This window comes from Pseudomonas sp. KU43P (genome assembly GCF_033095865.1).
Taxonomy (GTDB): Bacteria; Pseudomonadota; Gammaproteobacteria; order Pseudomonadales; family Pseudomonadaceae; genus Aquipseudomonas.
On the sequence record NZ_AP019365.1, the window covers coordinates 1,620,016 to 1,676,328 of the forward strand.

The 56,313-nt window shown below is 61.8% G+C and carries 52 protein-coding genes, 6 tRNA genes and 1 pseudogene (2 of these 59 cut by a window edge); 37 read left to right on the forward strand and 22 right to left on the reverse strand.

Annotated features, from left to right (window positions below):
* Window positions 1–2,708, forward strand: the 3' portion of a protein-coding gene (locus KU43P_RS07435) for an FAD-binding and (Fe-S)-binding domain-containing protein (protein WP_317661926.1). 313 nt of this gene lie to the left of the window's left edge; 2,708 of the gene's 3,021 nt are visible here — the last part of the coding sequence; the start codon falls outside the window, past its left edge; the stop codon is at window positions 2,706–2,708.
* 121 nt (window positions 2,709–2,829) lie between these two features.
* Here KU43P_RS07435 and KU43P_RS07440 read toward each other — a convergent pair whose 3' ends face one another.
* The 5 genes from KU43P_RS07440 to phhA form a co-directional block, all read right to left on the reverse strand.
* The gene (locus KU43P_RS07440) at window positions 2,830–4,032 is read right to left on the reverse strand and encodes an MFS transporter (RefSeq protein WP_317661927.1); all 1,203 of its coding nucleotides are present in this window, start codon (window positions 4,030–4,032) and stop codon (window positions 2,830–2,832) included.
* Between the two features lie 97 nt (window positions 4,033–4,129).
* Entirely contained in the window at window positions 4,130–4,531 is a 402-nt protein-coding gene (locus KU43P_RS07445; RefSeq protein WP_317661928.1) for a deaminase domain-containing protein, read from the reverse strand.
* 453 nt (window positions 4,532–4,984) lie between these two features.
* Window positions 4,985–5,110 carry a hypothetical protein gene (locus KU43P_RS07450; protein ID WP_255212384.1) on the reverse strand — a complete coding sequence of 42 codons (126 nt, stop codon included), beginning with the start codon at window positions 5,108–5,110 and terminating at the stop codon, window positions 4,985–4,987.
* Between the two features lie 199 nt (window positions 5,111–5,309).
* The gene (locus KU43P_RS07455; protein ID WP_300030674.1) at window positions 5,310–5,666 is read right to left on the reverse strand and encodes a 4a-hydroxytetrahydrobiopterin dehydratase; all 357 of its coding nucleotides are present in this window, start codon (window positions 5,664–5,666) and stop codon (window positions 5,310–5,312) included.
* Window positions 5,667–5,701: 35 nt separating this feature from the next.
* Window positions 5,702–6,490, reverse strand: coding sequence for a phenylalanine 4-monooxygenase (phhA, locus tag KU43P_RS07460; protein ID WP_317661933.1), 789 nt, complete (start codon window positions 6,488–6,490; stop codon window positions 5,702–5,704).
* A gap of 255 nt (window positions 6,491–6,745) precedes the next feature.
* On the opposite strand from phhA, the gene KU43P_RS07465 reads away from it, so the two are divergent.
* The gene (locus tag KU43P_RS07465) at window positions 6,746–8,305 is read left to right on the forward strand and encodes a sigma-54-dependent transcriptional regulator (RefSeq protein ID WP_317661935.1); all 1,560 of its coding nucleotides are present in this window, start codon (window positions 6,746–6,748) and stop codon (window positions 8,303–8,305) included.
* A 40-nt stretch (window positions 8,306–8,345) separates the two neighbouring features.
* On the opposite strand, the gene KU43P_RS07470 is transcribed toward KU43P_RS07465, so the two are convergent.
* Window positions 8,346–8,600 (reverse strand): DUF2790 domain-containing protein, encoded by a 255-nt coding sequence (locus KU43P_RS07470; protein ID WP_317661937.1) that lies wholly within the window; start codon window positions 8,598–8,600, stop codon window positions 8,346–8,348.
* Window positions 8,601–9,018: 418 nt separating this feature from the next.
* Here KU43P_RS07470 and acs point away from each other — a divergent pair, with 418 nt between their 5' ends.
* From acs to astE, 13 genes are all read left to right on the forward strand, one after another.
* Window positions 9,019–10,980, forward strand: coding sequence for an acetate--CoA ligase (gene acs / locus KU43P_RS07475; protein ID WP_317661939.1), 1,962 nt, complete (start codon window positions 9,019–9,021; stop codon window positions 10,978–10,980).
* A gap of 484 nt (window positions 10,981–11,464) precedes the next feature.
* Window positions 11,465–12,250: an ABC transporter substrate-binding protein gene (locus KU43P_RS07480; protein WP_317661940.1), complete on the forward strand. Its 786-nt coding sequence runs from the start codon at window positions 11,465–11,467 to the stop codon at window positions 12,248–12,250.
* Between the two features lie 88 nt (window positions 12,251–12,338).
* Window positions 12,339–13,028, forward strand: coding sequence for an ABC transporter permease (locus tag KU43P_RS07485; protein WP_176518120.1), 690 nt, complete (start codon window positions 12,339–12,341; stop codon window positions 13,026–13,028).
* Window positions 13,025–13,723, forward strand: coding sequence for an ABC transporter permease (locus KU43P_RS07490; RefSeq protein WP_176518121.1), 699 nt, complete (start codon window positions 13,025–13,027; stop codon window positions 13,721–13,723). Before KU43P_RS07485 ends, KU43P_RS07490 begins: the two co-directional genes overlap by 4 nt.
* A 22-nt stretch (window positions 13,724–13,745) precedes the next feature.
* Window positions 13,746–14,510, forward strand: coding sequence for an ABC transporter ATP-binding protein (locus KU43P_RS07495; protein ID WP_008096710.1), 765 nt, complete (start codon window positions 13,746–13,748; stop codon window positions 14,508–14,510).
* Window positions 14,511–14,610: 100 nt separating this feature from the next.
* The gene (gene argR / locus KU43P_RS07500) at window positions 14,611–15,591 is read left to right on the forward strand and encodes a transcriptional regulator ArgR (protein ID WP_317661941.1); all 981 of its coding nucleotides are present in this window, start codon (window positions 14,611–14,613) and stop codon (window positions 15,589–15,591) included.
* A 522-nt stretch (window positions 15,592–16,113) separates the two neighbouring features.
* Window positions 16,114–17,334: an aspartate aminotransferase family protein gene (locus KU43P_RS07505; protein WP_317661942.1), complete on the forward strand. Its 1,221-nt coding sequence runs from the start codon at window positions 16,114–16,116 to the stop codon at window positions 17,332–17,334.
* 133 nt (window positions 17,335–17,467) lie between these two features.
* The gene (aruF, locus tag KU43P_RS07510) at window positions 17,468–18,487 is read left to right on the forward strand and encodes an arginine/ornithine succinyltransferase subunit alpha (RefSeq protein ID WP_008098644.1); all 1,020 of its coding nucleotides are present in this window, start codon (window positions 17,468–17,470) and stop codon (window positions 18,485–18,487) included.
* 52 nt (window positions 18,488–18,539) lie between these two features.
* Window positions 18,540–19,568 carry an arginine N-succinyltransferase gene (astA, locus tag KU43P_RS07515; protein WP_317661943.1) on the forward strand — a complete coding sequence of 343 codons (1,029 nt, stop codon included), beginning with the start codon at window positions 18,540–18,542 and terminating at the stop codon, window positions 19,566–19,568.
* Window positions 19,569–21,032 carry a succinylglutamate-semialdehyde dehydrogenase gene (gene astD / locus KU43P_RS07520; RefSeq protein ID WP_317661944.1) on the forward strand — a complete coding sequence of 488 codons (1,464 nt, stop codon included), beginning with the start codon at window positions 19,569–19,571 and terminating at the stop codon, window positions 21,030–21,032.
* Between the two features lie 23 nt (window positions 21,033–21,055).
* Entirely contained in the window at window positions 21,056–22,405 is a 1,350-nt protein-coding gene (gene astB / locus KU43P_RS07525) for an N-succinylarginine dihydrolase (protein ID WP_317661946.1), read from the forward strand.
* Window positions 22,406–22,419: 14 nt separating this feature from the next.
* The gene (locus tag KU43P_RS07530) at window positions 22,420–22,710 is read left to right on the forward strand and encodes a topoisomerase II (protein ID WP_317661948.1); all 291 of its coding nucleotides are present in this window, start codon (window positions 22,420–22,422) and stop codon (window positions 22,708–22,710) included.
* Between the two features lie 10 nt (window positions 22,711–22,720).
* Window positions 22,721–23,728: a succinylglutamate desuccinylase gene (gene astE, locus KU43P_RS07535; RefSeq protein WP_317661950.1), complete on the forward strand. Its 1,008-nt coding sequence runs from the start codon at window positions 22,721–22,723 to the stop codon at window positions 23,726–23,728.
* A gap of 84 nt (window positions 23,729–23,812) precedes the next feature.
* On the opposite strand, the gene KU43P_RS07540 is transcribed toward astE, so the two are convergent.
* Window positions 23,813–24,985, reverse strand: a complete 1,173-nt coding sequence (locus KU43P_RS07540) for a M91 family zinc metallopeptidase (RefSeq protein ID WP_317661951.1) — start codon at window positions 24,983–24,985, stop codon at window positions 23,813–23,815.
* 421 nt (window positions 24,986–25,406) lie between these two features.
* Here KU43P_RS07540 and alaS point away from each other — a divergent pair, with 421 nt between their 5' ends.
* The 9 genes from alaS (at window position 25,407) to mgtE (ending at window position 32,322) form a co-directional block, all read left to right on the forward strand.
* The gene (gene alaS / locus KU43P_RS07545) at window positions 25,407–28,031 is read left to right on the forward strand and encodes an alanine--tRNA ligase (protein WP_317661952.1); all 2,625 of its coding nucleotides are present in this window, start codon (window positions 25,407–25,409) and stop codon (window positions 28,029–28,031) included.
* 83 nt (window positions 28,032–28,114) lie between these two features.
* Entirely contained in the window at window positions 28,115–29,350 is a 1,236-nt protein-coding gene (locus KU43P_RS07550; RefSeq protein WP_317661954.1) for an aspartate kinase, read from the forward strand.
* A gap of 166 nt (window positions 29,351–29,516) precedes the next feature.
* Window positions 29,517–29,705 (forward strand): carbon storage regulator CsrA, encoded by a 189-nt coding sequence (gene csrA, locus KU43P_RS07555; RefSeq protein ID WP_003254503.1) that lies wholly within the window; start codon window positions 29,517–29,519, stop codon window positions 29,703–29,705.
* 72 nt (window positions 29,706–29,777) lie between these two features.
* Window positions 29,778–29,868: transfer RNA gene (locus KU43P_RS07560), tRNA-Ser, on the forward strand.
* A 106-nt stretch (window positions 29,869–29,974) separates the two neighbouring features.
* Window positions 29,975–30,051 (forward strand) — tRNA-Arg (locus tag KU43P_RS07565).
* Window positions 30,052–30,124: 73 nt separating this feature from the next.
* A tRNA-Arg gene (locus KU43P_RS07570) sits at window positions 30,125–30,201 on the forward strand.
* A 75-nt stretch (window positions 30,202–30,276) separates the two neighbouring features.
* A tRNA-Arg gene (locus tag KU43P_RS07575) sits at window positions 30,277–30,353 on the forward strand.
* Window positions 30,354–30,425: 72 nt separating this feature from the next.
* Window positions 30,426–30,502, forward strand: a tRNA-Arg gene (locus KU43P_RS07580).
* Window positions 30,503–30,879: 377 nt separating this feature from the next.
* Entirely contained in the window at window positions 30,880–32,322 is a 1,443-nt protein-coding gene (gene mgtE, locus KU43P_RS07585; RefSeq protein WP_317661967.1) for a magnesium transporter, read from the forward strand.
* 162 nt (window positions 32,323–32,484) lie between these two features.
* On the opposite strand, the gene KU43P_RS07590 is transcribed toward mgtE, so the two are convergent.
* On the reverse strand, window positions 32,485–32,721 hold the full coding sequence (locus KU43P_RS07590) for a hypothetical protein (RefSeq protein WP_317661969.1): 237 nt from the start codon (window positions 32,719–32,721) through the stop codon (window positions 32,485–32,487).
* A gap of 183 nt (window positions 32,722–32,904) precedes the next feature.
* Window positions 32,905–33,231, reverse strand: coding sequence for an Arc family DNA-binding protein (locus tag KU43P_RS07595; RefSeq protein ID WP_029613963.1), 327 nt, complete (start codon window positions 33,229–33,231; stop codon window positions 32,905–32,907).
* A 344-nt stretch (window positions 33,232–33,575) separates the two neighbouring features.
* Between KU43P_RS07595 and phnN the strand changes: the two genes are divergently transcribed.
* On the forward strand, window positions 33,576–34,163 hold the full coding sequence (gene phnN / locus KU43P_RS07600; RefSeq protein WP_317661982.1) for a phosphonate metabolism protein/1,5-bisphosphokinase (PRPP-forming) PhnN: 588 nt from the start codon (window positions 33,576–33,578) through the stop codon (window positions 34,161–34,163).
* Window positions 34,164–34,273: 110 nt separating this feature from the next.
* Window positions 34,274–34,350 (forward strand) — tRNA-Arg (locus KU43P_RS07605).
* Window positions 34,351–34,428: 78 nt separating this feature from the next.
* Here KU43P_RS07605 and KU43P_RS07610 read toward each other — a convergent pair.
* A complete protein-coding gene (locus tag KU43P_RS07610; protein ID WP_317661984.1) occupies window positions 34,429–35,400 on the reverse strand; it encodes an endonuclease in 972 nt (323 codons plus the stop codon).
* 159 nt (window positions 35,401–35,559) lie between these two features.
* The gene (locus KU43P_RS07615; protein WP_317661986.1) at window positions 35,560–36,126 is read right to left on the reverse strand and encodes a hypothetical protein; all 567 of its coding nucleotides are present in this window, start codon (window positions 36,124–36,126) and stop codon (window positions 35,560–35,562) included.
* Between the two features lie 206 nt (window positions 36,127–36,332).
* On the opposite strand from KU43P_RS07615, the gene KU43P_RS07620 reads away from it, so the two are divergent.
* Window positions 36,333–37,331, forward strand: coding sequence for a sensor domain-containing diguanylate cyclase (locus KU43P_RS07620; protein ID WP_317661988.1), 999 nt, complete (start codon window positions 36,333–36,335; stop codon window positions 37,329–37,331).
* A gap of 86 nt (window positions 37,332–37,417) precedes the next feature.
* Here the strand turns inward: KU43P_RS07620 and lpdA are convergent, their stop codons facing one another.
* From lpdA to KU43P_RS07640, 4 genes are read right to left on the reverse strand one after another with little or no spacing between them, the layout of a single operon-like run.
* Window positions 37,418–38,797: a dihydrolipoyl dehydrogenase gene (lpdA, locus tag KU43P_RS07625; RefSeq protein ID WP_317661990.1), complete on the reverse strand. Its 1,380-nt coding sequence runs from the start codon at window positions 38,795–38,797 to the stop codon at window positions 37,418–37,420.
* Between the two features lie 2 nt (window positions 38,798–38,799).
* Window positions 38,800–40,071 (reverse strand): dihydrolipoamide acetyltransferase family protein, encoded by a 1,272-nt coding sequence (locus KU43P_RS07630; protein ID WP_317661992.1) that lies wholly within the window; start codon window positions 40,069–40,071, stop codon window positions 38,800–38,802.
* A complete protein-coding gene (locus KU43P_RS07635) occupies window positions 40,072–41,130 on the reverse strand; it encodes an alpha-ketoacid dehydrogenase subunit beta (protein WP_317661993.1) in 1,059 nt (352 codons plus the stop codon). It lies immediately after the preceding gene.
* Between the two features lies 1 nt (window position 41,131).
* Window positions 41,132–42,364 (reverse strand): 3-methyl-2-oxobutanoate dehydrogenase (2-methylpropanoyl-transferring) subunit alpha, encoded by a 1,233-nt coding sequence (locus tag KU43P_RS07640; protein ID WP_317661995.1) that lies wholly within the window; start codon window positions 42,362–42,364, stop codon window positions 41,132–41,134.
* 197 nt (window positions 42,365–42,561) lie between these two features.
* Between KU43P_RS07640 and bkdR the strand changes: the two genes are divergently transcribed.
* From bkdR to KU43P_RS07655, 3 genes are all read left to right on the forward strand, one after another.
* A complete protein-coding gene (gene bkdR, locus KU43P_RS07645) occupies window positions 42,562–43,047 on the forward strand; it encodes a Bkd operon transcriptional regulator BkdR (protein ID WP_012315571.1) in 486 nt (161 codons plus the stop codon).
* A 275-nt stretch (window positions 43,048–43,322) separates the two neighbouring features.
* A complete protein-coding gene (locus KU43P_RS07650) occupies window positions 43,323–44,564 on the forward strand; it encodes a glutamine synthetase family protein (protein WP_317663763.1) in 1,242 nt (413 codons plus the stop codon).
* 130 nt (window positions 44,565–44,694) lie between these two features.
* Window positions 44,695–46,041: an MFS transporter gene (locus tag KU43P_RS07655; protein WP_317661998.1), complete on the forward strand. Its 1,347-nt coding sequence runs from the start codon at window positions 44,695–44,697 to the stop codon at window positions 46,039–46,041.
* A gap of 145 nt (window positions 46,042–46,186) precedes the next feature.
* Here KU43P_RS07655 and KU43P_RS07660 read toward each other — a convergent pair whose 3' ends face one another.
* From KU43P_RS07660 to flgA, 4 genes are all read right to left on the reverse strand, one after another.
* On the reverse strand, window positions 46,187–46,930 hold the full coding sequence (locus KU43P_RS07660; RefSeq protein ID WP_317662000.1) for a flagellar brake protein: 744 nt from the start codon (window positions 46,928–46,930) through the stop codon (window positions 46,187–46,189).
* Window positions 46,931–47,010: 80 nt separating this feature from the next.
* Window positions 47,011–47,478 (reverse strand): flagella synthesis protein FlgN, encoded by a 468-nt coding sequence (locus tag KU43P_RS07665; RefSeq protein WP_317662002.1) that lies wholly within the window; start codon window positions 47,476–47,478, stop codon window positions 47,011–47,013.
* Window positions 47,479–47,527: 49 nt separating this feature from the next.
* Complete coding sequence (flgM, locus tag KU43P_RS07670; protein ID WP_317662003.1) at window positions 47,528–47,842, reverse strand: flagellar biosynthesis anti-sigma factor FlgM; 315 nt, start codon at window positions 47,840–47,842, stop codon at window positions 47,528–47,530.
* Window positions 47,843–47,993: 151 nt separating this feature from the next.
* A complete protein-coding gene (gene flgA / locus KU43P_RS07675) occupies window positions 47,994–48,746 on the reverse strand; it encodes a flagellar basal body P-ring formation chaperone FlgA (RefSeq protein ID WP_317662005.1) in 753 nt (250 codons plus the stop codon).
* A 79-nt stretch (window positions 48,747–48,825) separates the two neighbouring features.
* Here flgA and KU43P_RS07680 point away from each other — a divergent pair, with 79 nt between their 5' ends.
* Both KU43P_RS07680 and cheR read left to right on the forward strand, forming a co-directional pair.
* On the forward strand, window positions 48,826–49,755 hold the full coding sequence (locus KU43P_RS07680; RefSeq protein WP_317662007.1) for a chemotaxis protein CheV: 930 nt from the start codon (window positions 48,826–48,828) through the stop codon (window positions 49,753–49,755).
* A 50-nt stretch (window positions 49,756–49,805) separates the two neighbouring features.
* Window positions 49,806–50,633, forward strand: a complete 828-nt coding sequence (gene cheR / locus KU43P_RS07685; protein ID WP_317662008.1) for a protein-glutamate O-methyltransferase CheR — start codon at window positions 49,806–49,808, stop codon at window positions 50,631–50,633.
* Window positions 50,634–50,695: 62 nt separating this feature from the next.
* On the opposite strand, the gene KU43P_RS07690 is transcribed toward cheR, so the two are convergent.
* Entirely contained in the window at window positions 50,696–51,313 is a 618-nt protein-coding gene (locus KU43P_RS07690; protein WP_317662010.1) for a GAD-like domain-containing protein, read from the reverse strand.
* Window positions 51,314–51,425: 112 nt separating this feature from the next.
* On the reverse strand, window positions 51,426–52,037 hold the full coding sequence (locus KU43P_RS07695) for a GAD-like domain-containing protein (protein ID WP_317662012.1): 612 nt from the start codon (window positions 52,035–52,037) through the stop codon (window positions 51,426–51,428).
* A gap of 65 nt (window positions 52,038–52,102) precedes the next feature.
* Between KU43P_RS07695 and KU43P_RS07700 the strand changes: the two are divergent.
* Window positions 52,103–52,666: pseudogene (locus KU43P_RS07700) on the forward strand (DUF6861 domain-containing protein); the annotation flags it as partial.
* Here the strand turns inward: KU43P_RS07700 and KU43P_RS07705 are convergent.
* Window positions 52,622–53,047, reverse strand: a complete 426-nt coding sequence (locus KU43P_RS07705) for a DUF6861 domain-containing protein (RefSeq protein ID WP_411567250.1) — start codon at window positions 53,045–53,047, stop codon at window positions 52,622–52,624. The pseudogene KU43P_RS07700 and the gene KU43P_RS07705 sit on opposite strands and share 45 nt — an antisense overlap.
* A 341-nt stretch (window positions 53,048–53,388) precedes the next feature.
* Between KU43P_RS07705 and flgB the strand changes: the two genes are divergently transcribed.
* The 4 genes in view from flgB to flgE are tightly spaced (at most 31 nt apart) and all read left to right on the forward strand, a layout consistent with a single transcriptional unit that may run on beyond the window.
* A complete protein-coding gene (flgB, locus tag KU43P_RS07710) occupies window positions 53,389–53,796 on the forward strand; it encodes a flagellar basal body rod protein FlgB (protein WP_317662014.1) in 408 nt (135 codons plus the stop codon).
* A gap of 2 nt (window positions 53,797–53,798) precedes the next feature.
* Entirely contained in the window at window positions 53,799–54,242 is a 444-nt protein-coding gene (gene flgC / locus KU43P_RS07715) for a flagellar basal body rod protein FlgC (protein ID WP_176515806.1), read from the forward strand.
* A 15-nt stretch (window positions 54,243–54,257) separates the two neighbouring features.
* Window positions 54,258–54,965 carry a flagellar hook assembly protein FlgD gene (flgD, locus tag KU43P_RS07720; protein WP_317662016.1) on the forward strand — a complete coding sequence of 236 codons (708 nt, stop codon included), beginning with the start codon at window positions 54,258–54,260 and terminating at the stop codon, window positions 54,963–54,965.
* Between the two features lie 31 nt (window positions 54,966–54,996).
* A protein-coding gene (gene flgE, locus KU43P_RS07725) for a flagellar hook protein FlgE (protein ID WP_317662018.1) crosses the window boundary here: on the forward strand, window positions 54,997–56,313 show its 5' portion. It continues 45 nt past the right edge of the window; 1,317 of the gene's 1,362 nt are visible here — the first part of the coding sequence; its start codon is at window positions 54,997–54,999; its stop codon lies beyond the right edge, outside the window.

A 56,313-nucleotide genomic window follows, 5' to 3' on the forward strand; every position in this document is an offset into this window, starting at 1 on the left:
ACATGAACAAGATCCTCGAGATCAACGTAGAGGAGCGCTGGGTGCGGGTCGAGGCCGGTACCGTCAAGGACCAGCTCAATGCCGCGCTCAAGCCATATGGGCTGTTCTTCGCCCCTGAGCTTTCCACCTCCAACCGCGCCACCGTCGGCGGCATGATCAACACCGACGCCAGCGGCCAGGGCAGTTGCACCTACGGCAAAACCCGCGATCACGTGCTCGAGCTGCACAGTGTGCTGCTGGGCGGCGAACGCCTGCACAGCTTGCCAATCGACGATGCCGCGCTGGATCAGGCCTGTGCCGCCGACGGCCGGGTTGGCGAGGTGTACCGCATGGCCCGGGACATTCAGGAAACTCAGGCCGAACTGATCGAAAGCACCTTCCCCAAGCTCAATCGCTGCCTGACTGGCTATGACTTGGCGCACCTGCGTGACGAACAGGGCCGGTTCAACCTCAACAGCGTGCTATGCGGCGCCGAAGGCTCGTTGGGCTATGTGGTGGAAGCCAAGCTCAATGTGCTGCCGATCCCCAAGTACGCGGTGTTGGTCAACGTCCGCTACGCGAGCTTCATGGATGCCCTGCGCGATGCCAATGCGCTGATGGCGCAGAAGCCGCTGTCGATCGAGACGGTGGATTCCAAAGTGCTGATGCTGGCGATGAAGGACATCGTCTGGCACAGCGTCGCCGAATACTTCCCGGCCGACCCCGAGCGCCCGACCCTGGGTATCAACCTGGTGGAGTTCTGTGGCGACGAGCCGTCCGAGGTCAATGCCCGGGTTCAGGCCTTCATCGAACACCTGCAGCGCGACACTGGCGTCGAGCGCCTGGGCCATACCCTGGCCGAAGGCGCTGAGGCGGTGACTCGGGTGTACACCATGCGCAAGCGCTCGGTGGGCCTGCTGGGCAACGTCGAAGGCGAAGTGCGTCCTCAGCCGTTCGTGGAAGACACCGCTGTGCCGCCGGAGAAGCTGGCCGATTACATTGCCGACTTCCGCGCGCTGCTCGACGGCTATGGGTTGGCCTATGGCATGTTCGGGCACGTCGATGCCGGCGTGTTGCACGTGCGCCCGGCGCTGGACATGAAAGACCCGGCCCAGGCCGCGCTGGTCAAGCCCATCTCCGATGCCGTGGCGGCCCTGACCAAAAGCTACGGCGGCCTGCTGTGGGGCGAGCACGGCAAGGGCCTGCGCTCGGAATACGTGCCGGAATACTTCGGCGAACTTTACCCGGCGCTGCAGCGCCTGAAAGGCGCCTTCGACCCGCACAACCAGCTCAACCCCGGCAAGATCTGCACCCCGCCGGACAGTGCCGAAGGCCTGACCAAGGTCGACGGCGTGACCCTGCGCGGTGACCTCGACCGCACCATCGACGAGCGCGTGTGGCAGGACTTCCCCAGCGCCGTGCACTGCAACGGCAACGGCGCCTGTTACAACTACGACCCCAACGACGCCATGTGCCCGTCGTGGAAGGCTACCCGTGAGCGCCAGCATTCGCCCAAGGGGCGTGCCTCGCTGATGCGCGAATGGCTGCGCTTGCAGGGCGAAGCGAACATCGATGTGCTGGCGGCGGCACGCAACAAGGTGTCCTGGCTCAAGGGGCTGCCGGCACGCTTGCGCAACAACCGCGCCCGCAGCCAGGGGCAGGAAGACTTTTCCCATGAGGTGTACGACGCCATGGCTGGCTGCCTGGCGTGCAAGTCGTGCGCTGGCCAGTGCCCGATCAAGGTCAACGTGCCGGACTTCCGCTCACGGTTCCTGGAGCTGTACCACGGCCGCTATCAGCGCCCGATGCGCGATTATCTGATCGGCTCGCTGGAGTTCACCATTCCGTATCTGGCCCATGCGCCGGGCCTGTACAACGCGGTGATGGGCTCGAAGTGGGTGAGCAAGTTGCTGGCGGATAAGGTCGGGATGGTCGACAGCCCGTTGATCAGCCGTTTCAACTTCCAGTCCACCCTGACCCGTTGCCGCGTCGGCGTGGCCAGTGTGCCCGCGCTGCGCGAGCTGACGCCTGCCCAGCGCGAGCGCAGCATCGTGCTGGTACAGGATGCCTTCACCCGTTACTTCGAAACGCCGCTGCTGGCCGCGTTCATCGAGCTGGCTCACCGCCTGGGCCACCGGGTGTTCCTGGCGCCCTACAGCGCCAACGGCAAGCCGCTGCACGTGCAAGGCTTCCTTGGCGCTTTCGCCAAGGCCGCCATTCGCAATGCCACCCAGCTCAAGGCCCTGGCCGACTGTGGTGTGCCGTTGGTGGGCCTGGACCCGGCGATGACCCTGGTCTATCGCCAGGAATACCAGAAGGTACCTGGCCTGGATGGTTGCCCGACGGTGCTGTTGCCGCAAGAGTGGCTGATGAATGTGCTGCCCGAGCAGGCGCCCACCGCGCCTGGCAATTTCCGACTGATGGCGCACTGCACCGAGAAGACCAATGTGCCGGCCAGCACCAAGCAATGGGAACAGGTATTTGCTCGCCTGGGCCTGAAGCTGGTGACCGAGGCCACCGGTTGCTGCGGCATGTCCGGTACCTATGGCCACGAAGCGCGCAACCAAGACACCTCGCGGACCATCTTCGAGCAGTCGTGGGCGACCAAGCTGGACAAGGAAGGTGAGCCCCTGGCGACCGGTTATTCGTGCCGCAGCCAGGTCAAGCGCATGACCGAGCGGCAGATGCGCCACCCGCTGGAAGTGGTGTTGCAGTACGCACAGCGCTGAACCTCAGGCCCCTATCGCCAGCAAGCTGGCTCCCACAGATACCGCGCAGATCCCAATATGTGCACGGTCCCCTGTGGGAGCCGGCGTGCCGGCGATAGGGCCGGTAATGCCACTGCCACACTCAGGCTTCGCGCACCTTGTTACGCCCCGTTCGCGCCTGCCTGTACAGATACAAACTCAACACCAGCCCACAACACGCCGCCGCCGCCGCAAACAGGAACATCGAAGCAAACCCGAACCCCGACGCCACCGCTCCCACCAACGGCCCGGTAATCCCCAGCGACAAGTCGATGAACAGCGAATACGCCCCTACTGCCGCCCCGCGGTTGGCTGCCGTCACCTGGTTCACCGCTTCCACCCCCAGCGCCGGGAAGACCAGCGAGAAGCCGAACCCACTCAATGCCGCACCCGCCAGCGCCATCTCTGCACTGGGCGCAAGCCACAGCATCAGCAGGCCAAGGGTTTCCACCGACAGGCAGGCGATGGCCACGCGAAACCCGCCAATGCGGTTGATCAGGTTGCCGAACAGCAACCGCGCACTGATGAAACTCGCACCGAACAGGCTCAATGTCAGGGCCGCATTGGCCCAGCCGCGGCTGGAATAGTACAAGGTGATGAAAGTGGCGATGGTGCCGAAGCCGATCGAGCCCAGGGCCAGTCCCGATCCATGCGGGAACACTTTACCGAGCACTCGCAGGAACGGCAGGCGCACGCCGCTGACGATCGGTGCGGCGCGTTTCGGCCAGGCCAGCAGCAGGCCGATGACGCCCAGCAAGATGATGCTCGCGCCCATGCTCCACAGCCCCAGGCTCTTGACCATCAGCACACCCAGCGGTGCGCCGACGGCCAGTGCGCCATAGCTGGCGATGCCGTTCCAGGAAATGACCTTGGCGGTGTTATCGGCGCCGACCCGGCCGATGCCCCAGCCAATCGAGCCAGAGCCCACCAGGCTCTCGGCGCTGCCCAACACCAGGCGGCCCACCAGCAGGCAGGCCAGGCTGACCCAGGGCAGGTGGGTAAGGAAGGCACAGGCCAGCATGAACACGCCGCTCAGGCCGCAGCCAAACAAGCCGTACATGACCGCCTTCTTGCTGCCCAGATTGTCGATGATGCGGCTGGCAGTGGGGCGGCTGAGTAGGGTGGCCAGGTACTGCACGCTGATTACCAGGCCTGCGACCACGGTGCTGAAGCCCAGGTCGTTGTGTACATAGCCAGGCAACACGGCCAGGGGAATGCCGATGTTCAGGTAGCCGATGAAGGTGAACAGGACGATGGAGACCACTTGCAGGGTGATCGCAAAGGAGGAGGGGGAACGCTGTGGCATAGAAGGGCCGTAACCGCTGAAGCATGATGCTGGCCATGATACCGGGCCTGACCGGACTGTGGGGTGAAGCTTTCACAGTCCGGTCAGGCCCGGAAGGTCAATCGGTATAGGGCAGTAACCAGGTCACGCTGAAATCGGCGCTGGGGTGGTCCAGGCGCAGGCGCGGGAGTACATAGCCGCCGCAGGAGCGGCAGGTGTCGAACAGGGTGAAAACATGAATGTATTGGACTTGGTCGTGCTGCGTCAGCAAATGTGCATTCAGCGTGGAGGCTATCAAGCGTTCCGAGTCCAAGGTGCGTACGTGGGTGCTCTCGATCAGCTGATCGCTGCGGCGCAATACCGGCAGTTGGGTGAACCGGGGGGCTGGCGCCTGATCTCGCATGTGTGCGCGTGCATCGATAAAGGTGACAGGCGGCTGCGGTGTCAGTGCATTGTCCTGGCTGAACAGTTCGAAATCCAGAATATAGCCCGGTCGCCGTGACTCTGGTGGGTAGAGCACGTCGAGCAGTGGGCCAGGGCCTGGTGTCGTGGCTCTGGGGTGTCGAACGCATCACGTCGTATCAGGCATTGCTGGTCCGCCCACAGCGATTGGGCAAAGCTGCTGATGCTGTAAGGGGCCGCAGTCGGCGTCCAGTGGGCAAGCGGATCGGCTGCGGTCAGCAGCTTTCTGGCCAGGGTCGTGTAGACGTGTCTTGAGGTCGTGAGGGCCTGACAGTTCACTGTGCAACACGAGGTTTTGCGTGTCGACTGCACTGATCAGTGTGTGCAGCTCATCGTACGGTTTCTCCGGTGACATGGCGTTGGCTCCTGTTGGAAGGGGCCGTCAATGTGCTTACCGGTGGCAAAGGCGAGGTGTTAGCAGGGTAGGGGCAGAGGCCGGGCGGTGTGAAAACGTGATGACGGGGGTTGCCCGCAGGTCAGCCGTTTTCACACAGTCAACGGGAGTGCGCGGTTATTCCTGATCAGCGCTGGATTGATCGTCGCCATCCTCGACGGCAGGCGTCGGTTCGGAGTGGGCGGCAACGGTTGGCTCTTCGGGGTTCAGGCTTGGGAAGGGAAGATTCGGGATTTCATGCATCTCGTCGTTCCTCGCAAGTGTGAGTGAAAAGTCTGCGCCAGGCGCGGTTCGAGCTTCGCAAAGCTGGGGCAGGATACACAAGTCTGGATGACAGTTTGCATTTTTTCCCCGTCGCTGGTCGGTTTTGCGGGCGGATACCGGACATTCAGCCCACGAAAAAGGGGCCGCGATGCGGCCCCTTTCTCTGCTCGAGCACTGCTTACTTGCGGCCTTCAGCCGTCTCGGCAACCTTGTCTGTGCGGGCGCACATGATGAAGTCGTTGCGGTGCAGGCCCTTGATCGAGTGGCTCCACCAGGTCACGGTGACCTTGCCCCACTCGGTCATCAGGCCTGGGTGGTGGCCTTCGGCTTCAGCGATCTCACCCACGGCATTGGTGAATGCCAGGGCGTGCTTGAAGTTCTTGAACAGGAACACGCGCTCCAGCTCCATATGGCCGTCGCGTACTTCGATGTTCCAGTCCGGGATCTCACGGATCAGTTCGGCCAGTTCCTCGTCGGTGACTTTCGGCGCGTCGGCCCGGCAGGCTTCGCAATGGGCTTGGTTCAAGGCATTCATGGGTAGTTATCCGGTTCGAGTTGTTATGGGAGGGCTCAGGCAGCCTGCTTGGGTGGAAACTTCGGCGCGTGCAGCCCCAGCTGCATGGCTTGCTGGACCATGCCCATGATGTCTTCGTGGGCCAGGTCGAACAGGCGCTTGAGATTCGGCAGCACGAAGTAAAGCGGCTGCAGAATGTCGATGCGATAGGGGGTGCGCATGGCTTCGATCGGGTCGAAGGCCTGGTGCTCGGGTTCGCCAGACAGGCTGTAGACAGTCTCCTTGGGCGAGGAGAGGATGCCGCCGCCGTAGATCTTGCGACCTTGGGGCGTTTCCATCAGGCCGAACTCGATGGTCATCCAGTACAGCCGCGCCAGAAACACGCGCTGTTCCTTGGTCGCGGCCAGGCCGAGCTTGCCGTAGGTATGGGTGAATTCGGCGAACCAGGGGTTGGTCAGCAGCGGGCAGTGGCCGAAGATTTCGTGGAAGATGTCCGGTTCCTGCAGGTAGTCCAGTTCTTCCGGGGTGCGGATGAAAGTGGCAACCGGGAAGCGTTTGCTGGCCAACAGTTCGAAGAAAGTCTGGAAGGGGATCAGCGCCGGTACTCGGGCAACTTGCCAGCCGGTGGTGGCGCCCAGCACCTTGTTGACCTCGCCCAGCTGTGGAATGCGGTCATGGGGCAGCTTGAGCTGGTCGATGCCGTCCAGGTATTCCTGGCAGGCGCGGCCTTCGATCACCTTGAGCTGGCGGGTGATCAGCGTATTCCACACCGCATGCTCTTGCTGCGGGTAGTCGATAAAACCGTGCGCATCGGGCTCGCGTGCCACGTATTGCGTCTGTTTCATGTGGCTCTCCTGGTGAGGGCATTCTTGTTATGTCCACGACATGCATCAGGAATATCCCGCAATCGGACGATTTGCACGGGGTGGGCGGGCACTGGCAGCTTGCCGCTGCCCCTGAGTTCGTAACGATAATTTTACAAAATGCGCGGCATGCCGGAAAATTCGGCTCATCGAGCTGGCGTAATCGGCGTTTTTGTCAGCTTATCTTTACGACTTTTCCGCGCGGGGTTGAAAAACTTCGGCGTTTCGAGAGCTCTCATGCGTATCAAAGTGCATTGCCAGAACCGCATCGGCATCCTTCGCGACATTCTCAACCTGCTGGTGGAGTACGGCATCAACGTGCTGCGCGGCGAAGTGGGGGGAGATCACGGCAATGCCATCTACCTGCACTGTCCGAACCTCATCAACCTGCAGTTCCAGGCGCTACGGCCGAAGTTCGAATCGATTGCCGGCGTGTTCGGAGTCAAGCGTGTCGGGCTGATGCCCAGCGAGCGGCGGCACATGGAGTTGAACGCGCTGCTGGGGGCGTTGGACTTTCCGGTGCTGTCGGTGGACATGGGGGGCAGCATCGTCGCCGCCAACCGTACTGCGGCGCAGCTGCTTGGCGTGCGCGTCGACGAGGTGCCGGGCATGCCGTTGGCGCGCTATGTGGAGGATTTCGACCTGCCAGAGCTGGTACGGGCCAACAAGTCGCGGATCAATGGCCTGCGCATCAAGGTCAAGGGCGATGTGTTCCTGGCCGACATCGCGCCGTTGCAGTCCGAGCACGATGACAGCGAGGCCCTGGCCGGCGCGGTGCTCACTCTGCATCGTGCAGACCGCATCGGCGAGCGTATATACAACGTGCGCAAGCAGGAGCTGCGGGGCTTTGACAGTATCTTCCAGAGTTCGCGTGTCATGGCGGCGGTGGTGCGCGAGGCGCGGCGCATGGCGCCTCTGGACGCACCGCTGCTGATCGAAGGCGAAACCGGCACTGGCAAGGAGTTGCTGGCCCGTGCCTGCCATCTCGCCAGCCCACGTGGGCAGGCACCGCTGATGGCGCTCAATTGCGCGGGCTTGCCGGAGTCCATGGCCGAGACCGAGCTGTTCGGTTATGGCCCAGGCGCTTTCGAGGGGGCCCGGGCCGAAGGCAAGCTGGGGCTGCTGGAGCTGACGGCGGGCGGCACGTTGTTCCTCGACGGGGTGGGGGAGATGAGCCCCCGTCTGCAAGTGAAACTGCTGCGTTTTTTGCAGGACGGATGCTTCCGTCGGGTAGGCAGTGATGAAGAGGTGTACCTCGACGTGCGGGTAATCTGCGCGACCCAGGTCGACCTGTCCGAGTTGTGTGCCCGTGGCGAATTCCGCCAGGACCTGTACCACCGCCTCAATGTGCTGTCGCTGCATATCCCGCCGCTGCGCGAGTGCATGGATGGGCTCGAGGGGCTGGTGCAGCACTTTCTCGATCAGGCCAGCCGGCAGATCGGCTGCGCCATGCCGCGCCTGGCGCCGGCGGCGATGGACAAACTGGCGCAATACCATTGGCCGGGCAATGTACGGCAACTGGAAAACGTATTGTTCCAGGCCGTGTCGCTATGCGAAGGCGGGGTGGTGAAGAGCGAACATATCCGTTTGCCGGATTATGGCGTGCGTCAACCGTTGGGGGAGTTTTCGCTGGAGGGGGATCTTTCGCAGATTGTCGGACGTTTCGAGAAGGCGGTATTGGAAAGTTTGATGAGTGAATACCCAAGTAGCCGCGCATTGGGAAAAAGATTGGGTGTTTCGCACACGACCATCGCCAACAAGTTGCGCGATTATTCCCTTGGCAAGTCGGCCGAATGAATTAAATGGCGAAGGGGCCCGCAGGCCCCTTTTCTAGAACTCAGCCGTTCGAGCAGCCGTTCCCCATCACGCGGTATTCAAGAATGTGCTTCTGGCCCTTGGAGTCCTCGTAGGTCATGCGGGCAGGCACGACTTCGCAGACATTCGGCACTTCGCTCATGGAAATAACGCGAGCGATGTCCAGGTGCTGCGAGTAACTGTACTGTTCAACCGGAATCTGCTCGACATCATTTGCCTCGCCGGCCATCGCCGTGCTGCAAAGGCCGCCAAGTACCAATACCAGTAAAGCTTTCATTTTCTATTTACCTGTCTAAGGTCGTGAGGGGGCACGCGGCGCTTGTGGCGCCGCGATTACTGCCAAGTTTTCAACTAGAGATTAGAGAGGGATTAACGTTTGCCTTCGTGGGGGCTGTTACCAGTAGTTAATCGCCTTGCCGTTGCTGGCGAGGTGAATCTTATGCCTCGGTAACTAAGGGAAACAGACAGTGTTTTGATAAAGTTTTTTCGCCTTTTGACAGAATCTGTAACAATCGCTTGGCAAGATGCCCATCATTTTCCCCTCGCCGGGCCGCCGGCCGCGGCCTAGAGCGGTCGCCTCGACGCTCTGAAAAAAATCCTGCCCTCGCTACTACCATCGTCGAATGGCTTTTGCCGCTCTGGTACAGTTACAAACGATTCCATACAAAAACAACTATTACACCGAGGTAACACAGATGAGTGCGGCTCCACTGTATCCCGTTCGTCCCGAGGTTGCGGCCACTACCCTGACCGACGAGGCCACCTACAAGGCCATGTACCAGCAATCGGTGATCAACCCGGACGGCTTCTGGCGCGAGCAGGCCCAGCGCCTCGACTGGATCAAGCCATTCACCAAGGTCAAGCAGACCTCGTTCGACGACCACCATGTCGACATCAAGTGGTTCGCCGACGGCACCCTGAACGTGTCCTCCAACTGCCTGGACCGCCACCTCGAAACCCGCGGCGACCAGCTGGCCATCATCTGGGAAGGCGACGACCCTTGCGAACACCGCAACATCACCTACCGTGAACTGCACGAGCAGGTCTGCAAGTTCGCCAACGCCCTGCGCGGCCAGGATGTGCACCGCGGTGACGTCGTCACCATCTACATGCCGATGATCCCCGAAGCCGTGGTGGCCATGCTGGCCTGCGCCCGCATCGGCGCGATCCACTCCGTGGTGTTCGGTGGCTTCTCGCCGGAAGCCCTGGCCGGGCGGATCATCGACTGCAAGTCGAAAGTCGTCATCACCGCCGACGAAGGCGTGCGCGGTGGCCGTCGTACCCCGCTCAAGGCCAACGTCGACCTGGCGCTGACCAACCCTGAAACCAGCAGCGTGCAGAAGATCATCGTGTGCAAGCGCACCGGTGGCGACATCGCCTGGCACCAGCACCGTGACATCTGGTACGAAGACCTGATGAAAGTTGCCTCCAGCCACTGCGCGCCGAAAGAGATGGGCGCCGAGGAAGCGCTGTTCATCCTGTATACCTCCGGCTCCACCGGCAAGCCCAAGGGCGTGCTGCACACCACCGGCGGCTACCTGGTGTACGCCGCGCTCACCCACGAGCGCGTGTTCGACTACCGCCCGGGCGAAGTCTACTGGTGCACCGCCGACGTCGGCTGGGTCACCGGCCACAGCTACATCGTCTACGGCCCGCTGGCCAACGGCGCGACCACCCTGCTGTTCGAAGGCGTACCGAACTACCCGGACATCACCCGTGTGTCGAAGATCGTCGACAAGCACAAGGTCAACATCCTCTACACCGCCCCCACCGCCATCCGCGCGATGATGGCCGAGGGCGAGGCCGCCGTGGCCGGGGCCGACGGCTCCAGCCTGCGCCTGCTGGGCTCGGTGGGCGAGCCGATCAACCCCGAAGCCTGGAACTGGTACTACAAGACCGTGGGCAAGGAACGCTGCCCGATCGTCGACACCTGGTGGCAGACCGAGACCGGTGGCGTGCTGATCAGCCCGCTGCCGGGCGCCACGGCGCTCAAGCCAGGCTCGGCGACCCGCCCGTTCTTCGGCGTGGTGCCGGCGCTGGTGGACAACCTGGGCAACCTGATCGAGGGCGCCGCCGAAGGCAACCTGGTGATCCTCGATTCGTGGCCAGGCCAGTCGCGTTCGCTGTACGGCGACCATGACCGCTTCGTCGACACCTACTTCAAGACCTTCCGTGGCATGTACTTCACCGGCGACGGCGCACGCCGCGACGAGGATGGCTACTACTGGATCACCGGCCGTGTGGACGATGTGCTGAACGTGTCCGGGCACCGCATGGGTACCGCCGAGATCGAAAGCGCCATGGTCGCCCACAGCAAGGTGGCCGAGGCCGCAGTGGTGGGCGTGCCGCACGACATCAAGGGGCAAGGCATCTACGTGTACGTCACCCTCAATGCCGGCGAGGAACCGAGCGAGCAGTTGCGCCTGGAGCTGAAGAACTGGGTGCGCAAGGAGATCGGGCCGATCGCCTCGCCGGATGTGATCCAGTGGGCGCCGGGGCTGCCGAAAACGCGCTCGGGCAAGATCATGCGGCGGATCCTGCGCAAGATCGCCACGGGTGAATACGATGCGCTGGGGGATATCTCGACCCTGGCTGACCCGGGTGTGGTGCAGCACCTGATCGATACCCGCAAGGCGATGAACCTGGCTACGGCCTAAGGCTCAGGGTCGTCTGTAAAAACCCCGCTCGGGTAACCGGCGGGGTTTTTGCTTTACTGTTACCCGACATTCATCGGTAACTCTTATGTCACCGCCTATGCCTAAAAACGAGGCGGCAGGAAACATTTCTGACCCATTCAGGTGCGATGTTGTAGGCATTTTTTGCAACGTAGCACGCTGTACTTGCCGTAACTCAAGGCTTTGCCAATAATAGGCCCAGTAATTGCTAGTCCCATGGGTTCTATTTCTTGCGCTCTTGCATACTCTGCAATGGCTGTCAACCTCGCCCGCTGCGGTTTCAAGCGCTTCTGTAAGTAGTTGTCGCTTTGAAGAAATATCGACTACCGGGCTGTCGTTAAAATGCCACTCACTCGCTCGTGGTCTGCGACCTTGGTCGAACCCTGCGCGGCTCGCGTTGTACCCATTCGCATATCGGGCAGTTGTTACCCTGCCTTGTATTGCCCCGTACCGATGGAGTTACCTGATGAAGAAGCTCGCACTGCTTGGCGCCCTGGCGCTTTCCGTGTTTTCCCTGGTGTCGCAGGCCGATGAAAAGCCGTTGAAGATCGGTATCGAAGCCGCCTACCCACCCTTCGCCTTCAAGCAGCCCGACGGCAACATCGCCGGTTTCGACTACGACATCGGCAACGCCCTGTGTGAAGAAATGAAAGCCAAGTGCACCTGGGTCGAGCAGGAGTTCGACGGCCTGATCCCGGCGCTGAAGGTGCGCAAGATCGACGCCATCCTGTCGTCGATGTCGATCACCGAAGACCGCAAGAAGTCGGTCGACTTCACCAAGCGCTACTACCTGACTCCAGCTCGCCTGGTGATGAAGGAAGGTACCGCCGTGAGCGAGAGCCTGGATGAGCTCAAGGGCAAGAAGATCGGCGTGCAGCGCGGTTCGATCCATGATCGTTTCGCCAAGGAAGTGCTGGCGCCCAAAGGTGCCACCGTCGTGCCTTACGGTACCCAGAACGAAATCTACCTGGACGTCGCCGCCGGCCGCCTGGACGGCACCGTGGCCGACGCCACCCTGCTCGACGATGGTTTCCTGAAGACCGACGCCGGCAAGGGCTTCGCCTTCGTGGGCCCATCGTTCACCGACGTGAAGTACTTCGGTGACGGCGTCGGCATTGCCGTGCGCAAGGGTGACGATGCCAACCGCGAGCGCATCAACAAGGCGATCGACGCGATTCGTGCCAACGGCAAGTACAAAGAAATCGAGAAGAAGTACTTCAACTTCGATATCTACGGTCCAGACTCGAACTAAGACGTCGAGTTTCACCTGTGCAATGGTGCAAACAGCAGAGGCTCTGAGGTTTGCACCATTTTTCATTCTCTAGGTCGAGGACCTCATCATGTTGAAAGGCTACGGGGCAGTCATCCTCGACGGGGCGTGGCTGACGCTGCAGCTCGCCCTGTCGTCGATGGCCCTGGCCATCGTGCTCGGCCTGATCGGCGTGGCGCTGCGCTTGTCGCCTGTGCGCTGGCTGGCCTGGTTGGGCGATATGTACGCCACGGTGATCCGTGGTATTCCGGACCTGGTTTTGATCCTGCTGATCTTCTACGGCGGGCAGGACATCATCAACCGTGTGGCGCCGCTGGTCGGCTATGACGATTACATCGACCTGAACCCGCTGGTGGCGGGTATCGGTACCCTGGGCTTCATCTTTGGCGCCTACCTGTCGGAAACCTTCCGTGGTGCCTTCCTCGGTATTCCCAAGGGCCAGGCCGAAGCCGGCGTGGCCTATGGCATGAGCAATCGCCAGGTGTTCTTCCGCATCCTGGTGCCACAGATGATCCGCCTGGCGATTCCGGGCTTCACCAACAACTGGCTGGTGTTGACCAAGGCCACGGCGCTGATCTCGGTGGTCGGCCTGCAGGACATGATGTTCAAGGCCAAGCAGGCGGCAGACGCCACCCGCGAACCCTTCACCTTCTTCCTGGCGGTGGCGGCGTTGTACCTGGTGATCACCAGCGTCTCGCTGCTGGCCCTGAAGTATCTCGAGAAGCGCTACTCGGTGGGCGTCAAGGTGGCTGAGCTATGATTTTCGACTACAACGTCATCTGGGAAGCCATGCCGCTGTACCTGGGTGGCCTGCTGACCACCCTCAAGCTGCTGGCGCTGTCGCTGCTGTTCGGCCTGCTCGCGGCCGTGCCGCTGGGGCTGATGCGGGTATCCAAGCAGCCGCTGGTGAACATGAGCGCCTGGCTGTACACCTACGTCATCCGTGGTACGCCGATGCTGGTGCAGCTGTTCCTGATCTACTACGGCCTTGCACAGTTCGAAGCGGTGCGCGAAAGCATCTTCTGGCCGTGGCTGTCCAGTGCGACCTTCTGCGCCTGCCTGGCCTTCGCCGTCAATACCAGCGCGTACACCGCCGAGATCATCGCCGGCAGCCTCAAGGCCACGCCCCATGGCGAGATCGAGGCAGCCAAGGCCATGGGCATGTCGCGCATGAAGATGTACCGCCGCATCCTGTTGCCTTCAGCCTTGCGCCGGGCGCTGCCGCAGTACAGCAACGAAGTGATCATGATGCTGCAGACCACCAGCCTGGCGTCGATCGTGACCCTGATCGACATCACCGGTGCCGCGCGCACGGTCAATGCCCAGTACTACCTGCCTTTCGAGGCCTACATCACGGCGGGCGTGTTCTACCTGTGCCTGACCTTCATCCTGGTGCGCCTGTTCAAGCTGGCCGAACGCCGTTGGCTCGGCTACCTGGCGCCGCGCAAGCACTGAACGCTCTGTGAGAACCGACAGCATGTACAAACTCGAAGTCCAAGACCTGCACAAGCGCTACGGCAGCCATGAAGTGCTCAAGGGTGTATCCCTGGCGGCCAAGGCAGGCGATGTGATCAGCATCATCGGCTCCAGCGGTTCGGGCAAGTCGACCTTCCTGCGCTGCATCAACCTGCTCGAGCAGCCGCACGCAGGCAAGATCCTGCTCAACAACGAAGAGCTGAAGATGGTTGCCGGCAAGGACGGCGCACTCAAGGCGGCCGACCCGCGCCAGTTGCAGCGCATGCGCTCGCGCCTGTCGATGGTGTTCCAGCATTTCAATCTGTGGTCGCACATGACTGCGCTGGAAAACATCATCGAAGCGCCGGTGCACGTGCTCGGGGTGAGCAAGAAGGAAGCCCTGGAGAAGGCCGAGCACTACCTGGCCAAAGTTGGTGTCGCGCACCGCAAGGATGCTTTCCCCGGCCATATGTCCGGTGGTGAGCAGCAGCGCGTGGCCATTGCCCGCGCCCTGGCCATGGAGCCGGAAGTGATGCTGTTCGACGAGCCGACCTCGGCGCTGGACCCGGAGCTGGTGGGCGATGTGCTCAAGGTCATGCAGGCCCTGGCCCAGGAAGGCCGGACCATGGTGGTGGTGACCCACGAGATGGGCTTTGCCCGCGAGGTATCCAACCAACTGGTGTTTCTGCACAAAGGTCTGGTCGAAGAAACCGGTTGCCCGCGCGAAGTGCTGGCCAACCCGCAATCCGAGCGGCTCAAGCAGTTTCTCTCGGGCAGCCTGAAGTAAAGGCTGCATCTTTGCACCAGAATAGGGCATGCTGCGCAGCGAGCGCGGCCTGCCCCCGGCGCCACAGACGCGAACGACCTCAGGTTTCGGACCTTACCCTATGACCACCCAGCGAATCGGTTTTCTCATCTGGCCAAGCACCAAGCCTCTGACTCTGGCGCTGGCGGAGGAAGTATTGCAGGTGGCCCAGCGGGTGCATCCGGACGTGGTCTACGAGCTGGCCTTTCTTCAGGCCGAGCCTGCAGAAGAGGGCGCCTGGCGCCTGCCGGGCGAGCCGTGGAATGGCCGGTTGGAGGGGTGTCACAAGCTGTTCCTGCTGGCGGATGATCTGCCGCAGGCGATCGGCTCGGCGCTCTCTTCGGCGCTCAAGCAGGTGGCACGCAGTGGCTGCATGATTGGCGGTTTGTCCGCTGGGGTGTACCCGCTGGCCATGCTCGGGCTGCTCGATGGCTACCGCGCCGCTGTGCACTGGCGCTGGCAGGACGATTTTGCCGAGCGCTTCCCCAAGGTCATTGCCACCAGCCACCTGTTCGACTGGGACCGTGATCGCCTGACCGCCTGTGGCGGCATGGCGGTTACCGACCTGCTGCTGGCGGTACTGGCCCGTGATCATGGTGCGGAGCTGGCGGGTGCGGTGTCCGAGGAGCTGGTGGTCGAGCGTATTCGCGAAGGTGGCGAGCGCCAGCGTATTCCGCTGCAGAATCGCCTGGGTTCCAGTCACCCTAAGCTGACCCAGGCGGTGCTGTTGATGGAGGCCAACATCGAAGAGCCGCTGACTACCGACGAAATCGCCCAGCACGTGTGCGTGTCGCGGCGTCAGCTTGAACGGATCTTCAAGCAGTATCTGAACCGCGTGCCAAGCCAGTATTACCTGGAGCTGCGCCTGAACAAGGCGCGGCAGATGCTGATGCAGACCAGCAAGTCGATCATCCAGATCGGCTTGTCCTGCGGATTCTCCTCGGGGCCGCATTTCTCCAGTGCCTATCGCAACTTCTTCGGTGCCACGCCGCGCGAAGACCGTAACCAGCGGCGCAGCAGCAGCCCGTTCGAGTTGAGTTCGGCGCCTGCGGAAAAGGGCTGATGTGCCTGAGGGTGCATGCCTTGAGTTTTAGGGCGGCCATGAGGCCGAGCGCCGCCCGCGCGGCGCATCGCGGATAAATCCGCTCCTACATTTGTTGCAACGTACCTATGCCTGATAGGCCATGGTTGCCAGCCTTGTTGGCTCGACGCGATTTCTCGGCGGGCGCCAAAGGCGGACAACCATGGCCTGACAGACTGTGGCACGTTGCAACCAATGTGGGAGCGGATTCATCCGCGATGCGCCGCGCGGGCGGCGCTCGATTTCCGCTGCACCAAAAAATCCACGCCCTACACCCACAGCCCCCCCTCCAATTGAATGTGAACACCCGTTCACCCAGCCCCCTCTCAGCCGGTACACTGCGCGATTGCGACAGTGTTTGTCGCATTGCCGAAAGCCTGGCCAAAACTGGGTTTTGCGCTGTAACAAGTTGTCGCTTGGCCGCAAGGACAGGCGCGGATCAGTCCTTACAATCCCCCCATCGCTCGCCACTTCCAGGCCAGCGTTCCTCTTCAGGAGACTCAGATGTCCGTTGAGCAAGCCCCGGTGCAACGTGCCGATTTCGACCAGGTCATGGTTCCCAACTATTCTCCGGCGGCCTTCATTCCTGTGCGAGGCGAGGGTTCCCGCGTGTGGGATCAATCGGGGCGTGAGCTCATCGACTTTGCCGGCGGCATCGCGGTGAACGCCCTGGGCCATTGCCACCCGGCGCTGGTCAAGGCCCTGACCGAACAGGCCAACACCCTCTGGCACGTCTCCAACGTCTTCACCAACGAGCCGGCCCTTCGCCTGGCACACAAGCTGGTCGACGCCACCTTCGCCGAGCGTGCCTTCTTCTGCAACTCCGGCGCCGAGTCCAACGAGGCCGCCTTCAAGCTGGCCCGTCGCGTGGCCCATGACCGCTTCGGCCCGGACAAGCACGAAATCATCGCCACCGTGAACAGCTTCCACGGTCGCACCCTGTTCACCGTGAGCGTCGGCGGCCAGCCAAAGTACTCCGATGGTTTCGGCCCGAAGATCACCGGCATCAGCCATGTGCCCTACAACGACCTGGAAGCGCTGAAAGCGCAGATTTCCGACAAGACCTGCGCCGTGGTGATCGAACCGATCCAGGGCGAGAGCGGCGTGGTGCCGGCCGACAAGGCCTACCTGGAAGGTGCGCGCAAACTGTGTGACGAGCACAAGGCCCTGCTGATCTTCGACGAAGTGCAGACCGGCGTCGGCCGTACCGGATCGCTGTATGCCTACCAGCACTACGGCGTGACCCCGGACATCCTCACCAGCGCCAAGAGCTTGGGCGGTGGTTTCCCGATCGGTGCCATGCTCACCACCAGCGACATCGCCAAGCACCTGGCCGTCGGTACCCATGGCACCACCTATGGCGGCAACCCGCTGGGCTGCGCCGTGGCCTGCGCCGTGCTGGACGTGATCAACACCCCGCAAACCCTGGCAGGTATCAAGGCCAAGCACGAACGCTTCAAGACCCGCCTGGAGAAGATCGGCCAGCAGGCCGGCCTGTTCACCCAGGTGCGTGGTGTCGGCCTGCTGATCGGCTGCGTGCTGAGCGACGCCTGGAAGGGCAAGGCCAAGGACATCCTCAATGCGGCCGAAAAAGAAGGCGTGATGGTGCTGCAGGCCGGCCCGGACGTGGTGCGCTTCGCGCCAAGCCTGGTGGTCGAAGATGCCGATATCGATGAAGGCCTGGACCGCTTCGAGCGCGCCGTGGCCAACCTGATCAAGGGCTGATACCCCTGCGATCTGCTCGCCGGTGCCAGAGGGCGTCGGCGAACCCTGATTTCCACAGCGGGTGCGTGCTTGCAGGCGCCCGCCGTTTTCTCGCGCCGTCGTGCACGGCCAGTTTTTCCAAAGGAGTGACACCATGCTGGTGATGCGCCCCGCGCAAATGGCTGATCTGAACGAAGTGCAGCGCATGGCTGCGGACAGCCCCGTTGGTGTCACCTCGCTGCCGGACGATGCCGCCCGCCTGGGCGACAAGATCGCCGCCTCGGAAACCTCGTTCGCTGCCGAAGTCAGTTTCAACGGCGAGGAGAGCTACTTCTTCGTGCTCGAGGACAGCGCCACCGGCAAGCTCGCCGGGTGTTCGGCCATCGTCGCCTCGGCCGGCTATTCCGAACCGTTCTACAGCTTCCGGAACGAGACCTTCGTGCACGCCTCGCGCGAGCTGAAGATCCACAACAAGATCCACGTCCTGTCGCTGTGCCACGACCTCACCGGCAACAGCCTGCTGACCAGCTTCTACGTGCTTCCCGAACTGGTCGACAGCGGCTGGGCCGAGCTCAATTCGCGCGGCCGTCTGCTGTTCATGGCCTCGCATCCGGAGCGCTTTGCCGAGTCGGTGGTCACCGAAATCGTCGGCTACAGCGACGAGCAGGGCGAATCGCCGTTCTGGGATGCCATCGGGCGCAACTTCTTCGACCTCAACTACGCCCACGCCGAGCGCCTGTGCGGCTTGAAGAGCCGTACCTTTCTCGCCGAGCTGATGCCGCATTACCCGATCTATGTGCCACTTCTGCCGGACGCTGCGCAGGAGGCCATGGGCCAGGTACACCCGCGTGCACAGATCACCTTCGACATTCTCATGCGCGAAGGCTTCGAGACCGAGCACTACATCGACATCTTCGACGGCGGGCCGACCCTGCACGCACGGGCGTCGGGCATTCGCTCGATCGCCCAGAGCCGAGTGGTGCCGGTGAAGCTGGAAGAAGCCCCGGCCAAGGGTGGCCGCCAGTACCTGGTATGCAACGGCCAGCTGCAGGATTACCGCGCAGTGCTGCTGGAGCTGGACTGGGTGCCGGGCAAGCCGGTCGGCCTGAGCGCCGAAGCCGCCGATGCACTGGGTGTGGGCGAGGGCGCCAGCGTGCGCCTGGTCGCGGTCTGAAGCCTGGGAACAGAGTTTTGCGGTGGCGAGCGCTGCCGCACAAGGAGATAGCATGATCGTTCGTCCTGTACGCAGCAGCGATTTACCCGCGCTGATCGAATTGGCTCGCAGCACCGGGACCACCGGGCTGACCACCTTGCCGGCCAACGAGGAGCGCCTCGGGCACCGTGTCGGCTGGGCCGAGAAAAGCTTCCGTGGCGAAGCCGAGCGTGGTGATACCGACTACCTGTTCGTGCTGGAGAACGATGAAGGCATGGTGGTGGGCATCAGTGCCATCGCCGGCGCCGTCGGCCTGCGCGAGCCCTGGTACAACTACCGGGTCGGCCTGACCGTCAGCGCCTCCCAGGAGCTGAACATCTACCGCGAGATCCCGACCCTGTTCCTGGCCAACGACCTCACCGGCAACTCCGAGCTATGCTCGCTGTTCCTGCGTGGCGACTACCGCTCCGGGCTCAATGGCCGACTGCTGTCGCGAGCGCGCATGCTGTTCATCGCCGAGTTCCCCGAGCTGTTCGGCAACAAGATCATCGCCGAAATGCGTGGCATGTCCGACGAGCAGGGGCGTTCGCCGTTCTGGGAAAGCCTTGGTCGGCACTTCTTCAAGATGGAGTTCAGCCAGGCTGACTACCTCACCGGTGTGGGCAACAAGTCGTTCATTGCCGAGCTGATGCCCAAGTTCCCGCTGTACACCTGCTTCCTGTCGGAGGCGGCGCGCAATGTCATCGGCCGCGTGCACACCGACACGGAGCCTGCGCTGGCGATGCTCAAGCAAGAAGGCTTCAGCTACCAGGGCTATGTCGATATCTTCGACGCCGGCCCTGCCATCGAATGCGAAACCTCGAAGATCCGCGCCGTGCGCGAAAGCCAGACCCTGGTACTGGCCGTCGGCACGCCTGGCGATGACGCGACCCCTTACATCATTCACAACCGCAAGCGCGACGATTGCCGCATCACCGCTGCACCTGCACGCCTGGCCGCCGGCACCCTGGTGGTCGACCCATTGACCGCCAAGCGCCTGCGCATGGGTGCAGGCGACAACGTGCGCGCCGTGCCGCTGTCGGCAAGCCGGGAGGCCCAGTAAATGACCACGCATTACATCGCCGGCAACTGGCAGGCCGGCCAGGGTGAGCCCCTGCAATCGCTCAACCCGGTGACCCAGGCCGTCATCTGGCAAGGGCAGGGCGCCGTCGCCGGCCAGGTCGAAGCTGCCGTGCAGGCAGCGCGCCAGGCCTTCCCGGCCTGGGCGCAGTTGAGCCTGGAAGCGCGCATCGATGTGCTGGAAAAGTTTGCCGAGCAGCTCAAGCAGCATGCCGAGGCGCTGGCCCACTGCATTGGCGAGGAGACCGGCAAACCGCTGTGGGAGTCGGCTACCGAAGTCTCCAGCATGGTCAACAAGGTGGCGATCTCGGTGCAGAGCTACCGCGAGCGTACCGGTGAAAAGAGCGGCCCGCTGGCCGATGCCACGGCCGTGCTGCGCCACAAGCCCCATGGCGTGGTGGCGGTGTTCGGCCCTTACAACTTTCCGGGTCACCTGCCCAACGGCCATATCGTCCCGGCGCTGCTGGCGGGCAACTGCGTGGTGTTCAAGCCCAGCGAGCTGACCCCCAAGGTCGCCGAGCTGACCGTCAATTGCTGGATCGCCGCGGGCCTGCCGGCGGGGGTGCTCAACCTGATTCAGGGTGCTCGCGAAACGGGCGTGGCACTGGCTGCCAACCCGGGTATCGATGGGCTGTTCTTCACCGGCTCCAGCCGTACCGGCAACCTGCTGCACCAGCAGTTTGCCGGGCGCCCGGACAAGATCCTCGCCCTGGAAATGGGCGGCAACAACCCGCTGGTGGTCGATGAGGTCAAGGACATCGACGCAGCGGTGTACACCATCATCCAGTCGGCCTTCATCTCCGCTGGGCAGCGCTGCACGTGCGCTCGCCGGCTGCTGGTGCCTGCCGGTACCTGGGGTGATTCGCTGATCGCGCGCCTGGTCGAAGTGAGCAGAAGCCTTACCGTCGGTGCCTTCGACCAGCAACCTGCGCCGTTCATGGGGGCGGTGATCTCGCTGCAAGCGGCGCAGGCACTGGTGGCAGCGCAGGCAGAACTGGTCGACAAGGGGGCAGTGGCGTTGTTGCCACTGACCCAACCGCAGGCCAGCGCCGCGCTGCTGACCCCAGGCATTCTCGATGTCACCGCGGTGGCCGGGCGCCCGGACGAAGAGTTCTTCGGCCCGCTGTTGCAGGTGATCCGCTACGCCGACTTCGATGCCGCGATCGATGAGGCCAACAACACCCAGTACGGCCTGGCCGCTGGCCTGCTGTCCGATTCCCGTGCCCGCTACCAGTACTTCTGGCTGCGCAGCCGCGCCGGCATCGTCAACTGGAACAAGCAGCTGACCGGCGCCGCGAGCAGCGCGCCGTTCGGGGGGGTGGGCGCCAGCGGCAACCACCGCGCCAGCGCCTATTACGCGGCCGATTACTGCGCTTACCCCGTGGCTTCGCTGGAGACCGCCAGCCTTGCTTTGCCGGCGTCGCTGACGCCGGGTGTCACCTTATAACAACAGGTCACGGAGCCTAGCCGATGAAATCCTATGAAGTGAATTTTGATGGCCTGGTGGGGCCTACCCACAACTACGGCGGCCTGTCCTACGGTAACGTGGCTTCGCAGAGCAACAGCCAGCAGGCGTCCAACCCGCGTGAAGCGGCGCGCCAGGGCCTGGCGAAGATGAAGGCGCTGGCCGACATGGGCTTCCAGCAGGGTGTGCTGGCGCCCCAGGAGCGCCCAGATGTGGCCGCGTTGCGCCGCCTTGGCTTTGGCGGCAGCGATGCCGAAGTGATCCAGCGTGCTGCCAAGGAGGCCATGCCGCTGCTGGTTGCCAGTTGCTCGGCGTCAAGCATGTGGGTGGCCAATGCCGCCACCGTCAGCCCCAGCGCCGACACCGCCGATGGCCGCGTGCATTTCACCGCCGCCAATCTCAACTGCAAGTTCCACCGCAGCATCGAGCACCCGACCACCAGCCGTGTGCTGGCGGCCATGTTCAACGACGATAAGCACTTTGCCCATCACCCCGCGCTGCCTGCGGTGGCGCAGTTCGGTGACGAGGGTGCGGCCAACCACACGCGCTTCTGCCGGCGCTATGGCGAGGCAGGCGTCGAGTTCTTCGTCTATGGGCGCAGCGCTTTCGACAGCCGCTACCCAGCGCCCCAGAAGTACCCGGCGCGCCAGACCCTGGAGGCGTCCCAGGCTGTGGCCCGGCTGCATGGCCTGAGCGAAGAAGGTGTGGTCTACGCTCAACAGAACCCGGCGGTGATCGACCAGGGCGTGTTCCACAACGATGTGATTGCGGTGGGCAACGGCGAGGTACTGTTCTACCACGAGGATGCCTTCCTCGAGACTGACGCGGTGCTTGGCCAACTACAGGCTAAACTGGCCAGCAAGGGCGGCCGTTTCCAGGCCATCCGCGTGCCACGCGCAGCGGTAACGGTAGAGGATGCGGTGCGTTCCTACCTGTTCAACAGCCAGCTGCTCAGCCGCGACGACGGCTCCATGCTGCTGGTGGTGCCGGAAGAATGCCGCAACAACGAGCGGGTCTGGGCGTACCTGAACCAGTTGACCGCCCAGGGCGGCGCGGTGAAAGAGGTCAAGGTGTTCGACCTCAAGCAGAGCATGCAGAACGGCGGTGGCCCCGCCTGCCTGCGCTTGCGCGTGGCATTGAAGGAAACGGAACTGGCAGCGGTCAATCCAGGCGTTATCATGACCGCCCCGTTGTACGACACATTGCTGCAGTGGGTCGACAAGCACTACCGCGATCGCCTTGGCGAGGCGGACCTTGCTGACCCGCAGTTGCTGGTGGAATGCCGTACTGCGCTGGATGAGCTGACCCAGATCCTGAAGTTGGGCTCGGTCTATCCGTTCCAACGCCAACCTTGAAGAGAGAACTTGTAATGACCGACGCCATGCGCCTCATCCTCGAAGATTCCGACGGTACCCAGCTGGAAACCTCCTGCACGCGCTTTGCCGTGGTCTGGCAAGGCAAGGAAGTGTGGATCCAGCAAGATGGCCGCGGCCAGCTGCTGATCGGCGTGGACGTTGATGAAGGCGATACCGAGTACGCCAACCTGCTGCTGCGCCCAATGGCCACCAACCTGGTCAGCCTGCAGCTGGAGATGGAGCCGGCCGAAGTCGGCGAAGGCGATGATCACGTCCATGGCCCCGATTGCGGCCACCACCACTAAGGAAGCGCCTATGCTCGCCCTTGGCAAATTGCTTGAGCTGACCCTGACCGATCACGAGCCGGCCGAGAAGACCCAAGTGACAACCAAGGGCGTGCGGTTGCGCTGGCTGGGGGAGGGCGCACTGGAAGTGCGTCCACTGGACAGCGAGGACTGCGGGCTCGACCTGCTGCTCTCGGCCGGTATCCACGGCAATGAGACAGCGCCGATCGAACTGCTCGAACGGCTGCTGCACGGCGTGGCCAATGGCAAGATCAAGCCGAAGGCGCGGGTATTGTTCCTGTTCGGCAACCCGGCGGCGATCCGCAAGGGCGAGCGCTTCATCGAGCAGGACATCAACCGTCTGTTCAACGGTCGCCACGAACTCTCCAGCGGTTTCGAAGCGTTGCGAGCGGCAGAGCTCGAACAGTTCGCCCGGGTGTTTTTCAGCATACCCAAGCGCAGCCGCCTTCACTACGACCTGCATACCGCCATTCGTGGCTCGAAGATCGAACAGTTCGCCCTGTATCCCTATAAAGAGGGGCGCCAGCATTCGCGTTGCGAGCTGGCCCGCCTGGCTGCGGCCGGCATGGAGGCGGTGCTGCTGCAGAGCAAGTCGTCGATCACCTTCAGTGCCTTTACCTATGAACAGCTCGATGCCGAGGCATTTACCTTGGAGCTGGGCAAGGCGCGGCCGTTCGGCCAGAACGAGCAGGTCAACCTCGACAAGCTCGAAGAACGGCTGATCCGCATCATCGAGAATACCGAGCCCGAGAACGATGGTTCGCTGGACGGGCTCAAGCTGTTCAGCGTCGCCCGCGAGATCATCAAGCACAGCGACAGCTTCCACCTGCACCTGCCGGCCGATATCGAGAACTTCTCCGAGCTGAGCAAGGGGTACCTGCTGGCCGAGGACCTGGCGGAAATGCGCTGGGTGGTCGAGGAGGAGGGGGCGCGGATCATCTTCCCCAATCCCAAGGTCAAGAATGGCCTCAGGGCGGGGATACTGATCGTGCCGGATGCTGGGCAGAAACTCGGCTGAATGAACGTGCCGATCAGGCTTTTTTCAGGCGTTTGCCGAGTCAGGCCCAGCGCGCGGCCCACTGCGATCGCGCAGCGGTCTAGTCTAGTAGTGACGTCGTGGTTGCAGGCCCAGCTCCAGCCTTAATCCATTTTCGGTGAACTGCGGCGGGTTGGTATCGGTCGGCGGTGTTTCCGGGTTCTTGTCGAAATCGTAAAAGATGCCCGCCGCAAGGCCAATCGCTTGCAGCTTGGCCCTGCTGACCTCAAGCTGCCTGTAATCATAGGTTTCTGTCGTCATGCTGCCCGGCATGGTAGTGCCGCTGAATGCGTTGTACGCCTCGCACAGGCAGCGGTAGAAATCCAGCAGCGGCAGATTGTCGCTGTCCGAACGCGTCAGGTTGAATTCAAGGTAGCCACCTTCGGCGGGCCAGCCGGATTCCCATGCAAGCTGGGGGTTTTGTTGCAGGTGGTGCCCCTCGTCCGAGGGGTCGGTAATCTGCACCTCGAACCGGGTCGCCCTGTTTGTTTCGCGGATCGTAATCCATGCGCGTTTGGCGAGTTCGGCCAAGAGTTGATGGCCGCAGTGCGTGTGGCGCAGGAAGACCAGGTGGTTGTCCACTGCCTGTTTGAAGGTATCGCTGCCTTCTACCGTGAATGTGGCGTTGGCGAGCGTATCGTAGGGAGGTGAAAGTGGCCCTGCGAACCGTTCGTCACCCGGCTGCGAACGAGCATAGGTGCCTGATCCGTGCGGGTTGTCGATCAGGACATGTCCGGTGATATGGCAGTTGGCCGAGTCACTCTTGATAAACGCCAGCCCTTTGCCCGCTTCGATGCGCATGTCGCCGGCGCCTGAGAATACCTCGGTGACGCCGCTGCCTGTCTTGATGCTACTGTTGCCGTTGCCGATCTGGATGATGACCGGCGTTTCCACGTCATCATGCACACGGATCTTGGTGTTTCCATCGGGGGCCTTGAGGATGAGCGTTTGTTCTGGCGTCGGTGCGAGTATGAATGGCTTGCCATCGACACTGGCCGCGAGGTGGCAATCACGGGTTGATATATCGATGGTTGTGCCAGCGAAGCGACTCTCGACCACCATGTGGAATCGGCTTGGGCCTCGACCTGCCTCGAGCCAGATCTGCTCCAGGTAGATATCAAGCTGATCGTCGCGGTGCACGAGCATTTTATGAACGGTCTTGCCTTGCGTGAGTGTCTCCCTCCACTGGCGGAAGCCACTGGTTCTTCCGGAAATGAAGTAAGTCGGTTTGGGGTTCATGGGATTGCCTCGTATGCGCTGTACTGGCTGGGGCCAGGGGTTGCAGAGCGGTCAAGGCTAGGGCAGTGGCAAGGGCGGGATGTGGTAGTTATTCAATGAGTCGCCACAGGCATTGTGGTGGGGCTGGAACCTGCGCAGGTGACTGGAGGGTGGCGGACCTGATCCCTTGAGAAAACGCTTTGGTTTACCGCCTGGTCCATTTTCCTTCCCTTGGGCGGTAATTGGCTTGCCAGGGGCGAAAGGCTGCATTTAGCATCCGGTCATGTCTTTTTCGTTTGCATGAGCTCAAAAGCCGTCCATTCGACGCTTTCTATCGCATAAACACACTGCACCGAGATTGCAGGACCGATATAATGCGGCCCTTTGCCGTCGTTTCGTCGACGCGTTTGCCCCAAGGGCCGCCGTTTCCGTGGAAGAACCTATGAAAAGCGCAGAAATCCGTGAAGCCTTCCTTCGCTTCTTCGAAGAGCAGGGCCATACCCGAGTCGCCTCCAGTTCGCTGATCCCGAACAACGACCCGACCCTGCTGTTCACCAACGCAGGCATGAACCAGTTCAAGGACTGCTTCCTCGGTGCAGAGAAGCGTGCCTACACCCGCGCCGTCAGCAGCCAGAAATGCGTGCGCGCCGGCGGCAAGCACAACGACCTGGAAAACGTCGGCTACACCGCGCGCCACCACACCTTCTTCGAGATGCTGGGCAACTTCAGCTTCGGCGACTATTTCAAGCGCGATGCGATCACCTTCGCCTGGACGTTCCTGACTTCCGACAAGTGGCTGAACCTGCCGAAGGAAAAGCTCTGGGTCACCGTCTACGCCAGCGACGACGAAGCCTACGACATCTGGACCAAGGAAGTCGGCGTGCCGGCCGAGCGCATGGTGCGCATCGGTGACAACAAGGGCGCCCCGTACGCCTCCGACAACTTCTGGACCATGGGCGACACCGGCCCGTGCGGTCCGTGCACCGAGATCTTCTACGACCACGGCGCCGACATCTGGGGCGGCCCACCCGGCTCGCCGGAAGAAGATGGCGACCGCTACATCGAGATCTGGAACAACGTCTTCATGCAGTTCAACCGCACGGCCGATGGCGTGCTGCACCCGCTGCCAGCGCCGTCGGTGGACACCGGCATGGGCCTGGAGCGCATCAGTGCGGTCATGCAGCACGTGCACTCGAACTACGAGATCGACCTGTTCCAGAACCTGCTGTCTGCCGCGGCCCAGGCCATCGGCTGCAGCAACGACGGCCAGGCCTCGCTGAAGGTGGTCGCCGACCATATCCGTTCCTGCGGCTTCCTGATCGCCGACGGCGTGCTGCCGTCCAACGAAGGCCGTGGCTATGTGCTGCGTCGCATCATCCGTCGCGCCTGCCGTCACGGCAACAAGCTGGGTGCCAAGGGCAGCTTCTTCTATCAGATCGTCGCGGCCCTGGCGGCCGAAATGGGCGAGGCCTTCCCTGAACTGAAAGGCCAGCAGGCGCACATCGAGCGGGTCCTCAAGGCCGAGGAGGAACAGTTCGCCAAGACCCTGGAGCAGGGTCTGCGCATCCTCGAGCAGGACCTGGCGCAACTCGAAGGCAAGGTGGTACCGGGCGACGTGGTGTTCAAGCTGTACGACACCTATGGCTTCCCCATGGACCTGACCGCCGACATCGCCCGCGAGCGCGAGCTGAGCATCGACGAAGCCGGCTTCGAGCGCGAGATGGACGCCCAGCGTGAGCGTGCTCGCTCCGCCAGTGCCTTTGGCATGGACTACAACAGCCTGGTCAAGGTCGACACCGCCACCGAGTTCCTCGGTTACGACGCCACCGAAGGCCAGGGCAAGATCATCGCCCTGTACAAGGACGGCCAGTCCGTCGATCAGCTGGGTGAAGGCGAGCAGGGCGTCGTGGTGCTCGATCGCACGCCGTTCTACGCCGAATCCGGCGGTCAGGTCGGTGACAGCGGTTTCCTGCAGGCCGGCGCTGCACGCTTCGACGTGCGCGACACCACCAAGACCGGCGGTGCTTTCCTGCACCACGGCGTGGTCGCCAGCGGCGCACTGGTCATCGGCTCGCCCGTTGAGGCCAAGGTCGATGCCGATGTGCAGCACGCCACCTCGCTGAACCACTCGGCCACCCACCTGCTCCACGAAGCGCTGCGCCAGGTACTGGGCGAGCACGTGCAGCAGAAGGGCTCGCTGGTCGACAGCCAGCGCCTGCGTTTCGACTTCAGCCACTTCGAGGCGGTGACGCCTGCGCAGATCAAGGCCCTGGAAGACATCGTCAACCGCGAAGTGCGCAAGAACACGCCGGTCGAAACCGAACTGACCGATATCGAAACAGCCAAGCGCAAGGGCGCCATGGCCCTGTTCGGCGAGAAGTACGGTGATACCGTGCGGGTGCTGAGCATGGGTGGCGATTTCTCCGTCGAGCTGTGCGGCGGTATCCACGCCAAGCGCACCGGCGATATCAGCCTGTTCAAGATCATCAGCGAAGGTGGCGTGGCCTCGGGCGTGCGCCGTATCGAAGCGGTCACCGGCGCCGCTGCGCTGGCCTACCTGAACGCTGCCGAAGAGCAGGTCAAGGAAGCCGCGCAGCTGGTCAAGGGTAACCGTGACAACCTGATCGACAAGCTGTCGGCGGTGCTCGAGCGCAACCGTCAGCTGGAGAAGCAGCTGGAACAGCTGCAGGCCAAGGCCGCCAGCGCCGCCGGGGATGATCTCTCCAGCGCGGCTGTTGAGGTCAAAGGTGCCAAGGTGCTTGCCGCTCGCCTAGACGGGCAGGATGGCAAGGCGCTGCTGGCCCTGGTCGATCAGCTGAAGAACAAGCTCGGCCACGCAGTGATCCTGCTGGGCAGCGAGCATGAGGGCAAGGTCGTGCTGGTGGCCGGCGTGACCAAAGACCTCTCCAGCCAACTCAAGGCTGGCGACCTGATGAAACAAGCCGCAGCAAAAGTGGGTGGCAAGGGCGGTGGCCGTCCGGACATGGCCCAGGGTGGTGGCGTCGACGTCGCTGCACTGGACCAGGCCCTGGCGCTGGCCGTGCCATTCGCAGAGCAGGGACTTTGAGATGACGGGGCGGCGGTCTAGTCGTCGCCCCCTCATGTTGGATGGTTTTTTTGGGGCCCTGTATGGGCTGAGGCACCATTGAAATGGCGTTGATCGTACAGAAATTTGGCGGCACCTCTGTCGGTTCCATCGAGCGGATCGAGCAGGTTGCCGACAAGGTCAAGAAACACCGTGAAGCGGGCGACGACCTGGTGGTTGTGCTGTCGGCCATGAGCGGCGAAACCAACCGCCTGATCGACCTGGCCAAGCAGATTACCGACCAGCCGGTTCCGCGTGAGCTGGATGTGATCGTGTCCACTGGCGAGCAGGTCACCATTGCCCTGCTGGCCATGGCCCTGATCAAGCGCGGAGTGCCGGCGGTGTCCTACACCGGCAACCAGGTGCGCATTCTCACCGACAGCTCGCACAACAAGGCGCGCATCCTGCAGATCGACGACCAGAAGATTCGCGCCGACCTGAAGGCCGGGCGCGTGGTGGTGGTGGCTGGTTTCCAGGGTGTCGACGAGCACGGCAGCATCACTACGCTGGGCCGTGGCGGCTCCGACACCACCGGCGTAGCCCTGGCGGCCGCGCTCAAGGCTGACGAGTGCCAGATCTACACCGATGTCGATGGCGTCTACACCACCGACCCGCGTGTCGTGCCCCAGGCGCGCCGCCTGGAGAAGATCACCTTCGAAGAGATGCTGGAAATGGCCAGCCTCGGTTCCAAGGTGCTGCAGATCCGTTCGGTGGAGTTCGCCGGCAAGTACAACGTTCCGCTGCGCGTGCTGCACAGCTTCAAGGAGGGTCCGGGTACCCTCATTACCATTGATGAAGAGGAATCCATGGAACAGCCGATCATTTCCGGTATCGCCTTCAACCGTGATGAAGCCAAGCTGACCATTCGCGGCGTGCCGGACACCCCGGGCGTCGCTTTCAAGATCCTCGGCCCGATCAGCGCTTCGAACATCGAAGTGGACATGATCGTGCAGAACGTTTCGCACGATAACACCACCGACTTCACCTTCACCGTACACCGCAACGAGTACGAGAAGGCCCACGCCGTGCTGGAAAACACCGCGCGTGAAATCGGTGCCCGCGAAGTGATCGGCGATACCAAGATCGCCAAGGTGTCGATCGTCGGTGTTGGCATGCGCTCCCATGCGGGTGTTGCCAGCCGCATGTTCGAAGCCCTGGCCAAGGAGAGCATCAACATCCAGATGATCTCCACCTCCGAGATCAAGGTGTCGGTCGTCATCGAAGAGAAGTACCTGGAGCTGGCCGTTCGCGCGCTGCACACCGCGTTCGAGCTCGACGCTCCGGCACGACAGGGCGAGTAAGGCCTTGCCAGAAGGGCGCGGCTTAGCCGCGCCCTTCGCGTTTCTGGTCGTCGCGCAGGCCCTGTCCTGCCGGCGCGGTGGCCACCCGGGCCTGTGCTGTCATCCGCAGCCAGGTCCCGCCATTCCCAGACTGTTATCCCTGAATGTTTTGCGTAAGGAGAAAGCTATGTTGATTCTGACTCGTCGGTGCGCCGAGAGCCTGATCATTGGAGACGGCGAGATCACCGTGACGGTGCTCGGCGTCAAAGGCAACCAGGTGCGTATCGGCGTCAGCGCGCCCAAGGAAGTGGCCGTTCACCGCGAAGAAATCTACTTGCGGATCAAGAAAGAGAAGGATGAAGAGCCAAGCCTTTAATTTTTTTGAAGTTTTTTTCAAAAAAAGGGTTGCAAACGAGGAAGAGCCTGTTTAATATTCGCCTCGTGTTGCGGTGAGGTGGCCGAGTGGCCGAAGGCGCTCCCCTGCTAAGGGAGTATACCTCATAAGGGTATCGGGGGTTCGAATCCCCCCTTCACCGCCATTATTCGCTTAGGGCGCTGTAATCGGTAGGAACGCTAAGTCGTTGAAGTTAAACGAAAAAGTTCTTGCAAAAATGATTAAGCGAACTATCATGCGCGGCAAGACACGGACTCATAGCTCAGCTGGATAGAGTACTCGGCTACGAACCGAGCGGTCGCAGGTTCGAATCCTGCTGAGTCCGCCATTTTTGAAGTGGCTTTGCCTGCAAGGCTGCTTCAAATCAACCAGTGGTAACCTGGTCTAAAACTACCAACCACGGACTCATAGCTCAGCTGGATAGAGTACTCGGCTACGAACCGAGCGGTCGCAGGTTCGAATCCTGCTGAGTCCGCCACTTTTTGAAGTGGCTTTGCTTGCAAGGCTCCTTCAAACCAACCAGTGGTAACCTGGTCTAAAAAATACCAACCACGGACTCATAGCTCAGCTGGATAGAGTACTCGGCTACGAACCGAGCGGTCGCAGGTTCGAATCCTGCTGAGTCCGCCACTTTTGAAGTGGCTCTGCTTGCAAAGGCACTTCAATCCACCAGTGGTAATCTGGTCTAAAACTACCAACCACGGACTCATAGCTCAGCTGGATAGAGTACTCGGCTACGAACCGAGCGGTCGCAGGTTCGAATCCTGCTGAGTCCGCCATACATCAAAAAGCCCGCTCATTTGAGCGGGCTTTTTGTTTTCCATTTTCACTGAATTGTCAGTGATGCCTGACTAGACTGCAAAGAAACCGGCCCGGCAATCTTTTGCGCGACGGATGTGTTCTTTACCTGGCGCCTGCCGTCGCACTGATGGCTTCGAGCGTTGTCCCAGCTTTATCGCGCAAACGATTGTTCTGGCCAAAATTTTAAGCGATCTGACAGCTTAGGCAGTGTATGATTGCGCCCGTCAGCCCCGCCGGGGCTTGTGGAATACCACCATGGACTTACCCAGTAGTTACTCCTTAACAAGATTTTTACAGATTGATCTGACCGATTGATTCTCCCGGCGTGCTCCGCTGCTGGGAGTGGAGTTCGCCTATGACTGAAGTAGAAGTAAAGAAAGCTCAAGAGAGCCTGCAGGATCGCCTGGCCCAAGTGGTCGAGCTGCTGCAGCGCCAGCGCGTGGTTGAGGACCTGACTCACCGTCAGGAAGGCCATCACCATGATCGGGTGGAAAACCTCGTCCACCGCCAGAACCTGGTCGAGCTGCAGCGCAAGCTCGACGATCTGCACCCTGCAGACATCGCCTACATCCTCGAAGCCTTGCCGCTGGAAGACCGCCTGACGGTCTGGCAGCTCGTACGCTCGGACCGTGACGGCGATATTCTCCTCGAAGTATCCGATTCCGTACGTCAATCGCTGATCGCCGATATGGACGATCACGAGATCCTCGCTGCGGCGAAGGAAATGGACGCCGACGAACTGGCCGACCTGGCGCCTGAGCTGCCACGTGACGTCGTTCACGAGCTGATGGAGAGCCTCGATGCCCAGCAGCGCGAGCGCGTGCGCTCGGCGTTGAGCTATGACGAGGAGCAGGTCGGTGCGTTGATGGACTTCGAGATGGTCACCATCCGCGAAGATGTCAGCCTGGAAGTGGTATTGCGCTACCTGCGCCGGCTGAAAGAGCTGCCCAACCATACCGACAAACTGTTCGTGGTCGATTACGACGGCATCCTCAAGGGTGTGCTGCCGATCAAGCGCCTGCTGGTCAACGACCCGGAGAAGAAGGTAGCGGAGGTCATGGCGACCGACCCGGTCTCCTTCCATCCTGAGGAAGATGCCTACGATGCTGCCCAGGCCTTCGAGCGTTACGACCTGGTATCGGCACCCGTGGTGGACAAGAGCGACCGCTTGATCGGCCGTCTGACCATCGACGAGATGGTCGACCTGATTCGTGAGGAGAGCGAGAGCGAAGTTCTCAACATGGCGGGTCTGCGCGAAGAAGAAGACATCTTTGCTTCGGTCTGGCGTTCGCTGCGCAACCGGTGGGCCTGGCTGGCCATCAACCTGATCACTGCATTCGTGGCCTCGCGTGTGATCGGCCTGTTCGAAGGCTCGATCGAGAAACTGGTGGCACTGGCTGCGCTGATGCCGATTGTGGCGGGTATCGGTGGCAACTCCGGTAACCAGACCATCACCATGATCGTTCGCGCCATGGCGCTGGACCAGGTGTCACCCGGCAATACCAGCCGCCTGATGCGCAAGGAGCTTGCAGTGTCGCTGCTCAATGGCCTGATCTGGGGTGGGGTGATCGGTGCGGTAGCGTTCTGGCTGTATGGCAGCTGGTCGCTGGGCCTGGTGATGACGGCGGCAATGACCTTGAACCTGCTGCTGGCGGCCTTGATGGGTGTGTTGATACCGATGACTTTAACGCGCCTGGGGCGCGACCCGGCGATGGGGTCCAGCGTGATGATTACTGCGGTCACTGACAGTGGAGGCTTCTTCATCTTCCTCGGCCTGGCCACCGTCTTCCTGCTGTAAGCCCGCTGAAGCCAGGGGCCGCTGCGCGGCCCGCCAGCTCCCACGGATCCCCTAATGCTGCCAAAACCGACACTGTACCTGTGGGAGCCGGCTTGCCGGCGATGAGGCCGGATCAGGCAAACAAGAAAGCCAGCTTGCGCTGGCTTTTTTCTTGCCTGCGTCTCACTGGGTAAAACCGAAGCCGGTGATGACGCGCTCTTTGTCAGTGTGCACATACAGCTGGTAAGCCATTACCGCCATGTCATCAGGGCCCACGACATCATCGATATCAAAGCCACTGACAGCACTCACGGTGTGCTTCACCAGCGTGCTGTACCGGCTGCCAACAAGAGGCTGCAGGGCATTGAGAATTTTTTTTTCCCTGGCGAGCGTTGCGGGGCTTTTCTGTAGGTTCTGCATGCAGTTTCTCCTGAGTAACCAGGCTAATGGGGCTGGTCATTCTGTCGCTCACGGAGAAAGGCATGTGGTGCAGAGTTATAGAGGCTGCAAACGAAAACGCCCGATGCAAGGCATCGGGCGTTTGGGCTTGGCAAGGATCGCCTATGGGGCGAAACCTTTGGCTGAGCTGGCTACGAGCTAACCTCAGGAGGCGTCGGCGGCCATTTCCACATCGTGAGCGATGAGGGCCACCAACGCGTTCTGCTGTCGGTGGGTGAGCTGGCGGAAGCGCTGTAACAACTCACGCTCGTGCAGCGACAGCTCAGGGCTGTCAAGGCGCATGCTCAGCTCGTCGCCCAGTGCGCCTTCCTGGATCAGGCTCTGTTCCAGGCGCGCAATGATTTCGGAGTTCATGCTGCGGTGATGGTTGCGCGCTACCTCGGCAATGCGCTCACGCATCCCGTCTGGCAGGCGGACGACGAACTTGTCAGCGGTACGGCTCGAATAAATAGCCTGTTTCATTGGGCGCATATAAATTGACCGGTTTTTGGTTCAGGGGAAGCGGTTCTCAAATTGGCCGCACGGGATGGTGGTACGACCGTGGCGACGACAAAATGTTCAACCGTCAGATAAATTTGGTGCTCATCTTGCCTCATGGTCGCCGTTTCCTTGGCGTCAATTCTGTGACAAATAGTGATCCGGATAAAGGCTTTTTGCCAGTACCAATTATCAGAAATGAGTACTGGTTTGAAAAGTTTTGCATCTTCCGGCCCACTACAGCGTCAGCCCTTTGCCGTCAAAAACCCGTAAAACGCAGCAAAGGGTCGGGAAAACACCTAAAATGCGCGGGTTTCCTTCCATAGAGCATAGTGGCTATGCAACATGACGCAAGCGCCCAAGGTGAAGCCTCAGGCCGCCTGATATTTCTGATAGGACCGTCGGGTTCGGGAAAAGATTCCCTGATCGATGCATCGCGTGTGCAACTCGCTGCGGCGGGAGTGGAAATTGCCCGCCGGGTCATCACCCGCTCTGCAGAATCCAAAGGCGAAGCCGCCCAGGGCGTCACGCCCGAACGTTTCGAAACGATGCGTGCCGCTGGAGCGTTCGCCATGCACTGGCGGGCCAATGGGTTGGACTACGGCATCCCTGCGCAAGTGGATCATTGGCTGGCGCAAGGGCGCCCGGTATTGGTCAACGGTTCGCGAGCCTACCTGCCCCAGGCACGCCTGCGCTACCCGGACCTGCTGGCCGTGTGCCTGGTGGTAAAGCCCGAGGTGCTGCGTGACCGCCTGCTCGCAAGGGGAAGAGAAACACAGCAGCAAATCGACCAGCGCCTGGCGCGCAACGCCCGCATGCAGGTGAGTGACGATGCTGCCTTGCACCTGCTGGACAACTCGGGGTCGTTGCAGGCGGCAGTGGCGGCATTGCTCGACCTGCTGCGCAAGGAAAAACTGATCACCTGAGGGAGCGGAAAAAACCTACGGGCAAAATGCCCGATTGAGGCTGACAAACGGCAGCCCGCTGGTTAACATGCTCGCCGTCCTCCCGTGCAATGCTCGTTGCCGGTTCTTGTGTCTCAGTAGCTCAATTGGATAGAGCATCCCCCTCCTAAGGGGAAGGTTGGCAGTTCGAACCTGCCCTGGGACGCCATGCACTCAGCCCATCTCAATACGCCCGCTCAGGCCACCATGGCTCACATCGCAAGCCATGGCATGATCAGGTGTTCAGCTACTTGCAGTTCCCCGCCTTGCGATACCCCGCAGCCTGCGCCTGCGCTTCATTCTCGAAGGCTACCTGGTTCTTCTGCGACACCTGGCTGTAACCCGGGCATCCGTTGGCAAGGTGATACACATGGCTGTTTCGATTGCCGATGATTGCCCCGTCGATCGATGCGCGGGCCAAGGTTGGCTGTGGCATGGGCTTGGATGCCGTTTTCGGGCCGGGAGCTGTGACCACGTCAGTTGTGCCTGCAGGCTTGTAGCCCAGTGACCAGGTGCGCTCGCCGGTAACGAAGGGGTTGGAGTGCCCCATGATCCGGGCAATGCGCTGGTCGCGCTCCTTTTCCCAGGCAGACACCGGGTGCTGCTTGTCCCACGCCATGAGCAGCTGTTGCTGCTGGCGCGACATGCTCAGCTGGTAGCGGTCGAACATGTAGAACGTGGTACGCGCCACCAGCCCTTTCACTTCATCGCGGGGCTCTGCCGCCTTCTGCTGGAAGTCGACCTTGGTGGTGCATTGGCCGTATTGTGGGGCAACGCCCGAGACCATGCCGTAGTTGAAGTTACTGCGGTCCCCGTTCACTTCGCCCACGGAAGGGTAGAGGTTGAACAAATCGGCTTCCATGGCGCGGAAAGTGGGGTCTGTGTCGACGCAATGCTCACGGCCGCCGTTCTGCCAGCACTGGCGTTGATGGCCGAAGGTCCAGGCCGGCACGATGTGCTCCCACTCGGTACGTTCGGCGCGGGTCTGCAGCTTGCGGGTTTCGTAACCGCAGGACTTCAGGTCCACGCGGCCACCCGACTTGCCGACCCAGGTCCACTTGCAGCCGCAGTACAGGTCGCCCATGGCGCTGCTGGCCTGGTCGAGGTAGACCTTCTGCTTGGCAATGACTTTGGCTTCGGTAAAGGTCGCGGGAGGGGTGGCGAAGGCGCTGGGGATGGCGGCGAGGGCGAGGGTTACGACATACAGCAGTTTCTTCATGAGAAAACATCATCGGAAGGGTGGGGCGCGGGATTATACGGCGAGCCGACGATGAGTGAAGAAATGTCCTGCAGCTTTCAAGGACGGCGCCTATGGCAAGGTGTTCATTGCCATAGGCCAGGGGGGCAGCCAGCATTGCACTGGCTCCCCCCCTGGCGTTCAGACCTGGCCGGCCTCCAGTGCCTCTTCACGCTCGTCGATACCCTGCGATGCCGCAAGGTCAGTGCCCTGGCGAGCCTGTTCGGCACGCACGGCCTGTTGCTCAAGCTTCGCCTGAGTCTTCATTTCGACGTCTTCCTTCATGCGCTGGGCAACCTGCTGGTCTACCTTCATCTGCTGTTCCGGCGGCAGGGCATTGTACTCATCCTCGGTCATGCCCAGTTCCTGAAGGATCTTTTCCTTGATTTTCTCCTCCGGTGGCTTGGCCATGTAGTCGCGGAAGTCCTGCACCGCATCGCTGGTCTGCTGGGTGCTGGAACCCGCCTGCTGGCGGGCAGCGAGGTCGGGGTTCTGCAGCATGACTTTGAGTTTGGCGAAGGCTTCGGCGCGGGCATCGTCGGCATTCTGCTGGTCGGTGCTGCCCTGGCCATTGTGCTGCGCCGAGGTGTTGCTGGTGGCCAGCGGCGCGCGGAATAACGACACATCGGCCTGCGCTTGTTCGTGGTTGATGCGCTGCTGTTGCTGCACGGAGGCCTGCCAACCCAGGCCGTTAAAGGTGATTGCCATCTTCTCCTCCTTGGACGGTGCGAAACCTGGGGAGAGGGGCAAAACCCATGCCAGCCACGGGGGCCACGAAAGTAGAGCAGCGCGGGGGTTCCGATGGCAAACTGCTCGGAATATCCTTGCCAGCCAGGGGCACAACGTTGCCGCCTGCGGCAAATATGAGCACTGCATGAACGCGGTGCGCAGTCAGGACACTAGGGAGAGCGTCCATGAGTGAGCAAGCAAGGCCGGTACCTGCCGGTTTCAGTGAACAGCAGTTGCACCTGCTGTTCGAGTTGATCAGCGATGGCATCTGGGACTGGAACGCCAACACCGGCTATGTCTATCGCAACCCAGGCTGGTACGCCATGCTCGGCTATGCCAGCCACTCCATGGCCAATACCGTGCTGACCTGGGAGGGGGTGATTCACCCGGAGGATTATCCGCGGGTAATGGCGCACTTCGAGGCCTACATCCAGCAGCGCAATGAGCACTACCTCATCGAATACCGCTGTCTCTGCCAGGACGGTAGCTACCTGTGGGTCGAAGACCGGGGCTATGTCATCGACCGCAACGAAGACGGCTCGGTGGCCCGCATGCTGGGCGCCCACCGCAATATCGATGCCAGTAAACGCCTGGTGGCGGAGCTGCAGCAGAAGACCCAGTCGCTGGAAACCCTGGTGGCCGAACACACCCGCGAGCTGTCGTGGGTCAACCAGCAGTTGCAGCGCCAGCTCGACGAGAACCGCGAGTTGGCCGAGCGCGACGCGCTGACCGGCATCGCCAACCGCTACTGCCTGGAGAAACGTCTGCAGGAAGGGTGCGAGCGAGCCCAGCGTTTTCGCCAGCCCTTGGCGCTGATTGCGATGGATGTGGACGACTTCAAGCCGATCAATGATCGCTACGGCCATGTCCGGGGTGAAGCGGTACTCGTCGCGGTGGTCCAGGCATTGCGTGGCTGCATGCGTGAACAGGACGTGCTGGCGCGTTGGGGGGGCGACGAGTTCGTCATGGTATTGCCGCAGACCTCGTTGAGCGAAGCGCTCGAGGTGGCGGCCGGCCTGCGACGTGCGATGGCACAGGTGAAACCGGTGGGCGAGTACATGCTGACCCTGAGTTATGGGGTGGTGGAGCGGCAGGAGGGGGAGGCCCAGCATGAATTGCTGCTTCGGGCGGACGAGGCCTTGTACCGCTCCAAAGGTGCCGGCAAGAACGCCATCTGCGAGTGAGCTGCCACCTCTGGCTCCGAGATGAAAAAAGACCCGCGATGCCTCGAAAGGCACTGCGGGCCAAATCGGCCACAGCCGCTTCAGTGTCAGATATGCAGAGCGTGCCCCAAGGCGCGCAATGCCGCTTCCTGTACCGCCTCACCCAGAGTCGGGTGGGCGTGAATGGTACCGGCCACATCCTCGAGCCGTGCGCCCATTTCGAGTGATTGGGCAAAGGCCGTGGACAGTTCCGAAACCGCCACGCCGACTGCCTGCCAGCCCACGATCAAGTGATTGTCGCGTCGCGCCACTACCCGCACGAAACCACTCTTCGACTCCAGGCTCATGGCCCGGCCATTGGCGGCGAACGGGAACTGCGCCACGATGCAGTCCAGGCCTTGCTGGCTGGCCTGATCGGGTGTGTGGCCCACCACCACCACTTCGGGGTCGGTGAAACACACTGCGGCAATGGCGGCCGGCTCGAAGCGCCGCGCCTTGCCGGCGATGATTTCCGCCACCATTTCGCCTTGCGCCATGGCCCGGTGGGCCAACATCGGCTCGCCGGCCACATCGCCGATGGCCCACACGTTGCGCATGCTGGTTTGGCAGCGTGGGTCGATGGCGATGGCGGCGCCGTTCATCTTCAAGTCCAGGCATTCCAGGTTGTAGCCCTGGGTGCGCGGTCGACGGCCCACGGCCACCAGCACCTGGTCGGCTTCCAGGCGCAACTGCCCACCTTGGCCATCGCGAGCCAGCAGGCAGCCGTCGGTATAGCCTTCGACGCTGTGGCCCAGGTGCAGGGCGATACCCAGTTTCTTCAAGGACTCGGCCACCGGAGCGGTGAGTTCGCTGTCATAGGTGGGCAGGATGCGTTCGCGAGCCTCCACCACGCTGACCTCGGCACCGAGCTTGCGGTAGGCGATGCCCAGCTCCAGGCCGATGTAGCCGCCGCCCACCACCACCAGGTGCTTGGGCAGGGCCTTGGGTGCCAGGGCCTCGGTGGACGAAATGATCGGTCCACCCAGCGGCAGCATCGGCAACTCGACACTGTTCGAGCCGGTGGCCAGCAACAGGTGTTCGCACTGGATGCGCTGGCCGTCGACGTCGACGTGCTTGCCGTCGAGGATTTTCGCCCAGCCGTGAATGACCTTGACCCCATGCTTTTTCAGCAGGGCCGCCACGCCGGTGGTCAGGCGGTCGACGATGCCGTCCTTCCAGGCCACGCTGCGCGCGATGTCAAGGTGCGGCGAGGACACGCTGATGCCCAGTTCGGACTGGCCGCTGTAGCGCGAGGTCTGGTGGAACTGCTCGGCCACATGGATCAGCGCCTTGGACGGAATGCAGCCGATGTTCAGGCAGGTGCCGCCCAGGGCCTGGCCCTCGACCAGCACGGTGGGGATGCCCAGCTGCCCAGCGCGGATGGCGGCCACGTAGCCGCCAGGGCCGCCACCGATGATCAGCAGGGTGGTGTCGATAGTCTGGTGCATGCTCACTCCACGAACAGGCAGGCGGGTTGTTCAAGCAGGCCGCGCACGGCCTGGATGAACAGCGCGGCATCCATGCCATCGACCACCCGGTGGTCGAACGAGCTGGACAGGTTCATCATCTTGCGAATCACGATCTGGCCATCGATCACCATCGGCCGCTCGACCATGCGGTTGACGCCGACGATCGCCACTTCCGGGGTGTTGACCACCGGCGTGCTGACGATGCCGCCCAACGCGCCGAGGCTGGTCAGGGTGATGGTCGACCCGGACAATTCTTCGCGGCTGGCCTTGTTGTTGCGTGCGGCGTGGGCCAGGCGGGAAATCTCGCTGGCGTTGCCCCACAGGCTGCCGGCTTCGGCATGGCGCAACACCGGTACCATCAGGCCGTTGTCACCTTGGGTGGCGATGCCCACATGCACCGCACCGTGGCGGGTGATGACCTGGGCTTCGTCGTCGTAGGTGGCGTTGATCTGTGGGAAGTCGCGCAGGGCCACGACCAGAGCGCGCACCAGGAACGGCAGCAGGGTCAGCTTGCCGCGGCTGTCGCCGTGCTTACTGTTGAGCTGCTGGCGCAGGGCTTCCAGGGCGGTGACGTCGATTTCCTCGACATAGCTGAAGTGCGCGACGCGGCGTTTGGCGTCCTGCATGCGCTGGGCAATCTTGCGGCGCAGGCCGATCACTTGCACCTGCTCGCTGTCGGTTCGCTTGGCATAGCCGTTCGGTGCCTGGCCGGCAGTGCTCTGCGGTTTGCTCATGAAGGCATCGAGGTCTTCGTGCAGGATGCGCCCGGCCGGGCCGCTGCCATGTACGTAGCGCAGTTCGATACCGGCATCCAGCGCGCGCTTGCGCACGGCGGGGGAGGCCAGGGGTTTTTCGTCGGCCTGACGCGCTACGATCGGTGCGGCGCTGTAAGCCGCAGCCGGCTGACTGGCCACCGGTTGCGCTTCAGGGCGCGGTTCCTGTCTGGCAGCGACCGGCGCGGCCTGCGGCTCCACTGGCTTGGCCTGCGGCACATCCACGTGGTTGCCGCTGCCTTCCACTTCGATGCGAATCAGCTCGCTGCCGACCGCCATCACTTCACCTGGCTGGCCACCCAGGGCCAGCACCTTGCCGCTGACCGGCGAGGGGATTTCCACCGTGGCCTTGTCGGTCATGACATCGGCCACCACCTGGTCCTCGGCGATCACATCGCCGACCTTGACGAACCATTCCACCAATTCGACCTGCGCGATGCCTTCGCCAATGTCCGGCATCTTGATGACGTGCGTGCCCATTCAGACCTCCATGACCCGTTTCAATGCCGCACCTACCCGCGAAGGGCCTGGGAAATACGCCCACTCCTGTGCATGCGGGTAAGGAGTGTCCCAGCCGGTGACGCGCTCGATCGGCGCTTCGAGGTGATGGAAGCAATGTTCCTGCACCAGCGACACCAGTTCGGCACCGAAGCCGCAGGTGCGCGTGGCTTCATGCACCACCACGCAGCGGCCGGTCTTCTTCACCGACGCGACGATGGTTTCCAGGTCCAGCGGCCATAGGCTGCGCAGGTCGATGACTTCGGCGTCGACACCGGTTTCCTCGGCGGCCACCTGGGCCACGTAAACCGTGGTGCCGTAGGTCAGCACGGTGACATCGTTACCTGGGCGGGTGATTGCCGCCTTGTCCAGCGGCACGCTGTAGTAGCCGTCCGGCACGGCGCTTTGCGGGTGCTTGGACCATGGCGTCACCGGGCGATCGTGGTGGCCGTCGAACGGGCCGTTGTACAGGCGCTTGGGCTCCAGGAAGATCACCGGGTCGTCGCATTCGATCGAAGCGATCAGCAGGCCCTTGGCGTCATACGGGTTGGACGGCATTACCGTGCGCAGGCCGCACACTTGGGTGAACATCGCTTCGGGGCTCTGGCTGTGGGTTTGGCCGCCGTAGATGCCGCCGCCGCAGGGCATGCGCAAGGTCAGCGGAGAAATGAACTCGCCGGCCGAACGGTAGCGCAGGCGCGCCATCTCCGAGACGATCTGGTCGGAGGCCGGGTAGAAGTAGTCGGCGAACTGGATTTCCACCACCGGCCGCAGGCCGTAGGCGCCCATGCCCACCGCCGTGCCGACGATGCCGCTCTCGGAGATCGGTGCGTCGAACACGCGCGACTTGCCGTATTTGTTCTGCAGGCCTTCGGTGCAGCGGAACACGCCGCCGAAGTAGCCGACGTCCTGGCCGTAGACCACCACGTCGTCGTCGCGCTCGAGCATGACATCCATGGCCGAGCGCAGGGCCTGGATCATGGTCATGGTGGTGGTGGCCATGGCGGTTTCCGGTTTGATGCTGTTGTTATGGTCGTTCATCTCAAACCCCCAGTTCCTGGCGCTGACGGCGCAGGTGGTCGGGCATGTCCTTGTACACGTCCTCGAACATCGAGGCCGCGCTCGGGATGTGGCCGTTGGCCAGGGTGCCGTACTGTTCGGCTTCCTTCTGCGCAGCGATGACCGCAGCTTCGAATTCGGCGGTGACGGCCTGGTGTTCTTCCTCGGACCACTGGCCGATGTTGATCAGGTGCTGCTTCAGGCGGGCGATTGGGTCGCCTAGCGGGAAGTGGCTCCAGTCATCGGCGGGGCGGTACTTGGACGGATCGTCCGAGGTCGAGTGCGGGCCGGCGCGGTAGGTGACCCATTCGATCAGGCACGGGCCCAGGCCGCGGCGGGCGCGTTCGGCGGCCCAGCGCGAGGCAGCGTAGACGGCGACGAAATCGTTGCCGTCGACACGCAGGGAAGCGATGCCGCAACCCACGCCACGCCCGGCGAAGGTGGTCGATTCACCGCCGGCGATGGCCTGGAAGGTGGAGATCGCCCACTGGTTGTTGACCACGTTGAGGATCACCGGCGCACGGTACACGTGGGCGAAGGTCAGCGCGGTGTGGAAGTCGGATTCGGCGGTGGCGCCGTCGCCGATCCAGGCCGAGGCGATCTTGGTATCGCCCTTGATCGCCGAGGCCATGGCCCAGCCGACTGCCTGCACGAACTGGGTGGCCAGGTTGCCACTGATGGTGAAGAAGCCGGCTTCGCGCACCGAGTACATGATCGGCAGCTGGCGGCCCTTGAGCGGGTCGCGCTCGTTGGACAGCAGTTGGCAGATCATCTCCACCAGCGACACGTCGCGGGCCATCAGGATGCTCTGCTGGCGGTAGGTGGGGAAGCACATGTCGGTGCGGTTGAGCGCCAGGGCCTGGGCGCTGCCGATGGCTTCTTCGCCCAGGCTCTGCATGTAGAAGGACATTTTCTTCTGGCGCTGGGCAACCACCATGCGGCTGTCGAAGATGCGCGTCTTGAGCATGGCGCGCATGCCTTGGCGCAGGATCTGCGGGTCAATGTCTTCGGCCCAGGGGCCCAGTGCATTGCCCTGCTCGTCGAGCACGCGGACCAGGCTGGAAGACAGGTCGGCGGTGTCGGCAGCGTCGACATCGATCGGTGGTTTACGGACTTGACCCGCATCGTTCAGACGCAGGTAGGAGAAATCGGTCTGGCAGCCTGGCCGGCCGGTAGGCTCGGGCACATGCAAACGCAGGGGGGCGTACTCGTTCATGCTTTTTACGCTCGCTCGGGTTTTGTTTTTGTGAGCTCTGAAGCGGCCGCCGCTGAGTACCGGCTTGTGACTGGTAGGTCAGCGTCAGTTACATAGTAGTGACAGCCCGAGAGAATTTTTCTCTCAAGTTGATTGCCTTTACGGTGCGCCGAGGATAAACATTCTGAATAAACACAAAAAACCGGTGAATTTGTCTCATGCGCAAACTCGATCGTACCGATATCGGCATTCTCAACAGCCTGCAGGACAACGCCCGCATCACCAATGCGGAGCTGGCGCGTTCGGTGAACCTGTCGCCCACGCCCTGCTTCAACCGGGTCAAGGCCATGGAGGAGCTGGGGGTGATTCGCCAGCAGGTGACCTTGCTGTCGCCGGAGGTGTTGGGGCTGGATGTGAACGTGTTCATTCATGTCAGCCTGGAGAAGCAGGTGGAGCAGGCGCTGCACCGCTTCGAGGAAGAGATTGCCGAGCGGCCCGAGGTGATGGAGTGCTACCTGATGACGGGAGACCCGGACTACCTGCTGCGGGTGCTGTTGCCGAGCATCCAGGCGCTGGAGCGGTTTCTCGATTACCTGACGCGGTTGCCGGGGGTGGCGAACATCCGTTCGAGTTTTGCCTTGAAGCAGGTGCGGTACAAGACGGCGCTGCCGTTGCCTTCGAACGGCATGACCTTGCGGGAATAGCGGGTGGCAGGACCGGCCTCATCGCCGGCTAGCCGCCTCCCACACTGGATCTGTGGTGTCCCCGGTCCCTGTAGGAGCCGGCTTGCCGGCGATAGGGCCAGCGCAGGGCGCTTGATATTTTAAACACCCCCAGCCTATGTTGTTCCCAGCCTATAACAACAAGGACAAGCGTCATGACCACCGCCGCCCAACGCTCACTAGCCGAGCACCTGCAGGGCATCGACCAGATCGAATGCATCACCCCTGACCTCAACGGTGTCCCCCGTGGCAAGGTGATGACCGCCGAAGGCTTCATCGAAGGCCGCCGCCTGCAGATGGCGCGCGGCGTGTTGCTGCAATGCATCATGGGCGGCTACCCGCCGGCACGCTTCTACGGCAGCGACGATGGCGACCTGGCGCTGGTGGCCGAACCCACGCAGATCCACCGCCTGCCGTGGAGCGAGGAGGGCTTGGCCCTGGCCATCTGCGATGCCAACGAGCTGGATGGCAGGTCGTCGGCGTTGTCCACCCGCGGCCAGCTCAAGGCCGTGATTGCCCGCTACGCAGCACTGGGCCTGGCGCCGGTGGTGGCCACCGAACTGGAGTTCTTCGTCTTCGCCGCCAACAGCGACCCGCAGCAGCCGTTCCAGCCGCCAGTGGGCAAGGACGGGCGCCGCGAGCTCGGCCACTCGGCGTTCAGCGTCAGTTCCAACAACGGCCTGCGCCCGTTCTTCCAGGACGTGTACCGGTGCATGGCGGCGCTCGGCCTGCCGCGCGATACCTTCATGCACGAGATGGGCGTCAGCCAGTTCGAGATCAACCTGCTGCACGGCGACCCGTTGCTGCTGGCCGACCAGACCTTCCTGTTCAAGCACCTGCTCAAGGAAGTGGCGCTCAAGCACGGCCTGATCGTGGTGTGCATGGCCAAGCCGCTGGCGCACACCCCTGGCAGCTCCATGCACATTCACCAGAGCCTGGTCGACATCACTGGCGGGCGGAATGTGTTCAGCGATGACCAAGGGCAGCCGACCGATACCTTCCACCATTTCATCGGTGGCCAGCAGGCCTGCATGGCCGAATTTACCGCGCTGTTCGCCCCGAACGTCAATTCGTACCAGCGCCTTTGCCATCCGTACGCCTCGCCCAACAACGCTTGCTGGTCGCACGACAACCGTGCCGCCGGGCTGCGCATTCCGGCCAGCGCGCCGGTGGCGCGGCGTGTGGAGAACCGCTTGCCCGGCGCCGACGCCAACCCCTATCTGGCCATTGCCGCCAGCCTGGCCGCCGGCCTGCACGGCATCGAGCAGCGCTTGCAGCCGACACCGGCGATACAGGGTGAGTTCGAGGTGCCGGAGGCATTGAGTCTGCCGTGCACGCTGCATGCCGCGCTGGAGCGCCTCAAGCGCAGCAACCTGGCGCGGGAACTGTTCGGCAGCGAGTTCATCGAAGGCTACGTTGCCAGCAAGACACTGGAGCTGACCGACTTCTTCGACGAGATCACACCGTGGGAGCGGCGGGTTTTGGCGGCACAGGCCTGAACGCGACACCAGTACGACTGGACGCGCCGCAGGCCAAGTATTTCGTTGTCGGGGGCCTGCGCCGCAGCGCATTTGCTTTTATGCTTGCGAGCAAGCCAACGCCACCTGACCAGGGAGCCCGAGGGGACGTATGCGAAACATCTGGAAGCCCTTTCAGTCGCTGTATTTCGCTGCCTTGATGATGCTGATCGGCTCGGGCCTGCTCAGTACCTACCTGGCACTGCGCCTGGCGGCCGACCATGTCGACAGCCTGTGGGTCGGTGCGCTGATGGCGGCCAACTACTTTGGCCTGGCCGTGGGCGGCAAGGTCGGCCATCGCCTCATCGGGCGTGTCGGGCACATCCGCGCCTATGCCACTTGCGCCGGTATTGTCGGCGCGGCCGTGCTCGGCCATGGCCTGACCAATTGGCTGCCGGCCTGGGTCGGGTTGCGGATGATCGTCGGCCTGGGAATGATGTGCCAGTACATGGTCATCGAGAGCTGGCTGAACGAGCAGGCCGACGCCAAGCACCGCGGCGCGGTGTTCAGTGGCTACATGATCGCCTCCTACCTGGGGTTGGTGCTGGGCCAGTTGATCCTGGTGGTGCATCCGCAGCTCGGCCCCGAACTGCTGATGCTGGTCGCCATGTGCTTCGCGCTGTGCCTGGTGCCAGTGGCGATGACTCGCCGTATCCACCCGGCGCCGCTGCGTCCGGCGCCGATGGAGCCGAAGTTCTTCATCAAGCGGGTGCCGCAGTCGCTCAGCACGGTGTTGGGTTCGGGGCTGATCGTCGGCTCGTTCTACGGCCTGGCGCCGCTGTACGCCTCCAGCCAGGGGTTGTCCACCGAGCAGATCGGTCTGTTCATGGGTTGCTGCATTTTCGCCGGTCTGGTGGTGCAGTGGCCGTTGGGCTGGTTGTCCGATCGCTACGACCGTGCGTTGCTGATCCGCAGCGTGGCGGTGGGGCTGGCGCTGGCCTCGGCGCCCCTGGCGATCATGCCCAGCGTGCCGCTGGAGTTGCTGTTCGGTGTCGGTTTCCTGATCTCCTTGCTGCAGTTCTGCCTGTATCCGCTGGCGGTGGCGTTTTCCAATGACCACGTGGAAAGCGAGCGGCGGGTGTCGCTGACCGCCATGCTGCTGGTTACCTATGGCGTAGGCGCATGTATTGGGCCGCTGGCGGCAGGGGTGCTGATGAAGGTGCTGGGCGCGCAGATGCTCTATGCCTTCTTCGTGTTCTTCGCCCTGGTGCTGGTGTGGCGCATTCGGCCGAAGGCGGTTACCGGGCTGCACCAGGTGCAGGACGCGCCGCTGGGGCACGTGGCGATGCCGGCGGCAGGTTCGCCATTGTCGGCTGCGCTCGACCCGCGGGTGGATGAGCAGACCGTGCAGGACGTGATGCAGGCGCCGGTGGCGGCTGAGGATACCGAAGTGGAAGAGAAGGCCGAGCCGGCAGGGGGCGCAGAAGCTGCCGAGTCGGTCGAGGTGAACAGGAGCTAGGCTGCCCGCAGGCCCTATCGCCGGCAAGCCGGCTCCCACAGGTATGCCACGGGCTTTGTGGGAGCCGGCTTGCCGGCGATAGGGCCAGCAAGGACACAAAAAAACGCCACCCAATGGGTGGCGTTTTTTTTCACTCGGCTGCCGATCAATAATCGTCTTTGTCGAACCGCCGCGCTTCACGCTGCAGTTGGTACACGAAGCTTTCGATCTTGCGCTGCGCCTGGCCGCTGAGGTTGTGGAAGCGCACACCGGCGAAGGTGGTGTTGATGCGCTCTTCGTAATGCAGGTGACGCAGCTCGACCATGGTGTCCACCAGGCCCAGTGGGTTGCCAGCCTTGAAGCGCTCGTACACCTGGCCCAGTTGCAGACGGTCTTCGACATTGCCATCGAAGCGCAGCTTGCATCCGGTGGCAGAGATGTCCAGCAGCTTGCCACGCAGGGCACCGTTGCCCTTGAGGTGGGTGCCGTCGAGGATGATGTCGACCAGTTGCGACAACTTCAGTGCGGCGCGGAAGGCATTGCGGCGTTGGTGATAGGTCACTTCTTCCGGCAGGGCGCCGCGGTAAGAGCGGTGGCCGTCGACTTCGGTAATCCTGAGTTCGTGGTTGCATTCCCAGGCGATGCGCACACCGTCGTGGAAGCCTTCGACACGGAACGGTTCGCCGTTCTCTATGAATTTCTCGCCATCGCGCGGGATCATTTCGTCCAGCGCCAGGGTGTTGCTCTCGCGGTCCACGTGCACCACGTAGCTCTGGAACCGCTGGCTGCGCTCGTGGAAGGTGATGATCAGAGGATCATGGCTCTCCAGAAGCTGGCGCAGGTTGGCGGCGATCTCCAGAGGAGTGTTCAGCACCTTTGGCGGCTGCGGAGCATCGGTTTCATTGAACACGGGTTATCAATCTCCAGGCAAAAACGGCACACGCAAGTAACGGCATTTTGCCAGTATGTTCCGTGCCTTGATACAAATAATCACACTTGGCTGAGTGCCCGGGGCTTGGCCAGTGGCGAGGTGGCGCCACGGCTGTCGTAGAGCGACGGAGAATCGCCGCCCATGAGGATCCTGATCTGATTGGCCGTGACGTGCTGTTGTACCTGGATGATCCGGCCGTTGGTCTCGTTCACCTTCTGGCAGGCATCCATCAGCTGGGTCAGCACGTTGAGCTGTTGCATGATCACTTCGCCGTTGTCCGACTGCGCGGCCACCGCCTGCACCCCGGCGCGGTCGGCGCTCAGGCCGAGGCTGGCGAGCAGGTTGTTGCGGCGCAGGCCTTGCTGCTCGAGCAGGACGATCAGCGACTGCTTGCGGGCCAGGATGCCCTCTAGCGGCGCCAGGTCCCGAGTGTGAAGGGCTACCGCCTCTCTTTGCAGGAGGTCGAGCAGTTCCTCGGTCGGGGCGATGTCGTCTTCGATCAGTTGCAGCAAAGTGATGTCGTGCATGGCTAACTCTTGGCTTTTAAAGCGTCCGTGAAGTCAGCGCGCCAAACGGTCAGCGCTGGGCTTCGAAATCGAGCAGTTTGCTGGCGACCCGGCCGGCATCGACCTGGTAGCTGCCGTCGGCGATCGCCTGCTTCAACTGCGCCACGCGGGCGTTGTCGACAACGGGCTGGTCGCGCAGCTTGTCGCTGATCTTCTGCAACTGCTGGGCCTCTTGGCTGAGGTGTACCGCTTCTCCGCTGGCGCTGGTGCTTGCCGGCGCTGCAGCCGGTTCGCCGGCCTTGTCGGCGGCACCCGGTGCGGCAGTGCCGCGAACGCCGCCCGTAACGGACGGAGAGTTATTCAAACGACTGAAGTCGATGACCATGATCAGAAACCTCTGGGTATTTGGACGCTTGCCTTGTTTTCGGCCAACCCGAAAGAAACTTTAGGCACAAATGCATAGCCGCCTATCGGCAAGCCCATGAACCCGTTTGTGCCACAGTTTAGGAAAAGCGCCAGCGCACCGCCAGCCTAATCTACATCGCCACCTCGACCTGGCCGGGTCCGGTCACCCGGGCCTTGACCACCCGTTGTGAATTGAGGTTGCGCACGCGAATCTGTTCACCCTGGCCGCCCTTGCTCAAGGCTTCGCCGGGCATGCGCACGCTGAGGCTGCCGCTGCGCGCGGTAATCACCACATGATCGCCCTTGCGCACCACCTCGGCCTGTTCAAGATGTTGCGGGGTGAGTACCTGGTCAATCACCGTTGAGCGCAGCATCTTCATGCCCACGGCCTGGTCAAGGTCGCTGAGAAAGCCTTGTGTCAGGGTGCCTACATCGCGCTCGCGCAGGGCCACGTCAGCTTCGCCGATCACGTTGTCGCGCTTGAGCGGGCGAGTGACCACCACCACGTCGCGGAACAGCTTCACAGTGGCCGGTATGAAGAGGGTCCATGGCGCGCTGCCATCGCAGCGCACGCGCACCGTCACGCGGCCCAGCGGTTGCGCCGGGCTTTCCAGCGATGCGTCGAGCTGCTGGCTGCACAGTGGCATGCGCAGGCGCGGATCCAGCGGGCTGACCTGGATTTCATAGCGCCCCGCGGTCTGGGTGGTGGCCAGATAATCCTCGACGGCGAATTCAAGAAACCCTTGGGTGACACCGATAAGCTGTTCAGGCAAGGTAACCGCATCCGCCAGCGTGCGAGCGCCGGGTGCCAGCAGGCACAGCGCGGCGAGCGAGCTGCTCAGCAGGTGTGTCAATCGTCGGAAAATTGTCGTTTTCATGTACATGGCGCTCAAAAAAGCAAAGCCCGTGCCGACTCGCTGTCTGAGTCGCTACTAAAAAAGCAGAAACCAAAAGGAGTCAGGCATGGCGGGGGTAATGGATTCAGTCAACCAGCGCACTCAGCTGGTGGGGCAGAATCGCCTGGAGTTGCTGCTTTTCCGTCTCAATGGCGAGCAGCTCTACGGCATCAACGTATTCAAGGTTCGCGAGGTGCTGCAGTGCCCTGAGCTGACCTTGCTGCCCAAGTCGCACCCGGTGGTGCGCGGTGTGGCCAACATCCGCGGGGCGACCATCCCGATCCTCGACCTGTCGATGGCCACCGGCCTGCCCGGGTTGAAGGAAGAAACGCGCAACAGTTTCGTGATCATCACCGAGTACAACACCAAGACCCAGGGCTTTCTGGTGCATTCAGTCGAACGCATCGTCAACATGAACTGGGAAGAGATTCATCCGCCACCCAAGGGCACTGGCCGCGACCACTACCTGACCGCGGTCACCCGAGTGGACAACCGCATGGTCGAGATCATCGACGTGGAAAAGGTGCTGGCCGAGGTGGCGCCCTCCTCCGAACAGGTATCTGCCGGTGTGGTCGACGCCGAGGTGCAGGACAAGGCCGTGCTGTTGCGGGTGCTGACCGTCGACGATTCATCGGTGGCGCGCAAGCAGGTCAGTCGCTGCCTGCAGACCGTGGGTGTGGAAGTGGTGGCGCTCAACGACGGCCGTCAGGCCCTGGACTACCTGCGCAAGCTGGTGGACGAGGGCAAGCGGCCGGAAGAAGAGTTCCTGATGATGATCTCGGACATTGAAATGCCAGAAATGGACGGCTACACGCTGACTGCGGAGATCCGCAGCGACCCGCGTATGCAAAAATTGCACATCTGCCTGCATACTTCCCTGTCCGGGGTATTCAACCAGGCGATGGTCAAGAAGGTCGGTGCCGATGACTTCCTGGCCAAGTTCAAGCCGGACGACCTGGCCCAGCGCGTGGTCGACCGGATCAAGGCAGCGCATTGAAGCAGCCGGGACAGGCTCCCGGCACCAGTGATTGGAAAGAGGCGGCAGTAGTGTCTACGGGTAATTTGGAGTTCGAACAGTTCCGGGTCTTCCTGGAGAAAGCCTGTGGCATCCTGCTGGGGGAGAATAAGCAGTACCTGGTTTCCAGCCGTCTCAACAAGCTGATGGAGCAACAGGGCATCAAGAGCCTGGGCGAGCTGGTCCAGCGCATCCAGGCCCAGCCGCGTGGCGGCCTGCGCGAGCTGGTGGTCGACGCCATGACCACCAACGAAACCCTGTGGTTTCGCGATACCTACCCGTTCGAAGTGCTGAAGAACAAGGTCATCCCCGAGTTCATCAGGAACAACCCCGGCCAGCGCCTGCGCATGTGGTCGGCGGCGTGCTCGTCGGGTCAGGAACCGTATTCCATTTCCATGGCCATCGACGAGTTCGAGCGCAGCAACCTGGGCCAGCTGAAGATGGGCGCGCAGATCGTCGCCACCGACCTGTCGGGCTCGATGCTGAACAACTGCAAGACCGGCGAATACGACAGCCTGGCGATTGCCCGCGGCTTGTCCCAGGAGCGCCTGCAGCGCTACTTCGACACCAAGGCGCCGGGGCGTTGGGCGGTGAAGCCGGCGATCCGCAGCCGGGTCGAGTTCCGCTCGTTCAACCTGCTCGACAGCTATGCGGCGCTGGGCAAGTTCGACATCGTGTTCTGCCGCAATGTGCTGATCTATTTCTCGGCGCAGGTGAAGAAGGACATTCTGTTGCGGATTCACAGTACCCTGAAGCCAGGCGGGTATCTGTTCCTGGGGGCGTCCGAGGCGCTCAATGGGTTGCCGGACCATTACCAGATGGTGCAGTGCAGCCCGGGGATCATCTACCAGGCCAAGTAGGGTTTTTTAATGACGCGAGGGGCTGCAGTGCAGCCCTCGGCTCGATTTGATCGGTAAGACATTCAAAGCTCGGGAAGGTCGAAGGGGTTAAGTGTGGTGAGTTGTGAGAGAAATATTAAATGCTCCACAATTTTTACCTTTTCTAAGTTCTCGAGTTTGTCCGCTCCGCCGAGCATGATGGCGGGGGTGAATCCGTACATTTCATCTGGATGAAGGGGGGCGAGTTTTTTCTTGGCCGGTTTGAAAAGGTCGCCATAGTCATTGGTGTCAACCCTTTTAGATACCATGAACGCCCTGACGCCTGCATCCATTCTATCTCCGGTGTAAATAGATTGGTGAACGCTGTAGCGTGAAAGAATGCTGGTGATTTTGAGCGAGGCACCTGAGGTTTCTCCCCAGAGGTAAAGGTCTCCAAAGGCGCTTCTCGCAATGACATGGTACTTGTCTGAGTTCGCGAATTTGGTGCTTTCAAGCCAGGATTCAACAACGCCGTCATAGTCTTGGGGATTGACCATCCAGAAGATTCCCTCGCCATAGCCGCACCACCCGTGCTCGCGCCAATACGTCAGTAGCTGATTTGGGAGTATGCCTTGATAGCGCTGAATGCTCGATGGTGGAACTTCCCTGCTCTCGATTGGCGAACCGAATTCTTCTAGGAAAATTGAAAAAGCCTCGTCCATATTTCGCCTCTTGGCGTCCGTTGTCACGGGGAAAGCTCAGTCGTTATTCGCCAAGGGCTGCATTGCAGCCCCCGGACTAATTATGCCTTAGTGATTTTGGAGTATTCTTTGGTTAAAAATCCGAGAAATTATACGGCTCAAGGGGCGCAATCTGGGATAGGAAAACGAGGTGTTCTTGAGCTTTTACCTTTTCGACATGATCAAGGCTGGCTGTTCCACCAAGCGACAAGGCGGGAACAAAAGCATACATTTCATCGTGCTTCACTATGCCGAGTCTTTTCTTTAAAGGCTCAAACATATCGTCGAAGTCATCAGTTTCTCGATCGCGCATCGCAAAGAAATTTTGTACGTGCCGATCCATGTTGACAATTTTTCTGTCTTTTCCTACGTAGCATGACAAGTAACCAATGATTTTCAGTGAAAACCCGGTTTGCTCTCCAAAAAAATAAAGGTCGCCAAAGGCGCTTCTTGCAATTAAATGGTATGTGTCTCTAGCGGCAAGTGCAGTGCCCTCAAGCCATGAGGCCGTCACTCCTTCGTAATCCTGCGGGTTAACAGTCCAAAATAGTCCGTCAGCATACCCACACCAGCCATGTTCTGCCCAGTATTCAAGCAATTGATTTGGTAGTCTATTTTTGTAACGTTCTAGACTTGACGGTGGAACTTCCTGTCGGTATGCAGGTTGTCCCATTGATTCAGTAAATATGGAGAATGCTTCGTCCATCGAGATTCTACCTTAAGTCAACATTTGTGCAGTTTTACGTTCATGAGGGCTGAATGGTCATCTGGGGCCATTCGCTCAGCGGCTGGATCCTCGGCGTGCTGGGGCTTGCCTCCATCGCCGAGTTCTTCGTCGAAGACCTGCCGCGCATCGGCGAGTACTACCTCGACGGCATGCACATCGCCTGGTAAGGCACGCGCAGCGATGGCCTCGACCCGTTCAGCCAGGACCACCCGGATACGGTCTCCCGTGCTGCTCATCACATTGCCTTGGGGCATGTGGAAGTGGTGGTGCTGCTGTTGGGGGCGATCGTCTCGTACCTCACCCGCGGACGCGGCGATGCCCGGGTGCTGGCGCAGGAAATGGCGGCCAGCAGCAAGGGCGCGCGACTGGGGCAGTGGATGCTCAAGCATGAGGAGGGGTTGAAGAAACGGCCGGATCTGCAGGTGCCGGAGCGGCACAAGGGCGCGATGGATGAAGTGCAGCCTCAGCAGTCGAATCGGCCTGCCGGCAAAGACAAGGAGCCTTCGAAGCGCAAGCCCGGTAGCATGCCTTTGCATACAGTGGCCTGGATTCAGGAAGAGCTATCACAGGTAATGAGTCCGGCCGAAGCCGAAGGGAATTACCCCCGCACCGCCGGTAAACGCCCCGAACCCGGCGCCGATGGCGCCGCCGGTGAGGGTGCTGGCGACGACGATCATCGCCATGTCCCTCACCACTCTCAGCAGGTCATCGACGATGCTGGCGATCTCAAGCTCGGCAAAGCGTTGGCGCAGCATGACGCTGGCTTGCCACTCGGCCTGGTTGAGGGCCGAGCGAACCGCCTTGACCCGATTCAGGTTGAGGGACAGCGAGGGGGCGGTCTGGTTGAGGTGATCGAGAAAATGGGCGCCTCCTTGATAGCCCATTGCGTCAATGATGCGTGATTCGATCTCGAGCCATGACGGCACGAGGTAATCCAGATACATGAGGTGTCTCCCTGACATCGCGTACAGGGGGAAATCACACCACATATCGACCGAGGAAATTTCCGTGAAGCTTGTGGGAAATTTCCTAAATTTCACCAAAAAAGGGCTGAAGATCGTTAATCAGAGTGGCGGCACTCGATATGCACCACGCCACTCAACCCAAGACATGCACCGCAACTGCCGTCAATTTTTTGCTTTGCCGCTTATGCCACCCGGCAATTGCCGCTTTCCCATGTCCAAGCGGAAGCACTTTGCCGCTTTTCTGGCATCGACATTTCCCCTGCAGTCTCCAAAGCCCAGCATTCACGGGCTTTTAAAACCTTGGCACAGCTCTTGCTCTATCTTCGGCAACGACATTCCGGTCAACCTTCGAAGGTTTCCCCGACATGAGCATCAGTTTCGACAAGGCACTTGGTATCCACGAAAAAGCCCTGGGCTTCCGCGCCCAGCGTGCCGAGGTGCTGGCCAACAACATCGCCAACGCCGACACGCCGAACTACAAGGCGCGTGACATGGACTTCTCCTCGGTGCTCGCCGCCGAGAGCCAGAAGCAGCAGAGCGGCCGTTTCGCCATGGAGCGCACCAACAGCCGCCACATCGAGGCCGAAGGCCTGGCGATGAACGACGAGAGCCTGCAGTACCGCACGCCGACGCAGCCGTCGATCGACCAGAACACCGTGGATGCGCAGATCGAGCAATCGAACTACACCGAAAACGCCATCGGCTTCCAGGCCAGCTTCACCTTGCTCAACAGTAAATTCAAAGGGCTGGTATCGGCCCTGCGCGGAGAATGACCATGTCCCTTTCCAGTGTTTTCAACATTGCCGGCAGCGGCATGAGCGCGCAGAACACCCGCCTCAACACCGTCGCTTCCAACATCGCCAACGCCGAGACCGTGTCGTCGAGCATCGATCAGACCTACCGCGCGCGTCACCCGGTGTTCGCCACAACCTTCCAGAATGCCCAGGCCGGCGGCAGCCAGTCGCTGTTCGAGGACCAGGGCGAGGCGGGGCAGGGTGTGCAGGTCAAAGGCATCGTCGAAGACCAAAGCAACCTCGAAGCACGTTACGAGCCTAATCACCCGGCGGCGAACAAGGACGGCTACGTCTATTACCCGAACGTCAACGTGGTCGAGGAGATGGCCGACATGATCTCCGCCAGCCGCGCGTTCCAGACCAACGCCGAGCTGATGAACACCGCCAAGAACATGATGCAGAAAGTCCTGACCCTGGGTCAGTGATAAGGAATCCAGACCATGGCAGTCGATAGCACCAGCGGTGTGAACCTCAACGATGTCCTGACGGCATCGGGCGTCGGTGGCACCACCAAGAAAACCGTCGATACCACGTCCAAGACCGGTTCCGACGCGCTCGGCAAGGACGCGTTCCTGCAGCTTCTGGTGACCCAGATGCAGCACCAGAACCCGCTCGATCCGCAGGACAACAGCGAGTTCGTCGCCCAGCTCGCGCAGTTCAGCAGCCTCGAAGGCATCACCAACCTGAACGACTCGGTCACCAGCATCACCAATGCCATGGCCTCGTCCCAGGCCCTGCAGGCCTCTTCGCTGGTGGGGCGCTCGGTGGTGGTACAGAACGACAAGGCAGTGGTCGATACTGCCGATAGCTTCAACGGCCAGTTCGTTGTGCCGCAGGCGATCAGCGAAGCGAAGATCACCATCAAGGACAAGGACGGCAACACCGTCAAGACCATCGAGCTGGGTGAGCAGAAAGCCGGTTATGCCGACTTCATCTGGGACGGCACCAATGCCAGCGGCGAGAAGGTCGACCCAGGCACCTACACCTTCAGCGCCAGCACCACCGTCGACGGCCAGGCCGTGCAGATGAACACCCTGCTGCCAGCCAAGGTGACCAGTGTCAGCTTCAACGCCACCGGCGAGATGGTGCTGAACCTCGCGGGTGTCGGCAAGGTTTCCCTCTCCGACGTACAAACCATCGGTATCTAAGGCCCGCTAACGCGGCACAAGGAGCGAATTCATGTCTTTCAATATCGGCCTTAGCGGTCTGTACGCAGCCAACAAGCAACTGGACGTTACCGGCAACAACATCGCCAACGTCAACACCACCGGCTTCAAATCGTCGCGCGCCGAGTTCGCCGACGTCTACGCTGGCGCCAACCGCCTGGGTGTGGGCAAGAACCAGGTGGGCGCCGGTGTACGCCTGGCAGCCATTTCGCAGCAGTTCACCCAGGGTGACGTCAACACCACCGGCAACGTGCTGGACATGGGCATCCAGGGCCAGGGCTTCTTCGTGCTCTCCGACAACGGCGCGCGGGTTTACACCCGTGCCGGCGCCTTCCAGGCTGACAAGAACAACTTCGTGGTGACCTCGGACGGCCTGCGCCTGCAGGGCTATGCGGCCGACTCCAATGGCAAGATCCAGAAGGGTGTGCTGACCGATCTGAAGATCGACACTTCGGCCCTCAAGCCCAAGGCCACCACCCTGATCGACCAGGGCATCAACCTGAACTCCTCGGCTACCGACATTCCGCTGCAGGTCTATGACGACAGCACGCCGCCGGTACTGGTACCCAACAAGGTATTCGACCCCTCCGACGAAACCACCTACACCAAGTCGTTCCCGACCAAGGTGTATGACAGCCAGGGTAACGAGCACACCCTGGAGCAGTTCTACCGTAAGACCGACACCAACGAGTGGACCATGTACACCCTGGTCGACGGCCGCAACCCGTTCGATCCGTCGTCGACCACTCCGCTGACCGGCACCATCAGTTTCAACAGCGATGGTTCGGTGAAATCCATGGCGGCCGATAACACCGGCCACCCGACAGGTTCGTCGTTCACCGTAACCAACAACACCTTCACCATGACCGGCTGGGTGCCTGCCGTGGAAGACTCCGCTGGCAACTGGGCAAGCAACGGCGCCACCGGCAATGCCGAAGGCATGAAGCTGTCGATGAACAGCACCACCTCCTACAACACCGAGACCGCGCGCATGTCGCAGTCCCAGGACGGTTATGCCACCGGTATCCTGTCGAGCCTGAGCATCGACTCCACCGGCGTGCTGTTCGCCAGCTTCAGCAACCAGCAGTCGCGTGCCATCGGCCAAGTAGCTCTGGCCGGCTTCGCCAACGAGCAGGGGTTGCAGCAGATTGGCGGTACTCGCTGGACCGAAACCTACAGCTCCGGCATCCCGGGCATCGATGCGCCGAAGACCGGTACGCTGGGCAGCGTCGAGTCCAACGCCCTGGAAGGCTCCAACGTCAACCTGACCCAAGAGCTGGTCGAGCTGATCAAGGCGCAGAGCAACTATCAGGCGAACGCCAAGACCATC

Coding starts and splice junctions, on each gene's coding strand:
- KU43P_RS07440 (WP_317661927.1), bottom strand. CDS start 4,032: ATGCCACAGCGTTCCCCCTCCTCCTTTGCGATCACCCTGCAAGTGGTC.
- KU43P_RS07450 (WP_255212384.1), bottom strand. CDS start 5,110: ATGCATGAAATCCCGAATCTTCCCTTCCCAAGCCTGAACCCCGAAGAG.
- KU43P_RS07455 (WP_300030674.1), bottom strand. CDS start 5,666: ATGAATGCCTTGAACCAAGCCCATTGCGAAGCCTGCCGGGCCGACGCG.
- phhA (WP_317661933.1), bottom strand. CDS start 6,490: ATGAAACAGACGCAATACGTGGCACGCGAGCCCGATGCGCACGGTTTT.
- KU43P_RS07465 (WP_317661935.1), top strand. CDS start 6,746: ATGCGTATCAAAGTGCATTGCCAGAACCGCATCGGCATCCTTCGCGAC.
- KU43P_RS07470 (WP_317661937.1), bottom strand. CDS start 8,600: ATGAAAGCTTTACTGGTATTGGTACTTGGCGGCCTTTGCAGCACGGCG.
- acs (WP_317661939.1), top strand. CDS start 9,019: ATGAGTGCGGCTCCACTGTATCCCGTTCGTCCCGAGGTTGCGGCCACT.
- KU43P_RS07480 (WP_317661940.1), top strand. CDS start 11,465: ATGAAGAAGCTCGCACTGCTTGGCGCCCTGGCGCTTTCCGTGTTTTCC.
- KU43P_RS07485 (WP_176518120.1), top strand. CDS start 12,339: ATGTTGAAAGGCTACGGGGCAGTCATCCTCGACGGGGCGTGGCTGACG.
- KU43P_RS07490 (WP_176518121.1), top strand. CDS start 13,025: ATGATTTTCGACTACAACGTCATCTGGGAAGCCATGCCGCTGTACCTG.
- KU43P_RS07495 (WP_008096710.1), top strand. CDS start 13,746: ATGTACAAACTCGAAGTCCAAGACCTGCACAAGCGCTACGGCAGCCAT.
- argR (WP_317661941.1), top strand. CDS start 14,611: ATGACCACCCAGCGAATCGGTTTTCTCATCTGGCCAAGCACCAAGCCT.
- KU43P_RS07505 (WP_317661942.1), top strand. CDS start 16,114: ATGTCCGTTGAGCAAGCCCCGGTGCAACGTGCCGATTTCGACCAGGTC.
- aruF (WP_008098644.1), top strand. CDS start 17,468: ATGCTGGTGATGCGCCCCGCGCAAATGGCTGATCTGAACGAAGTGCAG.
- astA (WP_317661943.1), top strand. CDS start 18,540: ATGATCGTTCGTCCTGTACGCAGCAGCGATTTACCCGCGCTGATCGAA.
- astD (WP_317661944.1), top strand. CDS start 19,569: ATGACCACGCATTACATCGCCGGCAACTGGCAGGCCGGCCAGGGTGAG.
- astB (WP_317661946.1), top strand. CDS start 21,056: ATGAAATCCTATGAAGTGAATTTTGATGGCCTGGTGGGGCCTACCCAC.
- KU43P_RS07530 (WP_317661948.1), top strand. CDS start 22,420: ATGACCGACGCCATGCGCCTCATCCTCGAAGATTCCGACGGTACCCAG.
- astE (WP_317661950.1), top strand. CDS start 22,721: ATGCTCGCCCTTGGCAAATTGCTTGAGCTGACCCTGACCGATCACGAG.
- KU43P_RS07540 (WP_317661951.1), bottom strand. CDS start 24,985: ATGAACCCCAAACCGACTTACTTCATTTCCGGAAGAACCAGTGGCTTC.
- alaS (WP_317661952.1), top strand. CDS start 25,407: ATGAAAAGCGCAGAAATCCGTGAAGCCTTCCTTCGCTTCTTCGAAGAG.
- KU43P_RS07550 (WP_317661954.1), top strand. CDS start 28,115: ATGGCGTTGATCGTACAGAAATTTGGCGGCACCTCTGTCGGTTCCATC.
- csrA (WP_003254503.1), top strand. CDS start 29,517: ATGTTGATTCTGACTCGTCGGTGCGCCGAGAGCCTGATCATTGGAGAC.
- mgtE (WP_317661967.1), top strand. CDS start 30,880: ATGACTGAAGTAGAAGTAAAGAAAGCTCAAGAGAGCCTGCAGGATCGC.
- KU43P_RS07590 (WP_317661969.1), bottom strand. CDS start 32,721: ATGCAGAACCTACAGAAAAGCCCCGCAACGCTCGCCAGGGAAAAAAAA.
- KU43P_RS07595 (WP_029613963.1), bottom strand. CDS start 33,231: ATGCGCCCAATGAAACAGGCTATTTATTCGAGCCGTACCGCTGACAAG.
- phnN (WP_317661982.1), top strand. CDS start 33,576: ATGCAACATGACGCAAGCGCCCAAGGTGAAGCCTCAGGCCGCCTGATA.
- KU43P_RS07610 (WP_317661984.1), bottom strand. CDS start 35,400: ATGAAGAAACTGCTGTATGTCGTAACCCTCGCCCTCGCCGCCATCCCC.
- KU43P_RS07615 (WP_317661986.1), bottom strand. CDS start 36,126: ATGGCAATCACCTTTAACGGCCTGGGTTGGCAGGCCTCCGTGCAGCAA.
- KU43P_RS07620 (WP_317661988.1), top strand. CDS start 36,333: ATGAGTGAGCAAGCAAGGCCGGTACCTGCCGGTTTCAGTGAACAGCAG.
- lpdA (WP_317661990.1), bottom strand. CDS start 38,797: ATGCACCAGACTATCGACACCACCCTGCTGATCATCGGTGGCGGCCCT.
- KU43P_RS07630 (WP_317661992.1), bottom strand. CDS start 40,071: ATGGGCACGCACGTCATCAAGATGCCGGACATTGGCGAAGGCATCGCG.
- KU43P_RS07635 (WP_317661993.1), bottom strand. CDS start 41,130: ATGAACGACCATAACAACAGCATCAAACCGGAAACCGCCATGGCCACC.
- KU43P_RS07640 (WP_317661995.1), bottom strand. CDS start 42,364: ATGAACGAGTACGCCCCCCTGCGTTTGCATGTGCCCGAGCCTACCGGC.
- bkdR (WP_012315571.1), top strand. CDS start 42,562: ATGCGCAAACTCGATCGTACCGATATCGGCATTCTCAACAGCCTGCAG.
- KU43P_RS07650 (WP_317663763.1), top strand. CDS start 43,323: ATGACCGCCGAAGGCTTCATCGAAGGCCGCCGCCTGCAGATGGCGCGC.
- KU43P_RS07655 (WP_317661998.1), top strand. CDS start 44,695: ATGCGAAACATCTGGAAGCCCTTTCAGTCGCTGTATTTCGCTGCCTTG.
- KU43P_RS07665 (WP_317662002.1), bottom strand. CDS start 47,478: ATGCACGACATCACTTTGCTGCAACTGATCGAAGACGACATCGCCCCG.
- flgM (WP_317662003.1), bottom strand. CDS start 47,842: ATGGTCATCGACTTCAGTCGTTTGAATAACTCTCCGTCCGTTACGGGC.
- flgA (WP_317662005.1), bottom strand. CDS start 48,746: ATGTACATGAAAACGACAATTTTCCGACGATTGACACACCTGCTGAGC.
- KU43P_RS07680 (WP_317662007.1), top strand. CDS start 48,826: ATGGCGGGGGTAATGGATTCAGTCAACCAGCGCACTCAGCTGGTGGGG.
- KU43P_RS07690 (WP_317662010.1), bottom strand. CDS start 51,313: ATGGACGAGGCTTTTTCAATTTTCCTAGAAGAATTCGGTTCGCCAATC.
- KU43P_RS07695 (WP_317662012.1), bottom strand. CDS start 52,037: ATGGACGAAGCATTCTCCATATTTACTGAATCAATGGGACAACCTGCA.
- KU43P_RS07705 (WP_411567250.1), bottom strand. CDS start 53,047: ATGTGGTGTGATTTCCCCCTGTACGCGATGTCAGGGAGACACCTCATG.
- flgB (WP_317662014.1), top strand. CDS start 53,389: ATGAGCATCAGTTTCGACAAGGCACTTGGTATCCACGAAAAAGCCCTG.
- flgC (WP_176515806.1), top strand. CDS start 53,799: ATGTCCCTTTCCAGTGTTTTCAACATTGCCGGCAGCGGCATGAGCGCG.
- flgD (WP_317662016.1), top strand. CDS start 54,258: ATGGCAGTCGATAGCACCAGCGGTGTGAACCTCAACGATGTCCTGACG.